This window comes from Paraburkholderia sp. Ac-20336, assembly GCF_017105025.1.
GTDB lineage: Bacteria > Pseudomonadota > Gammaproteobacteria > Burkholderiales > Burkholderiaceae > Paraburkholderia.
Map to the genome: position 1 here is coordinate 1 of NZ_JAAGPS010000031.1, position 56,741 is coordinate 56,741.

At 63.6% G+C, this 56,741-nt stretch carries 47 protein-coding genes and 1 pseudogene; 32 read left to right on the forward strand and 16 right to left on the reverse strand.

What is annotated here, in order from left to right:
* From GXB81_RS12260 to GXB81_RS12325, 15 genes are all read left to right on the forward strand, one after another.
* Positions 1-1,263, forward strand: a 1,263-nt coding sequence (locus GXB81_RS12260) for an NAD-dependent succinate-semialdehyde dehydrogenase (protein WP_205989248.1), incomplete at its 5' end; no start/stop codon positions are given.
* A 125-nt stretch (positions 1,264-1,388) separates the two neighbouring features.
* Entirely contained in the window at positions 1,389-3,137 is a 1,749-nt protein-coding gene (locus GXB81_RS12265) for a solute:sodium symporter family transporter (RefSeq protein ID WP_167283804.1), read from the forward strand.
* Complete coding sequence (locus tag GXB81_RS31415; protein ID WP_277396785.1) at positions 3,085-5,211, forward strand: alpha-glucosidase; 2,127 nt, start codon at positions 3,085-3,087, stop codon at positions 5,209-5,211. Before GXB81_RS12265 ends, GXB81_RS31415 begins: the two co-directional genes overlap by 53 nt.
* A complete protein-coding gene (locus GXB81_RS12270) occupies positions 5,208-6,023 on the forward strand; it encodes a TSUP family transporter (protein WP_346777791.1) in 816 nt (271 codons plus the stop codon). The genes GXB81_RS31415 and GXB81_RS12270 overlap by 4 nt, the downstream gene beginning before the upstream one ends.
* Positions 6,024-6,025: 2 nt before the next feature.
* Complete coding sequence (araD, locus tag GXB81_RS12275) at positions 6,026-7,771, forward strand: L-arabinonate dehydratase (RefSeq protein WP_205989249.1); 1,746 nt, start codon at positions 6,026-6,028, stop codon at positions 7,769-7,771.
* A gap of 7 nt (positions 7,772-7,778) precedes the next feature.
* Positions 7,779-8,615 carry an aldolase/citrate lyase family protein gene (locus GXB81_RS12280; RefSeq protein WP_240162812.1) on the forward strand — a complete coding sequence of 279 codons (837 nt, stop codon included), beginning with the start codon at positions 7,779-7,781 and terminating at the stop codon, positions 8,613-8,615.
* Positions 8,616-8,617: 2 nt separating this feature from the next.
* Entirely contained in the window at positions 8,618-9,526 is a 909-nt protein-coding gene (locus GXB81_RS12285) for an aldose 1-epimerase (protein WP_205989250.1), read from the forward strand.
* A complete protein-coding gene (locus GXB81_RS12290) occupies positions 9,523-10,329 on the forward strand; it encodes an SDR family oxidoreductase (protein WP_205989251.1) in 807 nt (268 codons plus the stop codon). The genes GXB81_RS12285 and GXB81_RS12290 overlap by 4 nt, the downstream gene beginning before the upstream one ends.
* Before the next feature lie 143 nt (positions 10,330-10,472).
* Entirely contained in the window at positions 10,473-11,519 is a 1,047-nt protein-coding gene (locus GXB81_RS12295; protein ID WP_167041379.1) for a porin, read from the forward strand.
* A gap of 79 nt (positions 11,520-11,598) precedes the next feature.
* Complete coding sequence (locus GXB81_RS12300; protein WP_167283808.1) at positions 11,599-12,708, forward strand: Gfo/Idh/MocA family oxidoreductase; 1,110 nt, start codon at positions 11,599-11,601, stop codon at positions 12,706-12,708.
* A 213-nt stretch (positions 12,709-12,921) separates the two neighbouring features.
* Entirely contained in the window at positions 12,922-13,890 is a 969-nt protein-coding gene (locus GXB81_RS12305) for a Gfo/Idh/MocA family oxidoreductase (protein WP_205192795.1), read from the forward strand.
* A gap of 129 nt (positions 13,891-14,019) precedes the next feature.
* The gene (locus GXB81_RS12310) at positions 14,020-15,057 is read left to right on the forward strand and encodes a Gfo/Idh/MocA family oxidoreductase (protein ID WP_205989252.1); all 1,038 of its coding nucleotides are present in this window, start codon (positions 14,020-14,022) and stop codon (positions 15,055-15,057) included.
* Positions 15,058-15,579: 522 nt separating this feature from the next.
* Positions 15,580-16,008 carry a DoxX family protein gene (locus GXB81_RS12315; protein WP_167041388.1) on the forward strand — a complete coding sequence of 143 codons (429 nt, stop codon included), beginning with the start codon at positions 15,580-15,582 and terminating at the stop codon, positions 16,006-16,008.
* A 265-nt stretch (positions 16,009-16,273) separates the two neighbouring features.
* Positions 16,274-17,710 (forward strand): catalase, encoded by a 1,437-nt coding sequence (locus GXB81_RS12320; protein ID WP_167283847.1) that lies wholly within the window; start codon positions 16,274-16,276, stop codon positions 17,708-17,710.
* 447 nt (positions 17,711-18,157) lie between these two features.
* The gene (locus tag GXB81_RS12325) at positions 18,158-19,129 is read left to right on the forward strand and encodes a LysR family transcriptional regulator (RefSeq protein ID WP_205192799.1); all 972 of its coding nucleotides are present in this window, start codon (positions 18,158-18,160) and stop codon (positions 19,127-19,129) included.
* 118 nt (positions 19,130-19,247) lie between these two features.
* Here the strand turns inward: GXB81_RS12325 and GXB81_RS12330 are convergent, their stop codons facing one another.
* The 4 genes from GXB81_RS12330 to GXB81_RS12345 all read right to left on the reverse strand — a co-directional run bounded on the left by GXB81_RS12330 (position 19,248) and on the right by GXB81_RS12345 (position 23,158).
* A complete protein-coding gene (locus GXB81_RS12330; protein WP_205989253.1) occupies positions 19,248-20,822 on the reverse strand; it encodes an MFS transporter in 1,575 nt (524 codons plus the stop codon).
* A 41-nt stretch (positions 20,823-20,863) separates the two neighbouring features.
* On the reverse strand, positions 20,864-21,148 hold the full coding sequence (locus GXB81_RS12335; protein ID WP_167041394.1) for a DUF1427 family protein: 285 nt from the start codon (positions 21,146-21,148) through the stop codon (positions 20,864-20,866).
* A 232-nt stretch (positions 21,149-21,380) separates the two neighbouring features.
* Complete coding sequence (locus GXB81_RS12340) at positions 21,381-22,028, reverse strand: hydrolase (RefSeq protein WP_167041397.1); 648 nt, start codon at positions 22,026-22,028, stop codon at positions 21,381-21,383.
* 188 nt (positions 22,029-22,216) lie between these two features.
* Complete coding sequence (locus GXB81_RS12345; RefSeq protein WP_167041400.1) at positions 22,217-23,158, reverse strand: LysR family transcriptional regulator; 942 nt, start codon at positions 23,156-23,158, stop codon at positions 22,217-22,219.
* Between the two features lie 162 nt (positions 23,159-23,320).
* Between GXB81_RS12345 and GXB81_RS12350 the strand changes: the two genes are divergently transcribed.
* Positions 23,321-23,743 (forward strand): hypothetical protein, encoded by a 423-nt coding sequence (locus GXB81_RS12350; RefSeq protein ID WP_205989254.1) that lies wholly within the window; start codon positions 23,321-23,323, stop codon positions 23,741-23,743.
* 61 nt (positions 23,744-23,804) lie between these two features.
* Here the strand turns inward: GXB81_RS12350 and GXB81_RS12355 are convergent, their stop codons facing one another.
* The gene (locus tag GXB81_RS12355; protein WP_205989255.1) at positions 23,805-25,046 is read right to left on the reverse strand and encodes a LysR substrate-binding domain-containing protein; all 1,242 of its coding nucleotides are present in this window, start codon (positions 25,044-25,046) and stop codon (positions 23,805-23,807) included.
* A gap of 142 nt (positions 25,047-25,188) precedes the next feature.
* Here GXB81_RS12355 and GXB81_RS12360 point away from each other — a divergent pair, with 142 nt between their 5' ends.
* The 6 genes from GXB81_RS12360 to ligK all read left to right on the forward strand — a co-directional run bounded on the left by GXB81_RS12360 (position 25,189) and on the right by ligK (position 31,417).
* Positions 25,189-26,040, forward strand: coding sequence for an amidohydrolase family protein (locus GXB81_RS12360; protein ID WP_167283812.1), 852 nt, complete (start codon positions 25,189-25,191; stop codon positions 26,038-26,040).
* 35 nt (positions 26,041-26,075) lie between these two features.
* Entirely contained in the window at positions 26,076-26,987 is a 912-nt protein-coding gene (locus tag GXB81_RS12365; RefSeq protein ID WP_205989256.1) for a hypothetical protein, read from the forward strand.
* 68 nt (positions 26,988-27,055) lie between these two features.
* Entirely contained in the window at positions 27,056-28,423 is a 1,368-nt protein-coding gene (dctA, locus tag GXB81_RS12370) for a C4-dicarboxylate transporter DctA (protein ID WP_240158902.1), read from the forward strand.
* 183 nt (positions 28,424-28,606) lie between these two features.
* Complete coding sequence (locus GXB81_RS12375; RefSeq protein WP_205989257.1) at positions 28,607-29,638, forward strand: porin; 1,032 nt, start codon at positions 28,607-28,609, stop codon at positions 29,636-29,638.
* Positions 29,639-29,705: 67 nt separating this feature from the next.
* Positions 29,706-30,731, forward strand: coding sequence for an amidohydrolase family protein (locus tag GXB81_RS12380; protein WP_205989258.1), 1,026 nt, complete (start codon positions 29,706-29,708; stop codon positions 30,729-30,731).
* Positions 30,732-30,733: 2 nt separating this feature from the next.
* On the forward strand, positions 30,734-31,417 hold the full coding sequence (gene ligK / locus GXB81_RS12385; protein ID WP_205989259.1) for a 4-carboxy-4-hydroxy-2-oxoadipate aldolase/oxaloacetate decarboxylase: 684 nt from the start codon (positions 30,734-30,736) through the stop codon (positions 31,415-31,417).
* Positions 31,418-31,492: 75 nt separating this feature from the next.
* Here ligK and GXB81_RS12390 read toward each other — a convergent pair whose 3' ends face one another.
* From GXB81_RS12390 to GXB81_RS12400, 3 genes are read right to left on the reverse strand one after another with little or no spacing between them, the layout of a single operon-like run.
* On the reverse strand, positions 31,493-32,497 hold the full coding sequence (locus tag GXB81_RS12390; RefSeq protein ID WP_205989260.1) for an NrtA/SsuA/CpmA family ABC transporter substrate-binding protein: 1,005 nt from the start codon (positions 32,495-32,497) through the stop codon (positions 31,493-31,495).
* Between the two features lie 33 nt (positions 32,498-32,530).
* Positions 32,531-33,274, reverse strand: a complete 744-nt coding sequence (locus GXB81_RS12395) for an ABC transporter ATP-binding protein (protein ID WP_205989261.1) — start codon at positions 33,272-33,274, stop codon at positions 32,531-32,533.
* Positions 33,271-34,113 carry an ABC transporter permease subunit gene (locus GXB81_RS12400; RefSeq protein ID WP_205989262.1) on the reverse strand — a complete coding sequence of 281 codons (843 nt, stop codon included), beginning with the start codon at positions 34,111-34,113 and terminating at the stop codon, positions 33,271-33,273. Before GXB81_RS12400 ends, GXB81_RS12395 begins: the two co-directional genes overlap by 4 nt.
* A 388-nt stretch (positions 34,114-34,501) precedes the next feature.
* Here GXB81_RS12400 and GXB81_RS12405 point away from each other — a divergent pair, with 388 nt between their 5' ends.
* Positions 34,502-35,563 carry an LLM class flavin-dependent oxidoreductase gene (locus GXB81_RS12405; protein ID WP_205989263.1) on the forward strand — a complete coding sequence of 354 codons (1,062 nt, stop codon included), beginning with the start codon at positions 34,502-34,504 and terminating at the stop codon, positions 35,561-35,563.
* Between the two features lie 104 nt (positions 35,564-35,667).
* Here the strand turns inward: GXB81_RS12405 and GXB81_RS12410 are convergent, their stop codons facing one another.
* Entirely contained in the window at positions 35,668-37,155 is a 1,488-nt protein-coding gene (locus GXB81_RS12410) for a membrane dipeptidase (RefSeq protein WP_241016327.1), read from the reverse strand.
* 548 nt (positions 37,156-37,703) lie between these two features.
* Positions 37,704-38,735, reverse strand: coding sequence for a LacI family DNA-binding transcriptional regulator (locus tag GXB81_RS12415; RefSeq protein WP_167041439.1), 1,032 nt, complete (start codon positions 38,733-38,735; stop codon positions 37,704-37,706).
* A gap of 61 nt (positions 38,736-38,796) precedes the next feature.
* Here GXB81_RS12415 and GXB81_RS12420 point away from each other — a divergent pair, with 61 nt between their 5' ends.
* From GXB81_RS12420 to GXB81_RS12450, 7 genes and pseudogenes are all read left to right on the forward strand, one after another.
* Positions 38,797-39,843, forward strand: a complete 1,047-nt coding sequence (locus tag GXB81_RS12420; protein WP_167041442.1) for a Gfo/Idh/MocA family oxidoreductase — start codon at positions 38,797-38,799, stop codon at positions 39,841-39,843.
* A complete protein-coding gene (locus tag GXB81_RS12425; RefSeq protein WP_167283824.1) occupies positions 39,840-40,937 on the forward strand; it encodes a Gfo/Idh/MocA family oxidoreductase in 1,098 nt (365 codons plus the stop codon). The genes GXB81_RS12420 and GXB81_RS12425 overlap by 4 nt, the downstream gene beginning before the upstream one ends.
* Positions 40,938-41,133: 196 nt before the next feature.
* Complete coding sequence (locus GXB81_RS12430) at positions 41,134-42,474, forward strand: MFS transporter (protein ID WP_167041980.1); 1,341 nt, start codon at positions 41,134-41,136, stop codon at positions 42,472-42,474.
* An 81-nt stretch (positions 42,475-42,555) separates the two neighbouring features.
* A complete protein-coding gene (locus GXB81_RS12435; RefSeq protein WP_205989264.1) occupies positions 42,556-42,732 on the forward strand; it encodes a hypothetical protein in 177 nt (58 codons plus the stop codon).
* Positions 42,733-42,794: 62 nt separating this feature from the next.
* Positions 42,795-43,973 (forward strand): porin, encoded by a 1,179-nt coding sequence (locus GXB81_RS12440; protein ID WP_167041452.1) that lies wholly within the window; start codon positions 42,795-42,797, stop codon positions 43,971-43,973.
* 715 nt (positions 43,974-44,688) lie between these two features.
* Positions 44,689-44,787: pseudogene (locus GXB81_RS31420) on the forward strand (addiction module antidote protein, HigA family); the annotation flags it as partial.
* 1,423 nt (positions 44,788-46,210) lie between these two features.
* Positions 46,211-46,795 (forward strand): recombinase family protein, encoded by a 585-nt coding sequence (locus GXB81_RS12450; protein WP_205989276.1) that lies wholly within the window; start codon positions 46,211-46,213, stop codon positions 46,793-46,795.
* Positions 46,796-46,801: 6 nt separating this feature from the next.
* Here the strand turns inward: GXB81_RS12450 and GXB81_RS12455 are convergent, their stop codons facing one another.
* Positions 46,802-47,365, reverse strand: coding sequence for a recombinase family protein (locus GXB81_RS12455; RefSeq protein WP_205989266.1), 564 nt, complete (start codon positions 47,363-47,365; stop codon positions 46,802-46,804).
* Positions 47,366-47,700: 335 nt separating this feature from the next.
* On the opposite strand from GXB81_RS12455, the gene GXB81_RS31890 reads away from it, so the two are divergent.
* Together GXB81_RS31890 and GXB81_RS12465 are read left to right on the forward strand one after the other, a co-directional pair.
* Positions 47,701-48,903, forward strand: coding sequence for an EAL domain-containing protein (locus tag GXB81_RS31890; RefSeq protein WP_205989267.1), 1,203 nt, complete (start codon positions 47,701-47,703; stop codon positions 48,901-48,903).
* A 162-nt stretch (positions 48,904-49,065) separates the two neighbouring features.
* The gene (locus tag GXB81_RS12465; protein WP_205989268.1) at positions 49,066-49,845 is read left to right on the forward strand and encodes a Crp/Fnr family transcriptional regulator; all 780 of its coding nucleotides are present in this window, start codon (positions 49,066-49,068) and stop codon (positions 49,843-49,845) included.
* An 81-nt stretch (positions 49,846-49,926) separates the two neighbouring features.
* Here the strand turns inward: GXB81_RS12465 and GXB81_RS12470 are convergent, their stop codons facing one another.
* From GXB81_RS12470 to GXB81_RS12490, 5 genes are all read right to left on the reverse strand, one after another.
* Positions 49,927-50,541, reverse strand: a complete 615-nt coding sequence (locus GXB81_RS12470; RefSeq protein ID WP_205989269.1) for a hypothetical protein — start codon at positions 50,539-50,541, stop codon at positions 49,927-49,929.
* Entirely contained in the window at positions 50,538-51,770 is a 1,233-nt protein-coding gene (locus GXB81_RS12475) for a glycosyltransferase family 4 protein (protein WP_205989270.1), read from the reverse strand. The genes GXB81_RS12470 and GXB81_RS12475 overlap by 4 nt, the downstream gene beginning before the upstream one ends.
* Positions 51,767-53,527: an alginate lyase family protein gene (locus tag GXB81_RS12480; RefSeq protein ID WP_205989271.1), complete on the reverse strand. Its 1,761-nt coding sequence runs from the start codon at positions 53,525-53,527 to the stop codon at positions 51,767-51,769. Before GXB81_RS12480 ends, GXB81_RS12475 begins: the two co-directional genes overlap by 4 nt.
* Entirely contained in the window at positions 53,524-55,713 is a 2,190-nt protein-coding gene (locus GXB81_RS12485; protein WP_205989272.1) for a bi-domain-containing oxidoreductase, read from the reverse strand. Before GXB81_RS12485 ends, GXB81_RS12480 begins: the two co-directional genes overlap by 4 nt.
* On the reverse strand, positions 55,710-56,741 hold a 1,032-nt coding region (locus GXB81_RS12490), incomplete at its 5' end, for a glycosyltransferase (protein WP_205989273.1). The genes GXB81_RS12490 and GXB81_RS12485, both read right to left, overlap by 4 nt.

The window sequence follows — 56,741 nt, forward strand, 5'->3', positions numbered from 1 at the left end:
AACGACCGCCGGCTCGTCACGATTCGCCAGCCGGTCGGCGTTTGCGCGGCCATCACGCCGTGGAATTTCCCGGCGGCGATGATTACCCGCAAGGCGGGGCCGGCGCTCGCGGCGGGTTGCACGATGGGGGTCAAGCACGCGTCCTTCATCGAATGGTTCGCCGAGGAGGCGCGGCGGGTCGACGGCGACGTGATCGCCACGCCGTCGAACGACCGCCGGCTCGTCACGATTCGCCAGCCGGTCGGCGTTTGCGCGGCCATCACGCCGTGGAATTTCCCGGCGGCGATGATTACCCGCAAGGCGGGGCCGGCGCTCGCGGCGGGTTGCACGATGGTGCTCAAGCCCGCCTCGCAGACGCCGCTGTCGGCGCTCGCGCTGGCCGTGCTGGCCGAGCGCGCGGGCATTCCGGCCGGCGTGCTCAACGTCGTGACGGGCAACGCGCAGCGGATCGCCGAGGAACTGACGGGCAACCCGATCGTGCGCAAGCTGTCGTTCACGGGCTCGACCGACATCGGCGCGCGCCTGATGGAGCAGGGCGCGCGGCATATCCAGAAGCTGTCGCTGGAGTTGGGCGGCAACGCGCCGTTCATCGTGTTCGACGACGCCGATCTCGACGCCGCCATCGAAGGCGCGCTGATTTCGAAGTACCGCAATGCCGGGCAGACCTGCGTGTGCGCGAACCGCTTCTACGTGCAGGCCGGCATTTATGATGCCTTCGTCGACAAACTCGCGGCGCGCGTGCGCGAGCTGCGTTGCGGCGACGGCCGTGCCGCGTCGACGCAGATCGGCCCGCTGATCGACGATCGCGCGCTCGCCAAGGTGGGCGAGCTGGTCGCCGACGCCAAGGCGCACGGCGCGCAGGTGCTGTGCGGCGGCGAGCCGCTGGCATTCGACGGCGCGACCGCGCACCACTACGCGCCGACCGTGCTGACGAACGTCACGCCCGGCATGCGTGTCGCGCGCGAGGAGATTTTCGGCCCGGTCGCGCCCGTCATGCGCTTCACCGACGAACAGGACGTGATTGCGCTCGCCAACGACACGGAGTTCGGTCTCGCCAGCTATTTCTACACGCGCGACATGGCGCGCGTGTGGCGCATCGCGGAAGCATTGGAATTCGGCATGGTCGGCATCAACACGGGGCTGATCTCGACGGCGGAAGCGCCGTTCGGCGGCGTCAAGCAGTCGGGGCTCGGACGCGAGGGTTCGAAATACGGCATCGACGAGTATCTGGAAATGAAGTACTTGTGCATGCAGGTGGCATAACGGCATGATCTCGCACGAACGTCTCGTGCAAAAATCGCAGCGCTGCGAAAAGCGGCGCGCGGGTTGCCGGCCGGAAAAGCCTCAATACAAGTCCGCCGGCGGCCTCAGAGAGAGATGAGGAGACAATGATTTTCACCATACTGAGCTTTGCGTTTTTCACCGCGCTGGTCGGCTTCGTGTCGTACCTGTTCACGCGTCGCGCGAAGGATCACGGCGCGCGCGGCTATTTCATGGCGAGCGGCGGGCTGACGGGCTGGTTCATCGCCGGCTCGATGATGCTGACCAATCTGTCGGTCGAGCAGATGGTCGGCCTGAACGGCGACGCCTACGCGAACAACCTCTCGGCGATGGCCTGGGAATGCACGGCGGCCGTCGCGACCGTGGCGCTGGCGATGTTCTTCCTGCCGCGCTACCTGCGCGGCGGCTTTTCGACGCTGCCGCAGTTTCTCGAGGAACGCTACGACGCGACCACGCGGCGCGTGGTGAGCGCGTTCTTCGTGGTCGGCTACATGCTGGTGGTGAACCCGGCCGGCCTGTATCTCGGCGCGATCACGTTCAACCAGGTGTTCGGCGTGCAGGCGCTGTTCGGCATGTCGTACGCGAGCACGATCACGATCCTGGTCTGGATGTCGGGGATCATCGGCGCGATGTATGCGGTGTTCGGCGGCTTGCGGGCGGTGGCGGTGTCCGACACGATCAACGGCATCGGCCTGCTGATCGGCGGCCTGATGGTGCCGGTGCTCGGCCTGCTCGCGCTCGGACATGGCGACTTCTTCTCCGGCGTGCACATCATCACGACCCAGGCGCCGGAGAAACTCTCGGCGATCGGCGGTCCGAAGGATTCGGTGCCGTTCGGCACGCTGTTTACCGGCATGATCTTCGCCAACCTGTTCTACTGGTGTACGAACCAGTCGATCGTGCAGCGCACGTTCGCGGCGAAGAACCTCGCCGAAGGCCAGAAGGGCGTGCTGCTGTCGGGCATGATGAAGCTGCTCGTGCCGCTCATCATGATGGTGCCGGGCATCATCGCGTTCCATCTGTATGCGGGCCATCCGCTGAGCCGTCCCGATCTCGCCTATCCGCAACTGGTGGCGGACGTGCTGCCGTGGTGGGCCAAAGGCTTCTTCGTCGCGGTGCTGTTCGGCACGGTGATGAGCCACTTCAACGCGGTCATCAACAGCACGGCGACGCTGATCGCCTTCGACTTCTATCGCGCATGGAAGCCCGATGCCAGCGACGAGAAACTGATTCGCGTCGGCAAGAGCGCGAGCGTGGCGATCGCCGTCATTTCGCTGCTGATCGCACCGCTGCTGATGTACGCGCCGGACGGCATCTACATCCTGATGCGCCGTTTCACCGGCTTCTACAACATCCCGATCATCGCGGTCGTGCTGGTGGGCTTCTTCAGCAAGCGGGTCGGCGCGTTCCCGGCGAAGATCGTGCTGCTGCTGCACGTGCTGATCTACGCGTTCGGCATCCTGCTGTTCCAGCTCGACAAGAAGTTCGGCATCAACTTCGTGCACGTGATGGGCATCCTGTTCGTGTTCGAAGTCTCGCTGATGCTGGTGCTCGGCCGGCGCCACCGCCGCGCGACGGCCTACGAGCCGCAACTGCGGCGCACCGGCGACATGACGCCGTGGCGTCACGCCAGCACCATGAGCGTGTTCCTGATGGCGATGCTCGTGACCATCTATCTCACCATGTCGCCGCTCGGCGTCGCGCGTCACGGCGGCGTCACGGTCCAGTACCAGGTCTTTATCGCGCTGACATGGGCTGTCGCGCTCGTGCTGATGGCGGTGTTCCGCCGCTGGACGCTGGCTCATGAGCGGCGCCTCGAATGGAACAGTTCGGCGAACGAATCGGGCGGACATTGACGGACCGGGATCGACCCAACGAACAGAACAGGCAAGGAAAAAACCGATGAACTGGCAGACAGAAGCGGATGGCAAGCTGGTATTGCGCGTGGCGGGCCGCACGCTGTTCGAGCACACGCCGCATGCGCCGGCCGTATTCGTGGGATGCGGCGTCGAGCGGATGGACATGTATCGCGGCAACTTCGACATCGAGGATTACGTCGAGGAGCGCGTCGCGCTGCGCGATGCGCGGCTCACGCCGCTGCCGGACGGCGGCGCGCGCATCGAGCTGGCCCGCGACGTGCAGGCGAAGCCGGAACTGACGATCGTCGCCAGCCAGTCGGCGCACGGCGTGCAGCTTGAGTTGTCGGCGCGCGACGGCATCAACCGCCTGTGGTGGCGCGTGCCCGCGCAGCACGACGAGCACGTGTGGGGCTGCGGCGAGCAGATGTCGTATTTCGATCTGCGCGGCCGCCATTTCCCGCTCTGGACCTCGGAGCCCGGCGTGGGCCGCGACAAGCACACCTATCTGACGTGGCAGGCCGACACGACCGCGAAGGCGGGCGGCGATTACTACCACACCAACTATCCGCAGCCGACCTTCGTGTCGTCGCAGAAGTACTGCCTGCACGCGGAAACGACGGCCTATGCCGATTTCGATTTCCGTCATGCCGAGCGTCACGAACTGCAATTCTGGGCGATTCCCGAGCGCTTCGAGTTCATCCTCGCCGACGATTACCCCACGCTCGTCGAGCGCGTCTCGCAACGCTTCGGCCGCCAGCCCGCGCTGCCCGCGTGGGTGATGGACGGCGCGATTCTCGGCCTGAAGAACGGCCGCGACCACGCGCAGCGGATCATGGAGCAAAGCGTGGCGGCGGGCCTGGCCGTGAGCGGCCTGTGGTGCGAGGACTGGGTCGGCATTCGTCAGACCTCGTTCGGCAAGCGGCTCTTCTGGGACTGGCGCTGGAACGAAACGCGCTACCCCGGCCACGCCGAATGGGTGAAGCAGCTCAACGCGCGCGGCGTGCGCTTTCTCGGCTATGTGAACCCGTATCTGTGCAACGACGGCACGCTGTACGCCGAGGCGAAGGCCGCCGGCTATCTGGCGACGCGCGCCGACGGCAGCGACTATCTGGTCGATTTCGGCGAGTTCGATTGCGGCGTGGTCGATTTCACGAACCCGGCCGCGGCGCGCTGGTTCGAAGAGCGGGTGATTCGCGGCGAGATGCTCGACCAGGGCCTCGACGGCTGGATGGCGGATTTCGGCGAATACCTGCCGATCGACGTGACGCTCGCCAACGGCGTCGACGCGAAGCTGATGCACAACGCGTGGCCCACGCTGTGGGCAGAGGCGAACGCGCGCGCGATCGCGGCGGCGGGCCGCACCGGCGACGCGGTGTTCTTCATGCGCGCGGGCTACACCGGCGTGCAGGCGCATTGCCCGCTGCTGTGGGCCGGCGACCAGTCGGTCGACTTCACGCGCCACGACGGCTTGCAGACCGTAATCTGCGGCGCGTTGTCGTCGGGGCTGCTCGGCAATGCCTATCACCATAGCGACATCGGCGGCTACACGAGCCTGTTCGGCAATACGCGCACGCCGGAGCTGTTCCAGCGCTGGGCGGAAATGGCGGCCTTCACGCCGATGATGCGCACGCACGAAGGCAACCGGCCCGACGAGAACTTCCAGTTCTGGCAGAACGACGCGGTGCTCGCGCACTTCGCGCGCATGACGCGCGTGTTCGTCGCGCTGAAGCCGTACGTGCGCGAACTCGTCGACGAGGCGGCGTCGCGCGGCCTGCCGCTGCAGCGTCCGCTGTTCCTGCACTACGAGCAGGATCGCGCGACCTACGCGATCCAGGACCACTACCTGTACGGCCGCGATCTGCTGGTCGCGCCGGTGCATGCGGCCGACGTCACGCAATGGCGCGTCTACCTGCCGCAAGGCGATGCGTGGACGCATCTATGGAGCGGCACGTGCTACGAAGGCGGCCAGCATGTCGAGGTCGCCGCGCCGCTCGGCGAGCCGCCGGTCTTCGTGCGCCACGGCGCCGCGCGCGAGGCGCAATTGCTGGCGCTCGGGAAGGACGCGAAGTGAGCGCGTTTCTGCATCATCTGCTGTTCGCGGTCTGCGTAGCGACCGCGACGTTTACGCAGAGCCTGACCGGCTTCGCGTTCGGGCTCGTGCTGCTCGGCCTCGTCGCGGTGTTCCATCTCGCGCCGTTGCCGGTCGCGGCAAATGTCGTCACGATGATGATACTGGCCAATGCCGCGATGCTGGTGCGCCGCGTACCGGCCCTGCCGCGCAGCCTGCTGGTGCCGTCGTATGGCAGCAGCCTCGTCGGCGTGGCGATCGGCGCGTGCCTGCTGGCGTGGCTGTCGGACAACGCGATCGGCGCGGTGCGCTTCGCGCTCGGCGTGGCGATTCTGGCGTGCAGCGTGCTGCTGGTCGTGCAGACGAAGCCGCGCGCGCAGCTCGGCTCGACCGCCAGCTTCGTGTTTTACGGCGGTATTTCGGGCGTAATGGGCGGCGTGTTCGCGAGCGCGGGTCCGCCGATGGTGTTTCATCTGTATCGCCAGCCGCTCGATCGCATCGTCGTGCGCGATACGCTGGTGTTGCTGTTCGCGATCAACGCCGTGTTGCGGCTCATCATCGTGCTGGCCCAGCACCGTTTCGACGCGGCTTCGGTGGCGTTGAGCCTCGAGGCGCTGCCGGTCGTGCTGGTCGTCACCTGGCTCGCGCGCCGGTATCCGCCGAACTGGTCTCCGGTCGCGGTGCGACGCGTGGTCTTCGTGCTGCTGGCGATCGCGGGCGGCAGTCTCGTCGCGCCGGCTATCACCGGCGCCGGCACGGTGGCGCACGCGAAGACGGCGGCGCTTACTTATCAATCTGGCAACCTCACGGCTTGAACATGGTGCAACGAAAACTCAAACAACTCAGCGAATTGCGCAGCCAGCGCTGGCTCGCGCCCGACGACATGCGTTCGTTCGCGCATCGTCAGCGCCTGCAGCAGATGGGGTTGCGCCGCGAGGAATTCATGTCGCGCCCGGTGATCGGCATCATCAATACGTGGAGCGATCTGTCGCCGTGCCATGCGCATCTGCGCGAGCGCGCCGAAGCCGTCAAGCGCGGCATTCTGCAGGCGGGCGGCATGCCGTTCGAACTGCCGGCGATGTCGCTCGGCGAAGTGATGGTCAAGCCGACCACGATGATCTACCGCAATTTTCTCGCGATGGAAACCGAGGAATTGCTGCGCTCGCTGCCGATCGACGGCGCGGTGCTGATGGGCGGCTGCGACAAGACCACGCCCGGCCTGATGATGGGCGCGCTGTCGGCGGACCTGCCGTGCATCTTCGTGCCGGCCGGCCCGATGCTCAGCGACCGGCATCGCGGCCAGGTGGTCGGCGCGGGCACGCACACGAAGAAGTTCTGGGACGAATACGTGGCCGGCAATATCGAGCAGCCCGAATGGATTTCGCTCGAAGCGCGCATGACGCGCGCGCCCGGCACCTGCAACACGATGGGCACGGCCAGCACGATGACCTCGATCGTCGAGGCGATGGGCTTCACGCTGCCGGGCGCGACGAGCATTCCGGCGATGGACGCCTCGCATACGCGGATGTGCTCCGCGAGCGGCGAGCGCATCGTCGGAATGGTCTGGGAAGACCTGAAGCCGAGCCGCTTCTTCACGCGCGAGTCGGTCGAGAACGGCATCGTGACCTACATGGCGCTCGGCGGTTCGACGAACGCGGCGATTCACACGATCGCGATCGCCGGACGCGGCAACGTGCCGCTCACGCTCGACGACATCGAGCGCGTCGGCAAGCGCATTCCGGTGCTGGCCGACGTGTTTCCGTCCGGCCAGCGGCTCATGGAAGACTTCTATTACGCGGGCGGCATCCCGGCCTTGCTGGGCGTCGTGAAGGCGCATCTGTCGCTCGACTGCATGACCGTCACGGGCGCGACGCTCGGCGAGAACCTCGCGCGCTTCGAAGCGGGGCAGCGTCCGCAGGGCGAGGACGCGATCCGGCCGCTGACCGATCCCGTCAGCGAACGCGGGGCGCTCGGCGTGCTGCGCGGCAATCTCGCGCCGAGCGGCGCGGTCATCAAGCCGAGCTCGGCGAGCCCGCATCTGATGAAGCATCGCGGCCGCGCGCTCGTGTTCGATTCGATCGCCGAGATGAACGCGAAGATTCACGACCCCGCACTCGACGTCGACGCGGACACCGTGCTCGTGCTGCGCGGCGGCGGCCCGGTCGGCGCGCCCGGCATGCCCGAGTGGGGCAACCTGCCGATTCCGAAGAAGCTGCTCGCGGCCGGCGTGCGCGACATGGTGCGCATCTCGGATGCGCGCATGAGCGGCACCCACTACGGCACCTGCGTGCTGCACGTCGCGCCCGAAGCGGCGGCGGGTGGCCCGCTCGCGCTGATCCGCACCGGCGACACGATCGAACTCGACGTGGCAGCCGGCCGCCTCGACGTGCTGCTGACCGACGACGAACTGGCGCGTCGCCGCGCCGACTGGCACGCGCCGCCGAAGCCGCGCAAGCGCGGCTATATCCGCCTGTACGTGGAGCATGTTTCGCAAGCGGACAAGGGCTGCGACTTCGACTTTCTGACGGGCTTCGAAGAACCCGTCGAGCCACCCATTTTCTAGGACGCACATGATGAGCAACCGAAGCAAGCAGGACCCGTCGCGCAACGCGTTTCGCGACGCGCTGAAGCGCACCGCGGACAGCACGATGCGCGCGCATCCGCTCGGCACCTGGCTGATGTCCGGCGCGGCGTCGACCGCCGAGGCGCTTGGCCACGCCGGTTTCGACTGGCTGCTGATCGACATGGAGCACGCGCCGCTCGAATTCACCGACGTGCTGCATATGCTGCAAGCCGTCGAATGCGGCGGCGCGGCGTCGATCGTGCGCCTCGCGCGCAACGACGCGACCCTCGCGAAGCGGGCGCTCGACATGGGCGCGGCCACGCTGATGTTCCCGTATGTGCAGAGTCCCGAAGAGGCGCGCGCGGCCGTCGCCTCGATCAAGTTCCCGCCGCTCGGCACGCGCGGTTTCGCGGCGATGCATCGCGCGAGCCGCTATGGCACCTGGAGCGAGTTCGGCAAGCGCGCCAATGAAGCGACCGCCTGCATCGTGCAACTCGAAACACCCGAGGCCATTACGCGGCTCGAAGAGATCGCGGCCGTGCCCGGTGTCGACGCGCTGTTCGTCGGGCCCGGCGATCTGTCGGCGGCGATGGGCAAGATCGGCAATCTGGCCGATGCGGACGTGCGTGCCGCGCTGGCCGATTGCGCGCGCCGGGCGAATGCGATCGGCATGCCGATCGGCATCGTCGGACCGACGCCCGAGATGGTCAGCGAGTTCGTCGCGATGGGCTACGACTACGTGGCGATCGCGTCCGACCTCGGCATGATGATGCGCCAGGCCGGCGCTTTCATCGCCGCGCTGGACAAGGTTCAGGTCAGCGCCAACGCGGGCGGGCCGTACTAACCATGCCAGGCACTCCGGAACTGTTCGCGCTGCGTAGCGACGCATGGCAACTGCGCATCGCGCCCTCGCTCGGCGGCGCGATCGTCGATGCGCGCTGGCATGGCCGCGATGTGCTGCGCCCGATGCCGGACGCCGAGCTTTCGGCACGCAACGTGCGCAAGAGCGCGTGCTATCCGCTCGTGCCGTTTTCGAATCGCATCGCGTTCGGCGCGTTTCGTTTCGGCGATACGCAGTACACCTTGACGAATAACCTGGCCGGAATCCAGCACGCGATTCATGGCGTCGGTTTTCAGCAGCCCTGGCAGGTGACGGAGAGCGAGGCGAGCGCGCTCGATATGCGGCTCGTGCACACGCCCGACGAACACTGGCCGTTCGCATTCGACGCGCGGCAGCGCATCGAGATCGACGGCGACGTGCTGCGGCTGAGCCTGCGCATCGTCAATACCGGCGCCGAGGCCGCGCCGTGCGGCGCGGGCTGGCATCCGTTCTTTCCGCTCGATACGGAGGCGGGGCCGACCACGCTCGCGACCGGATGGGCCGCGATGCTGGTGACCGACGCCGACGATCTGCCGTGCGGGAGCGTGTCGCCGTCCGCGTTCGGCGCGCTCGACGACACCGTCGTCGACAACTGCTTTACCGGCTGGAGCGGTGCCGCGACGATCGACACGCCGCATCACCGGATCGCGATTGCAGCGGGCGACACGCTGCGCTGTGCCGTGCTGTTTCGCCCGGCCGGGCAGCCGTTTTTCGCCTTCGAGCCGGTGAGCCATGCGAACAACGCGCTGAACGGCAACGCGCCGCCGATGCATGTGCTCGCGCCCGGCGACGCGCTCGAGGCGCACATGTCGATCGCATTGCAGGCACTTCCGGCCACATTCGCCGCCTCATTCGGCAACAGGAGACAAGCATGAATTCAAACCGTCCGCTGTATCCGGCGCTCGCCGGACAGGTGACGTTCATATCGGGCGGCGCGTCGGGCATCGGCGCGGCCCTCGCCGAAGCGTTCTGGGAGCAGGGCGCGCAGGTGGCTTTCTGCGATCTCGACGAAGAAGCCGGCCACGCGCTCTGCGAGCGGCTCGGCAACGCGGCGCCGAGCGCGGCGGTCGAGCGCCTGCGCCCATGGTTCGCGCGCTGCGACGTGCGCGATATCGACGCCTATCGCGCCGTGCTCGACGTGGCGGCGCGCCAGCTCGGGACGATCCGCACGCTGGTCAACAACGCGGGCCGCGATACGCGCCATGCGCTCGACGATCTCTCGGTCGAGATGTGGCACGAGATGCTGGCCGTCAATCTGACGCACCACGTGTTCGCGACGCAGCGCGTGGCGCCCGGCATGCGCGAGGCGGGCGGCGGCTCGATCATCAACCTCGGCTCGATCTCCTGGCTGCGCGGGCGTCCCAACCTGATCGGCTACACGGCTTCGAAGGCGGCGATTTCGGGGATCACGCGCACGCTCGCACGCGAGCTCGGCGAGCACGGCATCCGCGTCAACGCGGTGCTGCCGGGCGCCGTCGTCACGCCACGGCAGACGGCGCTGTGGCGCGATCCCGCCGCCGATCAGCAGTTTCTCGATTTGCAGTGTCTGAAATATCGCGTCGTGCCCGAGCATGTCGCGGACGCTGCGTTGTTTCTCGCAAGCCCGCAGGCGATGGCGATCACGGGACAGAACCTGGTCGTCGACGCGGGACTCGCTCAGGTGTCGGTAGTCGGATAGGAGGGTAGCGGCGGTTCCCGTGCGTTCAATAGGTAAGCAGACCCGAAGTAAAAAATAAACATCTCTGGAGATCTCTGATGCTTTACACGAAAAAGCGCCTGAAAAAGGGCGCGCGGGTACGCTCGTGCCTGCGAAATGGATTAATGTTCTCAGCGCTTGCTGCGGCGGGGCATTCCACCGCGTGGGCGCAATCGACGCTGACGCTGTATGGGATCGTCGATTCGGCCTTGCAGTACGGCAAATTCAACGACAACGTGAGCCCGACGGCGATGGCCGCGAGCGGCAACCTGCAGGCCTCGCGCTTCGGCTTTCGCGGCAGCGAAGACTTGGGCGGCGGCTACCGGGCGAACTTCCAGCTCGAAACCGGCTTCAGCACGTATACGGGTGTGGCCGGCGGCTCGACGCTGTTCAATCGCGGCGCGTCGGTCGGGTTGTCGAGCACGCAGTACGGCAGCGTCGACGCGGGCTACATGTATCTGCCGATTTACTGGGTGTTTCTGGCTTCGGACGTCTCGACCTACGGTCTTTCGAACCCGGCCGCGATCATGTCGCTGGAACACTCGTCGACGCTCGGCAAGTCGGGCACGGGCGGCTTCTATCCGAACGCCGTGCGTTACCGCACGCCGAACTACTACGGGCTGTCGAGCGAAATCGGTTATTCGTTCGGCTCGCAGAACGCTTCGGGTCAAACGGCCGACGGCCGCAACGTCGGCATGAACGTGATGTACCAGCGCTTCGGCATGATGCTCGGCTACGCGGTCAATCGCTACCAGTACTACGCGAACACGACCACGCTGACGCCGTCGTCGCAACTGACGCAGGTCGTTGCCGCAACGTATGGCTATGGCGGCAACTTCATCGGCACCAACTACGTCTATTCGAAGCGCACCGATTCGACCAACTGGTTTGCGTCCGCGTTTCTCGTCAACGCGAAGATTCCGGCGGGACATGGCGACATCGAACTCGGTGTCTCGCGGCGCATCCAGAGCGCGAATGCGCGCGCGATGGCCTATGACGTGGGCTATGTGTACTTCCTGTCGAAGCGCACGCAACTGTATGGCTATGCTTCGATGATCTCGAACAACAGCCATTCGAATCAGGGGTTCGGGCTGCTGAACCCGAATTATGCGACGGTGACGCCGGGCTTCGATCCGTGGGTGGTGACGGCCGGCTTGCGCACGTCTTTCTGAGTTTCGCATGCGCTGAGCGAAGTCGCGACGACACGCGCAACGCGCATCGAATCGTTTTTTATCAAGCAAGGAGAAGGGTATGAATGCACCGCTTAGATACGGCGTGATCGGCGCCGGGATGATGGGACAGGAACACCTGCGCAATATCGCGCTGCTGCCGAACGCGGTCGTCACGGCACTGGCCGATCCGCATGCGGAATCGATTGCCGGCGCGAAGCAGGCGGCCGGGCGCGACGACGTGAAGGTGTTCGCGGACTATCGCGATCTGCTCGCGAGCGACGCTTGCGACGTGCTCGTCGTGGCGACGCCGAACGATACGCATCGGGCCGTGCTCGACGATATTTTCGCCGCACCGAAGGCTTTCCCGACGCTGGTCGAAAAGCCGCTGTGTACCTCGATGGAAGATTGCCGGCATCTGGCCGCCGCCGCGAAGGCGCATCGCGCGCCGCTGTGGGTCGGCATGGAGTACCGCTACATGCCGCCGATGACGGCGATGATCGACGAGATTCGCGCGGGCACGATCGGCGATTTGCGGATGTTCTCGATTCGCGAGCATCGTCATCCGTTCCTGACCAAGGTCGGCGACTGGAACCGCTTCTCCGAGCGCACGGGCGGCACGCTGGTCGAGAAGTGCTGCCACTTCTTCGACCTGATGCGTCTCGTCGTCGGCGACGAAGCCGTGCGCGTGTTCGCCTCGGGCGGCGCCGACGTCAACCATCGCGACGAGCGTTATGACGGCAAGACGCCCGATATCATCGACCACGCCTATGTGATCGTCGAATTCGCAAGCGGCCGGCGCGCGAGCCTCGACCTCTGCATGTTCGCGGACGGCGAGTATTGGCAGGAAGTCTTTGCGGCGGTCGGCGACCAGGGTAAGGTGGAGTGCCTCGTGCCGGGCGCAAGCAAGCACTGGCCCGGCCGCGGCGAGCAGCAGGCCGAACTGGTGGTGAGCCCGCGCGATCCGAAGGGGCCGGTGCGGCGCACGGTCGAGGTCGACGAGAAGCTGCTCAGCATCGGCGCGCACCATGGCTCGACGTATTTCGAGCATCTCGGGTTCCAGCGTGCGGTGCTCGAAGGCAAGCCGGTCGAAGTCTCGTTGCAGGACGGTTTGAAGGCCGTGATGATCGGTTTGGCGGCCGAGCAGTCCATCAAGGAAAATCGCGTGATCGAGATTCCGAAGCTGGATTGAGGCTGTGCATGGCGGCTGTGGTGAATGACGGCCGTGGATCGCGGCAGTAAATCATGGCTGTGAGTCATGGCAGTGAAGCCGCTGCCGTGAAACGAAGCCATGAAAGACCAGCCGTCATCTCGTTGACCAGGGCGCGCGGGCGCGGATGCTGCGCAGGCATCCGCGCCCGCCGTTTCGTTACCGGGTAATCAATTCAAGTGAATGGAAATAGCGATGACTCAAATTTTGCGCTGGGGCGTATTGGGCGCCGCGAAAATTGCCGATAAGCGCGTGGTGCCCGCGATCCGGAATTCGGGCAACGCCCGCGTCACCGCCGTCGCGAGCCGCGATGCCGCGCGCGCGCAAGCATTTGCGCGGCAGCATCAGATCGATCAGGTGCTCGACAGCTACGAAGCAGTGGTCGAGAGCGACGACGTCGACGCCGTTTATATTCCGCTGACGACGGCGCATCACTTCGAGTGGTGCAAGAAAGCACTGGCGGCCGGCAAGCACGTGCTCTGCGAAAAACCGATCGCGCTGCGAGCGGACGAGGTCCGCGAACTGATCGCCTTGCGCGACGCGACGGGGCTCGTGTGCGCCGAGGCATTCATGGTCGCGCATCATCCGCAATGGGCCTTCGTGCGCGACAGTCTCGCGCAGGGCCTGTTGGGAGAACTGAAGCGCGTCGAAGGATGCTTTACCTATTTCAACGACGACCCCAACGCATTTCGCAACAACCGCGAACTCGGCGGCGGCGGCGTGCGCGACATCGGCGTTTATCCGGTGGTCACGACGCGCATCGCAACGGGGCTCGAACCGACTTCGGTGCAGGCGGATGTGGTGATCGATCCGCGTTTCGGCACCGATTGCTTTACGAGCGGCACGCTGGAGTTTCCCGGCTTCTCGATGCAGTTCTACTGCGGAACCCAGCTAGCGCGCCGGCAGGAAATGGCGTTTCATGGCACTCATGGCTGGATGAGTCTCGATGCGCCGTTCAATCCGGGCGTCTATGGTCCGTCCGTGGTGCGGCATCGCGACGATCGCACCGGCGAGACCCACATCACCACGTTCGACGGCGTCGATCAGTATCAGTTGATGGTGGAAGACTTCGCGCGGACGGTATTCGGCGAGCAGGAGGACGTGGCCTTTTCGCTCGAAAGCTCGCTGAACAATCAGGTGATCGTCGACCAGATCCTCGCCTAGCGATGCGGGCTGCACACCCGGCGTGGCGCGCGAGCGCCCATGCCTTGCATGACAGGCTTGCGCCACTCGCACCATTCGCGGCAGCGGCTTGCGCTGCGCCGTCCATCCGCTGACAGGAGAAAGCGCCCCATGACTGCACCGTTGCAAATCGGCCTGATCGGCTACGGCTTCTCCGGCCAGTTCTTTCACGCGCCCGTGATCGCGCATAGCGGTGCGGCGCGACTGGCCGCGATCGCGACGAGCCAGCGCGAACGTGCCCAGGCCGACTACCCCGAGGCGGCGATCGTCGACGGCCTCGACGCGCTGCTCGCGCTCGATGCTGTCGAATGCGTCGTGATCGCGACGCCCAACGACACGCACTTCGACCTCGCGCGCCGCACGCTCGAGTACGGCAAGCATGTACTCGTCGACAAGCCGGTCACGCTGAGCGCCGCGGAGTCACGCACGCTCGCGGTCATCGCGAAGCAGCGCGGCCTCGTGTTCGCGCCGTTCCACAACCGCCGCTGGGACGGCGACTTCCTCACCGTGCGCGAACTGGTCGCGAGCGGCGAGCTGGGCCGCATCACGCGCTACGAGTCGCATTTCGACCGCCTCGGCCTGGGCGCGCGCCAGGCTGCCGCGCGCAGCGGCGGCCTGCTCTATGGCCTCGGTCCGCATCTGATCGATCAGGCGCTCGCGCTGTTCGGCGCGCCCGAGTCGGTCGCCGCGTTCGTCCAGACGCGTCGCGAGCAGGCGGGTGCGCCCGATTTTGCTCACCTCGTGTTGCGCTACCCGAGCCACGACGCCGTGCTGCACGCCAGCGCGCTCGCCACGTATGCGCCGCGGTTCGCGATTCATGGCACGCGCGGCAGCTATCTGAAGCACGGGTTCGATGCGCAGGAAGCGCAGCTCAAGGCCGGCTTGTACCCGGGCCAGCCCGGTTTCGGCGAAGGTAACGGAGTTGGCCAGTTGCATGTGTTGCGCGACGACGGCCAGCCGGCCGACCGCGAAGTGCCCAATGCCGCCGGCAATTATGCGGATCTGTATCGCGCGCTTGCGGCGGCAGTTCGCGAAGGCAAGCCGTTCCCCGTGAGCCCGCAGGACGTTATCGACGTCATGACGCTGATCGACCTCGCGATGCAAAGCGCGAGGGAAGGCCGCACGCTGCCATTCGTGCGGCAGGCCTGAGGCGGCTCTTTCGCGGGCGCTTTCTTGCATCTACGTTGCGCCCGCGTTGCGGCTGCATTGGCGGTTGCCGCCGCGAGCTTGCGGGCTTGCTATCTTGCAGACGGCAGCCGCTCGCGTCTCCGACGGAGATAGCGGCTGCGTATCGCATAACGTCATTGCATTATCGTCAATACAGATTTTCTGTCTTTGATAACCGGTCTTTTATCGAATTCAAATTGAGTTCGACAGTACTGTCTCTCTCCCGCTGAGCAAGCTTCTCGCGAGTTCGTCGCGCATCGATGCAGGCACTCGGCATTCACGCGCATATCCGCATATTTGCACGAACGGTTCCGTTGGAATGCGCGGTTTGCGCACGGCCGTCCCCCTACAATTAGCGCACCCATAGCGCTGAACCGCCCGCCGGATCGGCAAAGCCACAAGGCATTTCCCGTTGGGTACGAGGCCGCTGTGCGCCGCTTTTTTCACCGCACGCACGGGCCGCTATTCGCATGAGTCCGCACTCGCGGACTCGCCGCCGCATTGATGGAGATATTCGCTTTGACACCTGCGCCCATTGTCCGCCTGCTCGAAAATCGATGGTTTGGTTTGCTGGCACGTATCGCTCTGACCTTTCCGTACTGGACAAGCGGTATTGCGAAACTACTCAATCTGAAGGGCGCATTGGCCGAGGCTCACGCCCTGGGTCTGCATCCTGCCGTACCGATCATCGCGGTGACGATCTTTATCGAACTCGGCGCTTCGCTGGCCGTCATCAGCAGCCGCCTGACCTGGCTCGCCGCCGGCGCGCTGGGCGTATTCACCGCCAGTGCCGCCGCAATCGCTTATCCGTTCTGGGCCGACCCCGATACCATCGTGCGCTTCACCGACCGTAACGCCTTCTTCGAGCATATCGGCCTGATTGGCGGCTGCGTGCTCGCATCGATATTGGCCGATCGGGAGCATCGGCAGTAAAGGGCGTCGGCTCGGGCGAGCGCATCGGGGCGGTTTTTTCGCGGAGATGTCCACGGATAGGCCGTCATCGCATGCGATGCGCCCGCGCCTTCGCACGATGCGCTCCTTCGGTTGAGCCTGCCTTGCCTGTATAGATTCCCCACGCAGTAGATCCGATGCAGCGAATGATGATCGCGGCGTATCGCCGCTCGTCGTTTCGCTGCAGCTTCCCATTGATAGGGTTTCAAGGAAAACAACCATGGTCCAAAAATCGACGGAACCGAACATGACCCATGCGGCCGGTGCTCCCGTCAGCGACAACGTCAACATTCAGACGGCCGGCCCGCGTGGCCCCGCGCTGCTGCAGGACGTCTGGCTGATCGAGAAGCTTGCGCATTTCGATCGCGAGGTGATCCCGGAGCGCCGCATGCATGCGAAGGGCGCGGGCGCTTACGGCACGTTCACGGTGACGCACGATGTCACGCGCTACACGAAGGCGAAGATGTTTGCGGAAGTCGGCAAACAGACGCCGCTGTTCGCGCGCTTCTCGACGGTGGCCGGCGAACGCGGCGCGGCGGATGCCGAGCGCGACATTCGCGGCTTCGCGCTGAAGTTCTATACCGACGAAGGCAACTGGGACATGGTCGGCAATAACACGCCGGTGTTCTTTTTCCGCGATCCGCTGCGGTTCCCCGATCTGAACCACGCGATCAAGCGCGATCCGCGTACCGGCATGCGCAGCGCCGAGAGCAACTGGGACTTCTGGTCGCTGCTGCCCGAAGCACTGCACCAGGTCACGATCGTGATGAGCGAGCGCGGTATTCCGCGTACGTTCCGCCATATGCACGGTTTCGGCAGCCACACTTATAGCTTCATCAATGCCGAGAACGAACGCACGTGGGTCAAGTTCCATTTCCGCACGGAGCAGGGCGTCGAGAACCTGAGCGATTCGGAAGCGGAAGCACTGATTGCCAAGGACCGCGAGACGCATCAGCGCGATCTGTTCGACAGCATCGAGCGCGGCGATTTTCCGCGCTGGACCTTGCTCATTCAGGTCATGACGGATGCGCAGGCCAAGGCATTCCAGTTCAATCCGTTCGATCTGACGAAGGTGTGGCCGAAGGGCGACTATCCGCTGATCGAAGTCGGCTATTTCGAACTGAACCGCAATCCGGAGAACTTCTTCGCCGAAACCGAGCAGGTCGCGTTTTCGCCGTCGAACATCGTGCCCGGTATCGGCTATTCGCCGGACAAGATGCTGCAGGCGCGCCTCTTCTCGTATCCGGATGCGCAACGCTACCGGCTCGGCGTGAACTTCAACCATATCCCCGTCAATGCGCCGAAGTGCCCGTTCCATAGCTATCATCGCGACGGCGCGATGCGCACCGACGGCAACCTCGGCGGCACGCCGTCGTACTGGCCGAACAGCAAGGGCGTCTGGATCGATCAGCCGCAACTCAACGAGCCGCCGCTCGAACTCGACGGCGCGGCCGCTCATTGGGATCATCGCGTCGACGAAGATCACTATCAGCAGCCGGGCATTCTCTTCAGAAGCATGAATGCGGCGCAACGGCAGACGCTGTTCGATAACACGGCGCGGCAGCTTGCCGGCGTGTCGAAGGACATTCAGCAGCGTCACATCGGCAATTGCGCAAAAGCCGATCCGGACTATGCCGCGGGTATCGAAGCGGCGCTTGCACGACTCGCGAGCGAGAAGAAGTAACGCGTTGGCGGGGCGTGCCGTCATGACCGGTTGCCGCTGTTGTGCATGCCTTGCATGTGGCGGTGCGAGCGGCGCTTTGAACGGGAAGCGACGGGAAGCGGGCAGCAAGCAGTACGTTGCCGCGTTCCCGGCCGGTCAGGCGGATTGTATGCGTCGCGCATGAAAACAGATGCGATCCTGTATGATCGCATCTGTCTAGCAGGACAAATGCTGGATGCGAGAAAGATTAGTCGTTTGTTTTCTTGCAGGTAACCTCACATAATAAACCCGCTCCACGGCGAATTCGAAGAGAGACCGCGGCGCTGGATCATATGAATGTTGTGTATCGGACATCAAAGGCATTGTTGAGAGAAATGCGGTGCCGGAAGCATGAAGTATGGCTGCAAGGTGGTGACTGAAAACTCGTCGCGGACCGCGGTTTCTCCAGAACGCATCTGAAGGACCATTGTGACAGACACTTCCGCGAATCCACTTTGGGATGATTTGCGTATCGTCAAAGCTATCGCAGAGGGCGGCAGCCTCGTTGCCGCCGCAACAGCGCTCGGGCTCAACCATTCGACGGTTTCCCGGCGGCTTTCCGCGGTCGAACGGGCCTTGGGCGCCGTGTTGTTCGACCGGCGCCGCAGCGGCTACGGGCCGACCGCGGCGGGTGAAGAAGTGATTGCGTTGGCCAGTCGTATCGAGCTGGATATTCTTAGTATGACGAAGCGCGTGTCCAGCCACGCCGACAGTCAAAAAGGCAATCTGCGCATTACGACCAGCGATGCGCTCGTGCGGGATTTCGTTATCCCGATCGTCGCGGATTTCCGCACTCGCAACCCGGGTGTGCAGATCGAGATGATGGTCGGCAACAAGCCCCTGAATCTCGCGCGCGGCGACTCCGACATTGCGATTCGAGCCACGCTGGCGCCGCCGGAAAACCTGTTCGGACGCAAGCTCGGCACCGTCGCATGGGCGATTTATGGCCGCGCGGCCGATAGCGCGAACGGCTCTCCCGCGGGCGACATCATCGATCGTCGACCGTGGGTGTCCTATTGCCGGGACTTGAGCGGGCTCAAGGCATTCAGTTTTATCGATGAACACGTCGACCCCTGCAATATCGTCTATCGAAGCGACTCTATTATCGGCGTGGTCTCCGCCATTACCGCGGGGATCGGCATCGGTCTTTTGCCCTGCATGTACGGCGACCTGGTCACCGGCATCACCCGATTGAGCCCCGTGATACCCGAGGTATATGACGAGTTGTGGCTTCTGACGCATCCCGACATCCGCAAATCCGGCCGGGTGAGTGCGTTTATGGCGCACTGCGCCGAGGCGATCATCGGGCGGCGCGAATTGATCGAGGGCAGGGCCGTCTATCGGGGACATTCGGTTGGCGCTTCGCCGTCGCCGGGTGGTTCCCGGCTTTCATGGGTCTGATCGACGCTTTTGCACGAATTGAATCGTGCTGATCCTGAAACACCAAAACGGTATTCGCGAGCTTCATGCCGATGTCGGGAGAGCTTCGGATTCCCTATCGAAGCGCCGGAGCCATCCGTCACGCAGGCGCAATCAGATGACGGATTCGCGGCACCTCGGTGCCGATATGAAATTGCCGGGCGGTTTCCTCGCATTCGCGGTCGGCGCGCGTGACACGTTCGTGCTGGCGCAAATGTTCGATCCAGCTCTCGACGACGAAGGTCTCGACGAACAGACCCGCCTGCGCCGCATCTTCATACAACCCCCAGGAGAGGGCGCCGCCACGGCGCCGGCTGGCTTGCAGCCGTGCCATCGCATGCGTGAAGTCGGCGGAACTCGCCGGCGCGATGCGATACTCGATCGTGACGAGCACCGGGCCGCGATCGTTCTGCATGTCGCCTTCCACATGCGGCGCGGGCCAGTCGGCCGCGGGTGTGAGGTCGAGCTTCGCGGCGGCGTCGAGCGGGAAACGCAAGGCGAGCAACTGCGCGATGCCGAGCGCCGCGCCGGCCGCGAGCAGTGCTACTTGCACGCCTGCATGCGCGGCGATCCATCCCCAGAAGGTCGAACCCGCGGTCATCGTGCCTTGCGAGACGAGCATATAGAGCGCGAGCGTACGCGCCTTGACCCAGGCGGGCGCGGCCATCTGCGCCGCGCCGGTGAGCGACGACATGATCGTGATCCATGCGACGCCCGCCGCGAACATGACCGGCGCGGCCATGGCAAAGGTCGAGGCCATGCCGAGCAATGCAGTCGCCGCCGCGAACAGCAGCGACGCGGCGAGCATCATCGCGTTGCACGAAATCCGTCCGGAGAGCACGCGCAGAAGCAATGCACCGACGATGGCGCCGAAGCCGAGGCAGGCGAGCAGCGCGCCGTAGCCGATGGAGCTCAAGCCGAGATCGCGCCGGCCGATCACCGGCAGCAAGGCCCAGAGCGCGCTTGCAAATACGAAGAACGCCGCGCTGCGCAGCAGTACCGTCAGCATGGCGGGCGACTGCCGTGTGTAACGCACGCCGGCTTGCAAGGCGCCGAGAAAGTGTTCGGCGGGCAGGCCCGATTTGCGCGGCGTGCGTTGCCAGCGCAACAGCACTATGGCGACGCCGATGCTGGATAGCGCATTGAGCGCGAAGACCGCCGCCGGGCCGCCGGCGGCGGCGATCACGAGGCCGCCCGCGGCCGGCCCGATCGCGCGTGCGATATTGATGCCGAGGCTGAGCAGCGCAATCGCGCGCGGCAGGCTCGCGGGCGGCACCAGTTCGGGGATGGTCGCCTGGAAAGCCGGTGCGCTGAGCGTCATGCCGGTGGCGATTGCCGCGACCATCGCCAGCAGCAGCCACGGGGTGCACAGGCCGGCGAACGTAAAGATCGAGAGCAGGGCCGCGCCGGCCACCATCCACCATTGCGTGGCGAGCAGCAGCCGCCTGCGGTCGACGATGTCGGCGAGCGCGCCGGCGGGCATCGACAGCACGAACATCGGCAGCGTGGTCGCGGCCTGCACCGCCGCCACCAGCAGCGGGTCGCGCGACAGGGACGTCATCAGCCAGCCCGCGCCGACATCCTGCATCCACGTGCCGATATTCGAAACGATGGTGGCGATCCACAGCGCCCTGAAAATAGGAATCCTGAGCGGCGAATCGGCAGCCGTATTCATGATGGGGTCTCGTTGCGGGTCAAGGCTGGGTCAAAGCCGGTTCAAGGCTGGTGCTGGCCAGCGGTATCTTCATTCGCGCGCGTCGGGCGCGGCGCAAGTCCTGTCACCTGCCCCGACGTTGTCTGCTCGCTACGGGCGTGTACGTTCGTCGCGGCGCTGGATTCGGACATCAGCCGTTTCACGGTGGGCAGCGCCTGTTCGCCGATCAGGATGCCGAGCAGGCCGACCAGGGCGATCAGCGGCGGTGCCGGCGAGCGCACTTTCAGCAGCGAATAGACGAGGCCCACGAGGAGACCGGCAGCGAGCGACAGGAGATAGGATTTCATGCAATGCTTGCCGCGGTGTTTCGATGAACGAACGACTTTGCCGCAGGCGGGCTTATCGTCCAGATGAATGTTCAAATAAATGCTTGAGCCAGTGCATCGAATCGATACCTTGATTCAAGGCGCGCTGACGGAAGCGGGGCCGCATCGCGCGCCGCGCGCGCTGCTTCGTGCAGGCGTGCGGCCGTGACGCGGCCCCGTCATCAAGCGGAAATCAAGCTTGACGTTGGCGGGATCAGTGCGCGCCGAGCATCGCCTTCGCGTACTCGATACCCACGCCGAATGCGCCGCCGAACTTCATGGCGATGCCGGTCGTCACGTCGTACGTTTCGGTACGTGCCCAGTCGCGTTGCAGTTCGAGCAGATAGGTGAGTGCCGTGATCGGACGCGCGCCGGCCTGGATCATCCGTGCGACTGCGCGTTCATGCGCTTCGACCGAGCCGTCGCCGCATGCATCGGTGACGACATAGACTTCGAAGCCTTGCTCGAGCGCGGAAATCACGGGGCCGTTGCAGCAAACCGACGTCCACAGGCCGGCGATGACCAGGCGGTTCTTGCCGGTTGCATTGATACGGGCGATGAAGTTCTCGTCTTCCCATGCATTGGACGTCGTGCGGTCGGTGACTTCCGCATCCGGAAACGCGTCGGTGATTTCGTCGAAGAGCGGGCCAGCGAAGCTGTCCTTCGAGATCGTCGAGATGATCGTCGGCACGTTGAAGCCCTTGCCGGTGTGAGCAAGAATGGCTGCGTTAGCGCGCAGATTGGTGATGTCGATCGACTTCGTGTTGAATGCCATCTGCGCCTGGTGATCGATCAGGACCAGCGCGTGGTCGTTGGGGCTCAGAAGGGAAGCAGCGGGTTTGGCGATGGCTTGGATGCTCATTACTCGGTCCTCGTGGAGTGAATGGGTTGGCTGGAATTCAGCCGATGGCCTGCGAGAGACGGTTGACAGGGGGGCTGGAGGACAACCGCAAGTCATCGGCATGCGGAGGATTCTAAGTGAGCGAGTCCGCATAGGGGGGTGCAGTTTTGCGGAATGGCATGTGTAAAACTGCGGACGTTCGCATTGAACTATCGATCGAGTTCCATCGAGTGACGCATGCGCGGTTCTCTGCCTTCGATGAAGTTGCGATGCTGCGTAATCGCTTCCGCGCAATGCTTCATGAACGCATGAACCCGGCCCGACTTGCGGATGTCGGGATGCGTCAGCACCCACAATTCGTCGTAGACTCGCGGCTCGACAGGACCGATGCGCACGAGTCCGCCGAGCAGGTCGCCGTGCATGCAGGGCAGCAGGCCGATGCCGATGCCGGCCGCGATCGCCGAGGTGACGCCGACGACGGAATCGCTGCGATGGAGAATGTTTTCCGCCGGTACGTGTGCGTTGACGAAGTCGAACGCCATGAGACCGGCGAGGTTCTTGCCGTACGATACCCAGCGGCGCTGATAGAGTACTTCTCTCGACGGCGATACGCCGACGTAGTCGGCCCTGCGCCCATAAATGGCCCATGCGATGGTGGCGAGCTTGCGGCCGAACAGGTTCTCGGGCGGTGCCACGGTGGCGCGAAACGCGATGTCGGATTCGCCGCGCGCGAGATTGAGCGACTTGTTGCCGACGAGGGTTTCAATGCGCAGGCCCGCGTTGCGGCGCTGGAAGTCCGCGATGATCGGCGTGAGAAAGTCGAGCAGCAGCGCGTCGCTCGTCGTGATGCGCAGGTTGCCCGTATAGCTGTGCGCATGACCCGACACGCGCCGGGTCACGGCGTGGATGTCGGTTTCGATGCGCCCGGCCAGCGCGATCAGCTCGGCGCCCGCGCCGGTCGGCACATAGCCGTTGCGGCGCCGGTCGAACAGCACGGCTTGCAGCACGCGCTCGACGGCCGCGAGCCGGCGGCTGACCGTGGAGTGATTCATGTCGAGCACGGCGGCCGCGGCGACGAGGCCGCCGCTATCGCCGATTGCCTTGACGATGCGCAGGTCGTCCCATGAGAGCGCGTGAAGGGGATCGTTCATGATGTCCTCTGAAAAGCGGCTTCCTGCCAATAGTTCGCCGTATGTACCCGGAACTCATCGGCGAAGCCGGAACACCCGGCCGTGAGTATGCGTGATTGGCCTCAAGAACTTTTTTCATCTTGCCGACATACAGCTATCGAAACAACTATGGGAAGTTTACCAATGACGCTTACGCCAGTCGGCAATATCGGCAGCACTTCGGCCGCTTCCGTTTCGCCAGCGCAGAACCCGGGCACTAGCGCCGATAGCGGGAAGCCGCCGGCCGCGAGCAACGGCGCGGCGAATTCGAATCCCGCGAGCCATAGCGCGGGAGCGGGAACATCGGGTTTCGCCTCTTCGTCATCTTCATCCGAGTCTCCGGCCATGCGCGCGCTGAAGGCGGAAATCCGGCGCCTTCAGCAGGAACTGGCGCATCTTCAATCCCAACTGACGAAGCTGTCGTCACCCGGGGATCAGAGCGTGGCCAGCGCGCTGCGCGGTCAGGTCGCGTCGATTTCGTCGGCCATCGAGCAGGCGACGGCCGCGCTGTCCCAATTGATGCTCGGCTCCGGGAAAACCGGCGGCCTCGTGAACGAGCAGGCCTGAGCTACCGTTTGCTCGAAGCAGGGCGCGCCCTGGCCGTGCAATTGACGCACAGGTGCGCGTTTCATCGTTCGTGAGCGGATTCTAACGCGCTCTCCGAGCGCAGAAGCTCGACGAAGGCCTGCTGGACCGCCGTGCCGAGCCAGTCGCTGCGCACCGTATAGCCGACCGCGCGGCGCGCTTCGGGCAAGGCCAGTTCCAGCGCGACCAGTTCGCGCCCCGGATAGGCGTCGCGAATCTGCGCGCGCGACAACAACGTGATGCAATCGCTTTCCATCAGCATCGCCAGCATCATCGCAAGAGAACTGGTTTCGAGCACCAGCGGCGGCTTGACCGGCAACTGCTCGAAAATCGAATCGATCACCGCGCGGCGCGGCACGTTGTGCTCGGGCATGACCCAGTCGTGGCCGGCGAGATCGAGCAGGGCGATGCGCTTGCGCCTTGCCAGCCGATGCCCCTTGCGCACGGCCGCCACGTAAGGGTCGGCAAACAGCTCCGTTTCCTGCGCGGCCCCGGCAAGACGCGCCCCGCGCAAGCCGCCGATGATGATGTCGAGCGCGCCGCTACGCAATTTGCGCAGCAGATGCGCATGCGAGCCTTCTTCCACCGTGACGCGTGCGGCAGGATAGCCCTCGCGCAAGCGCTGAATGACGCGCGCGACGAGGCGTGGCGGCAGCAGCGGCAGGACGCCGATCGCCACCTTGCCGGTGAGCTGCCCGCGAGCGTACGCGAGGTCCTCGCCCGCCTGCGCGATCTCATGAAGCGCGAGGCTCAAACAGCGCGCGAACTCGATGCCGGCAGCGTTCGCCGACACGCTATGCACGCGGCGCCGGTATAGCGACACGCCGACGTTCTGTTCGATTTGCCGCGCGGCCCGATGCACAGCGGGCTGCGAAATGCCCAATGACAGCGCGGCCTCGGCCGCGGAGCCCGCGTCGGCGATCGCGATGTGGCAGCGCACCTGCGCGTCGGTGAGGCGGCGGCAGATCTTCGCCGCGTGCGCGGCCGTCGCCTGGCCCGTCAGGCCCATGACGGCACGCTCGATCTGATCGAGCATGCGGCGCACGCGCCGCTGCAGGATGAGGCCTTCGCCGGTCAATTCGCTGCCGCCGAAGCCGCGTTCGAACAGCGGGCCGCCAAAGCCCGCTTCGAGCTTGCTGATCGCGACGCTGACCGCCGGCTGCGTGCGCCCCGCGCGGATCGCCGCCTGCCCGATGCCACCGGCCTCGCACACCGCATCGAACAGGAAAAGGCGCCGCAGGCGCGCTTGATCTTCATCCGATGACGTTTCTCCTGACGCTTTCATTGGCCCTCCAGATGGCCCCGAAAAAACCCTTAGATTAACCAGAATTTATGAGCTGGGCCTCACTTCATATTGAGGCATTCAACGCTATCGAGCTTACATTAACACCCATTCCAGCAGAACATTTCCCGTCAGGAGCGCCTTCATGTCAATCGTCATCGACACGCATACTCATGCAATTTCCCCCGATAAACAACGCTATCCGATCGCCCCGGTCGGCGGCCACCAGTCGGAGTGGTCGGCGAAGCGCCCGGTCAGCTTCGAAGGGCTGCTCGCGTCGCTGGACGAAGCGGGCATCGACCGGGCGGTCGTGGTGCAGGCGTCGACGGTGTATGGCAACGACAATAGTTATGTGGTCGAGGCGGTGCGCAGCCATCCGGATCGCTTCGCGGGGGTGTTCTCGATCGACGTGCTGGCGGACGACGCCGTCTCCCAGATGCAGCGCTGGCTCGACGCGGGCCTCTCGGGCCTGCGTCTGTTCACGACCGGCAGCACGATGCCGGGGCAGGCGGGCTGGCTCGACGACGAGCGCTCGTTTCCGGTCTGGGAATACGCGCAGCGCCACAACGTGTCGATTTGTCTGCAGATGACCGCACAGGGCATTCCCGCGCTGCTGAACATGCTCGCGCGCTTTCCGGACATCCGCGTTCTGCTCGATCACCTCGCGCGTCCCGAACTGGCCGGCGGCCCGCCGTACGAAGCAGCCGCGCCGCTTTTCAGCCTCGCGCCGCATCAGGGCGTGTATCTGAAGCTCACGAATCGCACGATCGCCGAAGCCGGCCGAGGCGCGTCGACGCCCGCGGCGTTTTTCCCGCGCGTGCTCGAAGCGTTCGGCGCGCATCGCATTGCGTGGGGCTCGAATTTCCCGGCGGCCGAAGGCGCGCTGCCGCAACTGCTCGCCGACGCTCGCGAGAGTCTTGCGATGCTGCCGGCCGACGCGCAAGCCGCGATCTTCTCCGGCACCGCGCGCGCGATCTATCCGGCGCTCGCCGCCTGAAACGTCGACTTCGAATGCAACCGGGAGACCCGAACGTGAGTACTGCAACGCAACCTCTGCGCCTGAAGGCCGCACTGAAAACCTATCCGCATACGCGAGCGCTGAAAGCGGGCGAGCTGACGGACCCGGCGGTCGAACTGCTGTTCGAGGAGATCGAGCCGATCCATCGCGCGTTCGCGCCGATGGCGCGCCGCCAGGCGTTCGACGTCAGCGAACTGGCCATCGTCACGTATCTTCAGGCGAAAGCCTACGGCAAGCCGCTCGTGCTCTTGCCCGCGGTCGTGGCCGCGCGCTTCCAGCAAGGCTGCATCATCTACAACGCGGGGCGCGCCAAGCCCGACCTGAGCCATCTCGCGGGCAAGCGGATCGGCGTGCGGGCCTACTCGCAGACCACCGGCGTGTGGGTGCGCGCGATTCTCGGGGAAACCTACGGCGTGCCACTCGACGAGATCGAGTGGGTGACGATCGAAGGCGCGCATCTGGAAGAGTATGTCGAACCCGCTTTCGTGCGCCGTGCCGAGGCCGGCAAGCAATTGCTGTCGATGCTGCGTGAGGGCGAGATCGATGCCGCGATCCTCGGCAACGATCTGCCGGGCGAGCCGGAATTCAAGCCGCTGATCGAGAATGCCGCGGCCGCCGACCGTGAGTGGTACGCGCTGCATCGTTACGTGCCGATCAATCATGTCGTTGTGGTGACACAGGCGCTGGCCGATGCGAATCCGCAAGCCGTGCGCGCGGTGTACGACCTGCTCAAACGCGGCAAGGCCGCGGCTGCCGGGCAGAGCACGGGCCAGCCCGACAAGCTGCTGTTCGGCTATGACGCACTACGCGGGCCGCTCGAAGAAACCCTGGCCTTCTGCGAGCAACAGCAATTGCTGCCGCGCAAGCTGAGCGTCGAGGAAATCTTCGCCGACAGCCTCGGCATTCTGGGCGACGCCGCGCGTTAGCGCAACGCACGTCCGCTTCACGCATCCTGAGCGAATCCGAATTCGCCGCAGTCCGTCAAGGAGACACCATGAGCTTGCCCGGCAAATCCGCCGCCGCGAAACCCAGGGAACGCCGTCCGTTCTACCTCGATCTGTCCTTCCAGGTATTGGCCGGCATGGCGTTAGGCATCGCCACGGGTTACTTCTTTCCGAAGTTCGGCATCAACCTGCAACCTCTCGGCGATGCCTTTATCCGCATCATCCAGATGCTGATCGGCCCGATCATCTTCTGTACGGTGTGCAGCGGCATTGCGGGCGTGAGCGATTTCAAGAAAGTCGGCCGCGTCGCGATCAAGGCGCTCTTCTATTTCGAAGTGGTGACGTCGATCGCGCTGGTACTCGGTCTCGTGGTCGTGAACCTGCTCAAGCCCGGTGTCGGCATGAACGTGGACATGCACAGCGTGCATTCCGCCGCCGTCGATACGTATGTCGCCAAGGCGCATCACTTCGTCACGACGAGCGAATTCCTGCTCAATGTGATTCCGCACACGGCAATCAGCGCGTTCGCCGGCGGCGACGTGTTGCAGGTGCTGTTCTTCTCGGTGCTATTCGCATTCGGACTCGCCGCGATCGGCGAGCGCGCACAGCCGGCCATGGACCTGATCGAAGCGGTGTCGGGTTCGCTCTTCTGGATCATCGGGCTCACGATGAAAATCGCGCCGCTCGCCGCATTCGGCGCGATCTCCTTCACGGTCAGCAAGTTCGGGTTCGGCACGCTGATCTCGCTCGGCAAGCTCGTGCTCGAGTTCTATCTGACCTGCGCGCTGTTCATTCTGCTGATTCTCTGGCCGATCGCGAGGGTCAACGGCTTCAGTCTGCTGCGTTTGATGCGCTATATCGGCGCGGAGTTGCTGCTCGTGATCGGCACGAGTTCTTCGGAGACGGTATTTCCGCAACTGATCGACAAGCTCGAACGGCTCGGATGCGAGAAGTCCGTGGTCGGTCTGGTTTTGCCGACGGCCTATACGTTCAATCACGACGGCACCTGCCTGTACTTCGCCGCGGCGGCGGTCTTTCTCGCCCAGGCCACCAACACGCCGATGAACTGGCACGATCAGCTGGTCCTGCTCGCGGTGCTGCTGCTCACGTCGAAAGGCGCGGCAGGGGTGTCCGGCGCGGCCATCGCCGTGCTGGCGGCTACGCTGACCGCGTCGAACACGATTCCGGTCGAATCCATCGCTCTCGTGCTCGGTATTCACCGAGCCATGTCGAGCGGATTCGTGTTTACCAACATCATCGGCAACAGCGTCGCAACCATTGTCGTGGCGAACTGGGAAAAGGCGCTCGACCGCGTTGCGCTGAGCCGCGAACTGGCGGCGGGCTTCCGGCCGGATGCGATTGCGTCCGGCCACCTGAGCCACACGAGCCACCCGAGCGGCGGCCAGGCCGGCAGTTAAAAGCACTTAAATCACCTGAAGCACTTGCCTGTCACACCAGCTGAGCCGCCGAGCCGGTTCAGCGGGTTCGACGCACCCGAAAAGAATGCAACGGATCACTTCGCGTAACGAGTTATACGAATCGGATGAGAGGTTTTTTCTCTTCATTCAATCCAGATAAATACATCGGATTAGAGACATATCATGAAAATAAAGATTTGGAGAACGATTGGAGCAGGGTTGTCGCTGGCGGCGGGCACGATGTCCGCGCATGCGCAAACCAGTGTCCAGATATACGGCACGGTAGATGGCGGCGTGCGTTACCAGAACAATGCGGCCGTCGGTGGCGGCTCGGTGGTGACGATGAATTCCAACGGCTACTACAGTTCGAACAAACTCGGCTTTCTGGGCCGGGAAGACCTCGGTGGCGGCTGGAACGCGCACTTCCGGCTGGAGAGCGGATTCAATCTCGGCAACGGCCAGCTGGACAACACCAACGGTGTGCTGTTCAACCGGCAAGCGTATGTCGGCATTGGGCACACGAAATACGGGTCGATCGATCTCGGGCGCCAGTACACGATCTCGCACGACATCATCAGCATTTACGATCCATTCGGCTTTCACTTCACGCCGATCCTGCCGTTGACCACCGCGTCGGACGGCACGCGCAACAACAACGCCATCAAGTACAAGAACGACCTCGGGCCGCTGCTGTTCGAAGCGGACAACTCGTTCGGCGGCGTGGCGGGCGATTTCAGCAGCGGGGCGACGCGCTCGGTCGGCCTGAGCTATGGCATGGGGCCGGCCAGCATCGGCGGCGTGTACGGGCATCGCAACATTCTGAGCGGCACGACCTACGTCAGCGACAGCTATTACATGGCCGGCGCCGCTTACCAGATCGGCCCGGTGCGTGTGTCGGGCGGCTTCATGTCGGAAGACCAGCAGAACCCCAACGCGGCGCACCAGGTGACGAACAACGCGTTCGGCGGCCTTGCCTGGAGCATCAAGCCGGACCTGGTCTTCACCGGCGGCTACTATCAGACCACCGTTTCCACCGACAAGGCGAGCCGCCGCGGCATCTCGGTGGTGTCGCTCGCTTATCTGCTGTCCAAGCGCACTACGCTGTACAGCGAACTCGATTACACGTCGTACAAACACGCCGTGGTCAGCACGTTGAACCCGGCCGGCGCGTCGAGTCAGACCGCCGTCACCGTGGGTCTCGACGTGCTGTTCTAACCGTTCAAACCGACAGGCAAACGCGCGTTGGCGGTATCGCGCGCTGAATTTCCAGGGAGAGCCAGGCATGATTATCGATATCCACGGCCACTATACGACCGCGCCGAAAGCATTGGAGACGTGGCGCAACCGCCAGATCGCAGGCATTGCGAATCCGTCGGCGATGCCCAAGGTATCGGAGTTGCAGATCAGCGACGACGAACTGCGCGAGTCGATCGAGAACAATCAGTTGAGGCTCATGCTCGCGCGCGGCCTTGATCTGACGATCTTCAGTCCGCGCGCGAGCTTCATGGCGCATCACATTGGCGATGCCGCCATCTCGGCAACATGGGCCGCGATCTGCAACGAACTGTGCTATCGCGTGAGCCAGTTGTTCCCCGGGCATTTCGTGCCGGCCGCGATGCTGCCGCAAAGTCCGGGCGTGGATACGGCCACCTGCATTCCTGAACTCGTCAAATGTGTCGAGCAATACGGCAATGTCGCGATCAATCTGAATCCCGATCCGTCGGGCGGTCACTGGACCAGTCCGCCGCTGTCGGATCGCTACTGGTACCCGATCTACGAGAAGATGGTGGAGTACGATATTCCCGCCATGGTTCACGTGAGCACGAGCTGCAATGCGTGCTTCCACACGACCGGCGCGCATTATCTGAATGCGGATACGACCGCCTTCATGCAATGCCTGACCTCGGACCTGTTCCGCGACTTCCCCACGCTGCGCTTCGTGATTCCGCACGGCGGCGGTGCAGTGCCGTACCACTGGGGACGCTTTCGCGGTCTCGCGCAGGAGTTGAAAAAGCCTGTGTTGAAGGACCATCTGCTCAACAATATTTTCTTCGACACCTGCGTCTATCACCAACCCGGTATCGATCTGCTGACGCGCGTGATTCCCGTCGACAACATCCTGTTCGCGAGCGAGATGATCGGCGCGGTGCGCGGCATCGATCCGGAGACGGGCCACTATTTCGACGATACGAAGCGTTATATCGAAGCGGCGCATGTCGATGCGCAGGAACGCCAGAAGATCTATGAAGGAAATGCACGGCGTGTTTATCCGCGCCTCGATGTATTGCTCAAATCGAAGGGGCTGTAATCATGTATGAACTCGGAGTGGTTTATCGCAACATCGAGCGCGCGGATGCCGGCGTGGCCGAAAAACTCGGCGCGCTCGGTTCGGCAACCGTGCATGAGGCCATGGGCCGCGTGGGCCTGCTCAAGCCTTATATGCGCCCGATCTATGCGGGCGCGACGGCGGCCGGCACGGCCGTCACCGTGCTGCTGCATCCCGGCGACAACTGGATGCTGCACGTCGCAGCCGAGCAGATCCAGCCCGGCGACATGGTCGTGGCCGCGCTGACCGCCGATTGCACGGACGGCTACTTCGGCGACTTGCTGGCCACCAGCTTCAAGGCGCGTGGCGCGCGCGGCTTGATTATCGACGCGGGCGTACGCGACGTCAGCGTGCTCGCCGAGATGAACTTCCCCGTGTGGAGCAAGGCGATTTCGGCGAAAGGCACGATCAAGGCGACCTTGGGTTCGGTCAATATCCCGGTGGTCTGCGCGGGCGCACTCGTCGTACCTGGCGATGTCGTGGTGGCGGATCAGGACGGTGTGGTCGTGGTGCCGCAAGCGATGGCGGAGAAAACGCTCGACAACGCCCAGGCGAGAGAGGCGAACGAAGCGCAGAAGCGCGCGACGCTCGCCTCGGGCGTACTCGGGCTCGACATGTACAAGATGCGCGAGCCGCTGGAAAAGCTGGGCTTGCGTTATATCGACTGACGCCCGTTGAGCATTGGCGCGGTCGCGCAGCCGGCTGCGCACCGCGTTTCTTCGCGCCGTTGCCGGCGCGGCGGCTCATATCTTGACGCTGTAATCGGCGACCTTGATCGGCGCGTTGATGATCCTGCGCTGGGCGAGCCAGTCGGCGGCCCGTTGCAGTTGCGCCATGAAGGCCGCGTCGTCGGGCTCGTGAAACTGGTTCACGCGCTTCAGGCTCGCGAGATAGTCGCGCACCTGATCCGGATATTTGGCCTCGTTTTGCGCGAGCGATTCCGATTCGCCCGGGTGAGCCGACTGCCACGCGCCTTCCACGTAATACGCGTCGAGTACGGCGCGCACGAGTGCGGAATTTTCTTCGGCGAACTGACGGCGTGTGACGAGCGAGCTGTAGTCGACGAGGAAGTCGAGGTCGCGCCCTTCGCTGAAGATGTCGCGGGCGTCGTTCGAATAGCGCGCGATATCCACGGCGGGCGACCACATCGACCACGCGTCGACTTTGCCTTGCGCGAATGCGGGCGCGGCATCGGGCGGATTCAGATAGACGAACTCGACCTTGCTGCGATCGACATGATGCTTCTCCAGCGCCGCAATCAGCAGGAATTCGCCGAGCCCCGAGCGATTCACCGCAACCTTGCGGCCGGCGAGATCGGCAACCGAGTGGATGCCGCTCGACTTCTTGACGATGATGGCGGTCGAGCGCGGCGAATACACGTCGAAGGCGGTGAAGACGATGGGCGAGCCCGCCAGCATCGCGGCGAACGCGGGCGTCGTCGAGCCCCAGAAGCCGAAGTCCGCGCTGCCGCCGACCACGGCCTGGATCGACGGCGCATGGTTCGGGAACGGCCCGATCCATTCGACCTTGATTCCCTTTGCGCCGAGCGTTTTCTCGAACACGCCGCGCTGCCTCGCGATGTCGGGCAGGCTGCCGTAGCCCCAGCCGATGCGAACCGTGTCGGTATTGCGCGTGAGCTTGCGCGGTTCGGCACCGCGGGCGGGAAGGAAGTTCGCGGCGGCGGCGCCGGCCAGCAGTCCGCCCGCCGCGCGCAGAAGCTGGCGGCGAGTCAGTGAAGCATCGTTCATTCGTGGTGGTTCCTTGTGTGGAGAGCGAGCGGTTCAGTGGGATTGAACGCCCAGTTCTTCGAGCAGCCTGAGCCGCAATGCTCGCGGCGTGTGATCCTGCGGGCGGAACGACGCGGCGATGCGCCCGGCACGCATGACGAGAAGCCGGTCCGCGAGCGTGAGTGCTTCGTCGACGTCATGAGTCACGATCAGCACGCCCGGTGCATGGCGCGCGACCAGTTCCTTGACGAGCCCGTGCATCTTGATGCGCGTGAGCGCGTCGAGTGCGGCAAACGGTTCGTCCAGCAACAGCAGCGCGGGGTCGCGCACGAGCGCGCGCGCCAGGGCGACACGCTGCGCCTGACCGCCGGAGAGATTGCGCGGCCAGTCGTCCTCGCGGCCCGCCAGTCCGACTTCGGCCAGCGCATGCGCCGCGCCTGTGCGGCCAATGCGGGACTCGTGGCCGAGCGCGACGTTTTCCCATAAGGTGGCCCATGGCAACAGGCGATGCTCCTGAAACACGACGGATGGCCGCTCGGGGGCGCGAATCAGTCCGGCATCGAGTCTGTCGAGACCCGCCAGCGCGCGCAGTAGCGTGGTCTTGCCGCAGCCGCTTTCGCCGAGCAGTGCGACGAATTCGCCTTGACGGATATCGAGGTCGAGCGCGTCGATGACGACGCGCGCGCCATACCGGCGCTGCAGGCCGCGCACCGATACGGCCGAAGGCAGCACGGCGGCTTCGCTTGCTCCGCCAGGTTCGTCCGTCGCGTGACGCGATAGTGCGAGGGCGGCGCTCATGGCTTGCCTCCGTTGGCGTAGTTCGCGTGCCACGAGAGGAAGCGCGCTTCGAGCGAACGAACGAGGGCGTCCGCAGCGACGCCGATAATCGCGTAAATCATGATGGTCAGAAGAATGACGTTGGTTTGCAGGAATTCGCGCGCGTCCATCGCGAGAAAGCCGATGCCTCGGGTCGTCGCGAGCGTTTCGGCGATCACGAGGGCAAGCCACGCATGCGCGAGTGCATAGCGAATGCCCGTGAGGATCGACGGCATCGCGCCGGGCAAAATGATCCGGCGCACAACCGCGGGCCAGTTCATGCCGATCACCTTGGCGAGTTCCATCAGTTTGGGATCGATCTGGCGAATGCCGAGCATCGTGTTCACATAGATGGGGAACAGCACGGCGAGCGCGACGAGAAAAATCTTCGCGACTTCGCCCACGCCGAACCATACGATAACGAGCGGCAGCATCGCGAGAAAGGGAATTGCGCGCACCATCTGGAGCGGACGGTCGACGAGTGCCTGCGCGAGCCGGGAAAAGCCGGACAGCACGCCGAGCGCGAGGCCGATCGTGCCGCCTGCCAGGAAGCCAGTCATGGCGCGCAGCAGCGAGACGCCGAGATGAACGAACAGGTCGCCGCTGCGGGCAAGATTCCACGCGGTCGCCGCGACGCTGCTCGGCGCCGGCAGCACCTGTGCCGCGATCCATCCCGCACGCGCGGCGACTTCCCAGAGCACCACGATCAGTAGCGGGATAGCCCACGAGAGCCCGTGATAAAAGCGGTTTGCCGAAAGCCATGAGCCAGCCCGGGACCACGGGACAGGGCTGTGTGAAGAAGAGGTTGTGATATCAGCCATGCCGATTCCGTGATTGCGATGAATAGTGGCGTTGTGATGGAGCGCTTATTCTTGTCGAGCTCATTCCTCAGGACAAGCAAGCATTGCAGCTATGGATATGCGCCGATGCGATTGGCTTTGCCGGCGGAGTGCGTGCGATCGCAGAATGGATAGGCGTCGTGTCGCGTATTTTTCCGTTGTAGTGGCTTTCTTTCCGCGAAATGGTCGTTTCTCACGCTTTCGCGCCAATGCCGCGTTCGCTTGCGGTTCGAAAAGAATAGGCGTCTATTGAGGCATAAGCTTCTACCGTCATTCGGTGCATTCCATATCGATAGAAAATAGATCGGCGAGTACGCGGACAAGATTAGGATGACTACCCCTTCAAACCGTCTTTCCGTGTCTCAAGTCAATGTCAGCTAAATTTCCACGCTTCGGTGTCTGGGCGCTCGTGCACGGCAGCCGCGCCGCGCTTCAGGACCCCGCGGAACCCTACGACGCTTCCTGGGCCAGAAACCGGGCCCTCGTGCTTGAAGCCGAGCGTCTCGGCTACGACTCCGTGCTCGTTGCGCAGCATACGGTCAATCCGCACGACCCGTCGCTCGATCAACTGGAAGCATGGACGGCTTGCGCCGCATTGGCGGCGCTCACCTCGCGCATCGAGATCATCGCCGCGATCAAGCCGTATCTCTATCATCCGGTCGTGCTCGCGAAGATGGCGCAGCAGATCGAGCACATCAGCGGCGGGCGTTTCGCGATCAATCTCGTGAATGCATGGAATCGCCCGGAACTGCAACGCGCCGGGATCGGTTTCGCGGAGCATGACGAACGCTACGCGTATGGCCGCGAATGGATTTCGGTGGTCGAGCGGCTCCTGCTCGGCGAGAGCGTGAACCATCGCGGCGACAATTTCCGCATCGACGACTACCGGCTGCTTCCGGCCGATCCGTATCGCGCCCGTCCGCTGATCTATGTCGGCGGCGAATCGGAACCGGCGCGCGAGTTGGTCGCGGCGCATGGCGATGTGTGGTTCATCAACGGCCAGCCGCACGACGACGTCGCGGGCCTGATCGCCGACGTGTCCGCGCGTGCGCGTCCGGCCGGGCACGCGCCGCTGCGCTTCGGTCTGTCGGCTTTTGTCATCGCGCGCGAGACACAGGCGCAGGCCGACGATCATCTGCAACATCTGTTCGCGCTGGCCGAACTCGACAAGCCATTGCGCGAGCGGCAGAAGGCCAACACCGATCCCCATACCGTGATGCATCAGACCTTTGCCCGCTCGGCGCGGGTCGGTTCGAACGGCGGCACGGCAGCGGGACTCGTCGGCGATTACGACACCGTCGCGCAGCGCGTTGCGGCGTTTCACCGGGCGGGCATCGAACTTTTCATGCTTCAGTTTCAGCCCTTTGAAGCGGACATGCGCGGTTTCGCGGAAGAGGTCGTGCCGCGCGTGCGCCGGCTGTTGTCCGCATAGGCGCCGAGCGGTTGGCTCGCGGGATTGTGGGCGCACGGCATTTCTTCGCGGGCCATGCCAGAGGATGTTCTGGCGAGCCGATGGGCAAATGGCAAATGGGCAGGTCAGGCTAACGACGCCTCGAATACGCGCCGATAATTGCCGCCGAGCATCTGTTCGGTTTCCTGCTGCGAGAAGCCGGCCGCGAGCAGCGCTGCGCCCAGCGCCGGCAACTGCTCGTAGCTGCGAAATACGGGCGGTGAGATGAACCCGTACATGTCCGTGCCGAGGCCCACGTGTTCGACGCCTACGATGTCCGCCATGCGTCTGAACCCGTGCGCCATGGCATCGAGATCGTGAAATGTCCCCGAGCTGGGCCATACGCCGATCACACCGCCCGTTTGCGCCACGGCGCGTGCGTGATCCGCCGTGATCAGGCGGCTGCGCGGGCCAGGGTGTCCCGCGAGCGCCGTGTGCGAGAGCACCAGTGGCTTCGTCGTGACGGACGCCGCGCGCTTCACGAGATCATAGGTGCCGTGCGCGACATCCACGACGACTCCAAGCGTGTTGCAGCGGCGCACGACGTCGGCGCCGAAATCGCTCAGCCCGCCGTGAACCGGCGCTTCCGTCTGGATGTCGCCGAGCTCGTTGACACGGTAGTGCGTCAACTGAAGATGCCGTAATCGGTGCGATGCATAGGCCTCGTCGATGCGTTCGAGCCGGCCTTCGAGAAAGTCCGCGCCTTCGGCTGCGATGATGACGCGCGGCCCCTGTCTATTGGCCGCAGCGAGCATGTCCACACCGGTGACGATTTCCAGTTGCTCGCGCTCCACCAGATTTCCCGCTCTTTCGAACTCGATCTGGCTGAGCCGATAAAGCTCGCCCGGCTCGGGTGTGCGCCAGGCTTCGAAGCGCTTGCGGTCGGCGGATACGCGCGTGACGACGGTATCCGTAACGATGGCGAGACAGATCACGTTCATGCCGCCCGCACGCATCGGCGCGCTGACGGGCGTCAGTGGCCGACGCGCACCGATGGCGGGATTGCGCGAGACGATGACATGACCCGCGTGGCTATGCATGTCGATAGTCAGGATACCTGCGGAAGCTTGCCAGGGTGGGCGTTCGCTGTTGCTGGGGGGCGCTTCGTCGTGCGTATCGGTGTATTGCGCGAAACGTCCGGGCGCGCATGCCGCGAGACCCAGCGCGGCTCCCGAGGCGAGAAACGCCCGGCGGCGCAAGCCGGATGCGGGCAGGGATGAGCCGCCTGCATCCTGAACCCGTTCGGCGGATTCGAGTCGATAGCGCCAGCCGGCCGGATCGTCGACCAGCCGTATCAGACGTCCGCGCAAGTGGACGGCTCCGCCTTCGAGCGCGATGGGCTCACGCGTGATGACTTCAATGCAGTTGAAAGGATCGCGCGGCACGCACGCACCGCAACACGGCTCTTGTTCCGCAAGCAGGAAATAGTCGACTGATGACTGTGCGGGGTCGAGCGGAATCATCCATCCGCTGATCTCGACCGTGGCCGTGCGCGGGTCGTTTGGAGCATCGCTGCGGATGGTGGTCCAGACGCAGACGGGTTGCGAGAAATCGGAAGAGTGGTCGGTGCGCATGGTCGTCGTGAGCGAAACGGGCTACCGTTGTGTCCAGTCAGCGGCGATCATTATGTCCAACAGGGTGTGGACTTGTCAGCGTATTTCCAGGCCGTACCTTTCTGGCACAGGCACTGGACGAATCGCTCAAAGCGCTAGAGGACGACTTCGGCAAACGCGCCGCCGCGTGGGTGGCATTGCCGATGCAATACCCGGGCTGGTTGGGCGGCGAGGCGGGAAGGTGTCCGCTCCCATCATAGGTGGGCATGGCACCCATGTTGTACGACGACTGACTATGTTCACCAAAATATGACAGTGACGCGACAATTATGTGCCAACCGGTCGTCGATAGTCTGGTAAACACTAATTTGGAGACGAGCCTGTTGTCGGATATCCTACGTATATTAGAACGTTCTAATTCGAATGTTGAAAACGAACCGTAGCGGCTCCTGGTAGATGAGCCGTTTGTTCACTTCGCGAATTAGAACGTTATAAATTGACCGGACACTCGTTATCGGAATGAATACAGTGCGATCAGACGCCATTGCCGTCAGCCTCCAGCGGGGTGCTTACGCATGCGATTTTGGCGCGCGCGTGGAATTCCGCACGCCGAGCTGCACGGGCAAGCTGACATGCCGGACCTCCGATGCGGGATTTTCGATGCGTTGTAGCAGAAGCGTTGCCGCCTGGCGACCGATCTCGTCGAAGTCGATCGACAACGTGGTGAGCGAGGGCGTCCAGAGTTCGGCTTCGGGCAGGTCGTCGTTTCCCGTCACCGAAAAGTCGATGCCGGGTTCGAGCCCGCGGCGACGCAAGCCGAGCATGACGCCGAACGCAACGATATCGTTCGCGCATGCCGCCGCCGTTGGCGGAGTCTTCATATCGAGCACGCGATCCAGCAGGCTCATGCCCGATGCGCGTGTCAATTCCCCCTCGACTTCGAGAGAGGCATCGTGATGCAATCCCGCCGCGCGCAGTGCCTCCCGATAACCCGACAGCCGTTCATGGCCCACCCACGTGTGATGGGACCCGCCGAGCAGCGCGATGCGCTCGTGACCCAGCTCGATCAGATGTCGAACGGCGAGTGCCATACCGCGGCGGTGATCGTAGCCGACGTAGTCGAGGCCGCTGCCGGCCAGGTCGCGCGAGACGAGTACGCACGGAAACGGCGCGCTGCGCAATTGCTCCAGCAACCGCGTGACGTCGGTCGTATGCGCCGGGCACAGGATCAGGCCATCGACGTTGTAGCCGCGCATTTTCTCGATGAAGCGTGCCTGCAGTTGCGGATCTTCGCGCACGTCGGTCAGCAGCACGGTCCGGTCGATTTTCTGCAGCGCGTGTTCGACCGAGGAGGTCAGCCCGGCAAAGTAGGGATTGGCGAGATCGTTGACCGACATCGCGATCACGCCGCTTTTACGCGAGCGCATGGCCGCCGCGCCGCGGTTATGAACGTAGCCCAATTCGGCCATCGTCGCGAGGACTCGCTTGCGGGTTTCCGGCGCGACAAGAGGACTTTCCCGCACGACCAGCGACACGGTCGAGACGGAGACGTTCGCTTGCGCCGCGATGTCGCGAATCGTAACGCTTGGTTTTTTTGTCATTAACGAATTGGAGGCGTGCTCCTCTGGAATACGCCTCACATCTTAAACAGGAAAGAGAGCAATGAACATACGAAAAGAAACAATCCGCTTTGCCGCGATCGGTCTCAATCATAACCATATCTACGGTCAAACCAGGCTCGTACTCGACGCCGGCGCCGAACTCGTGAGCGTCTATGCGGAAGAAGACGATCTCGTCGAGGAATACATCAAGGCATTCCCGCAAGTGAAACGGGTTGCCGACAAACGCGAGATTCTCGAAGACCCGACCATTCAGCTGGTCGTGAGCGCCACCATCCCGGATGTTCGCGCGGATATGGCTATCGAGATCATGCGTCACGGCAAGGACGTGATGGTCGATAAGCCCGGTGTCATCACGCTCGAACAACTGGATCGCGTCAAAGCCGCGCAAGCGGAAACCGGACGTATCTTCTCCGTCTGCTACTCCGAGCGTTTCGAGAGCAAGGCAACGCAGAAAGCCTGCGAACTCGTGGCCGCCGGCGCGATCGGCAAGGTCATTCAAACCGTCGGCCTCGGCCCGCACCGCCTGAGCGGCAATCGCGAAGCAGCAAGCAAGCCGCGTCCGGACTGGTTTTTCCAGCGTCAGCGTTATGGCGGCATTCTCTGTGACATTGCCGCTCACCAGTGTGACCAGTTCCTGTATTTCACCGGCTCCACCGAAGCGGAAATCGTCGCTTCGCATATCGGCAACATCGCGAATCCGGCCACGCCCGAACTCGAAGATTTCGGCGAACTGATGGTTCGCGGCAATGGCGGCACGGGCTACGTCCGCGTGGACTGGTTCACGCCGGAAGGTCTCGGCGTGTGGGGCGACGGCCGTCTGACGGTGCTCGGCACGGAAGGTTATATCGAAGTGCGCAAGTACATCGACATCGCGGGCCGTCCTGGCCGCGATCACCTGTTCCTCGTCGACAAACGGGGCACCCAGCATATCGACTGCTCGCAGGAGCAACTGACGTATGGCTCGCGTCTTATCGACGACGTGCTGAACCGCACGGAAACCGCCATGAGTCAGAAACACTGTTTCCTCGCAACAGAATTGGCATTGAAGGCCGAAGCCATGGCCGTTCGAATTGGAGCAAAAGCATGAGCAAGAAACTGAGAGTGGCGGTAGTGGGACTGGGCATCGGCAAGGCGCATCTGCAAGGTTATGCCGAAGTCCCCGAGTTGTTCGACGTCGTGGCTGTCTGCGATCTCGATGAAGCCAAAGCGCGCGAGGCTGCTGCAAAATTCGGCGTGCCGCACGTCACGACCGACTTCGCATCGCTGCTGAGCGGCGACAAGGTCGACATCATCGACATCTGCACGCCGCCGCATATCCATCGCGAACTGATCGAACAGACGCTCGCGGCTGGACTGCATGCGATTTGCGAAAAACCGCTGGTCGGCTCGCTGGCCGATGCGGATGCCATCGCCGCCGCGCAAGCGCAGGCCAAGGGCGTACTGTTTCCGATCTTCCAATATCGCTTCGGTCACGGCTTGCAGAAGCTGAAGCATTTGCAGGCGAAAGGGTTTGCCCACACGCCTTTTCTGACGACCGTCGAAACCTCATGGCGCCGGGACGCGGACTATTACGCGGTCGAATGGCGCGGTAAATGGGCCACCGAGTTGGGCGGCTGCTGCCTGACGCACGCCATTCACGCGCACGACATCCTGACCTATGTGAACGGGCCGATCAAAAGCCTCTATGCGAATCTCGCGACGCGCGTGAACAAGGTCGAAGCCGAGGACTGCGCAGCGATTTCCGTACGCATGAAGAACGGTTCGGTCGCGACTCTGGCCGTCACGCTCGGTGCTGCCGAGGAACTCTCGCGAATTCGCTTCATGTTCTCCGACCTGACCGTCGAAAGCCGCAGCACGCATCCTTACCGTCCCGGCGACGATCCGTGGCATTTCAAGGGCAAGAGCGCCGAGATCGATGCAGCCATCGAAGCAGCGCTGCAAGATTTCGTACCGCGGCATAGCTCGTTCGCGGGCCAGTTCGAGCTGATTTACGACACGCTCGTCAATGGGGCGGAGACGCCGGTTACGTTGAGCGACGCACGCCAGTCGCTTGAGCTGATTACGGCGATTTACCACTCGGCGGAAACCGGCAACGCCATTCAACTGCCGATCGCTGCGGATCATCCGAGGTACAGCGATTGGGTTCCCGCATCGCGTCGCTTCGGCTTCGGTAACGAATAACGCGCTTGGCCGGGACTTCCGCAAGGAAGGTCCCGGTCGGGTTTTCCATTGATTCGCAATCACCCCGGCGTCTCCTTGAGAGCCTTTCGATTTCATGAAGCCAGCAACAAATATCAGGATTACTGATCTGCAGGGTTGATTGTTTACGGGTGAATTCAATCGAGCGTGGGAGTACGGGCCAGGCCCTGGAGGAGACATGTCTATTTCTGAAGAAAGCGCCTTGCGCAGTGATGGGCAGGAAAGCAATCCTGCCCATGTGAAGGGAAAAATAAAGATTGGCAACGTGCGCTGGGCAATTTCCCTGCTCTGGCTGATCGGGGTCACGCTCAACTATGTGAGCCGCAATTCGCTGGGCGTATTGGCGTCCGAATTGCAGACGCACATGCACATCACGACCAAGGAATACTCGTGGGTCGTGGCCGCGTTTCAGGTGGGCTACACGGTGTTTCAGCCGATCTGCGGCTGGCTGGTCGATGCCATCGGGCTGAAAGTCGGCGTGGCGCTGTTCGCTTTCATCTGGTCGATGGCGTGCTTGCTGCATGCGGGCGCATCGAACTGGATGAGCCTCGCCTTCTTGCGTTTTTTCATGGGTGCGACCGAAGCGGTGGCATTGCCCGCACAGCCGAAAATCGTCGGCGAGTGGTTTCCGAAGAGGCGCCGCGGCGTCGCTTTGGGATGGGTCAGTATGGGCTTCTCGGTCGGCGCGCTGCTGGCCGCTCCGGTTATCGGCGGGATCGGCGTGCTCTGGGGCTGGCGTGCGGCGTTCGCGGTTCCCGGCGTCGTCGGGATCGTCTGGGCCCTGGCATGGTGGCGGCTGTATAGCCCGCCGGCCAAGAGCAAGCTGATTTCCCCGGCCGAACTCGAATACATCGTATCGGACCAGGATCCGATTACCTCGTATCAACGGCGTTCGCTGTGGAGTGCATTCAAGGAAACCGTCAAGCAGCGGAAATTCTATGGCATTGCAATTCCCGCGGGCCTCTCGGAACCGGGCTGGCAGTTCCTGATTTTCTGGGTCCCGCTCTATTTCGCCAACGAGCGCGGCATGCCGCTGAAGCAGATTGCCATGTTTACCTGGCTGCCGTTCCTGATGTCGGATCTGGGCAGTATCAGCACCGGCTATCTGAAAGCGTTTTTCAAAGACCGATTCGATCTGACGGTCGTCAATAGCTGTGTCGCGACCGCGCTCATCGGGGCGCTGCTGATGATCCCGATGATGGCCGTACCTTATGTAAGCAGTGCGACGGCGGCGATTGCCCTGATTTCCATTAGCGGGATGGGGCACATGATCAAGTCCCTGATGTTCACGAATCTGGTGATCGAGGAATTCGAGCCGAACAAGGTTGCCACGGTCAACGGGTTTAGAGGCAGCGTCGCGTGGATCGGCGGCACGATTTTCTCGCTGGTGATGGGCGCGATTGTCGGCGTCAGCGGCTACAAACCCATTCTGATCTTCCTGGGGCTGATCGATCTGGCGGCCGTCGCGATCATGTATTGGTTCTTGAATGATCGGACGCCGGCGGCGAAGCGGGCCTGAATTTCCGGTAACGCTTATCGCAATCCAGGCGCGGACGGCTTATTGCCGCCCGCTCCCGTGACGGCCAACGGGCCCGTGTTCATGAACGTGCCCCGGCTACGACCCGATGGACGCGGCGGGCAGATCGCCGGCTGCGCCCATTCCGTGTTGTCGATCAAGCCGGCGACCAACGCGAAGATGTATGCGCGCATCGCCGGCGCGATGGGCATCCATTGCGGCGACATTGTGGATGGCGGCGTGGCAGTCGAAAATCTATAAGTAACCCTAACAACAAACCTTGCCTTACTCGCAATTCAAATTTCTTTTGGGGACCCTTTACCATGAAAACGATCAAGCGCACGCGCGCTCTGGTTTTGAACTGTCTGCCGCTGGCGGGCGCCTTTCTGTCGGCCGGCGCCCTGGCACAAAGCAGCGTCACGTTGTACGGCACGATCGATAATGCATTGGCCTACTCCAGCAACCAGCACGGCAAGGCGAATTTTTACATGGGCCAGGGCGAACTGGGGGCCAGTAAGTTCGGCTTGATGGGGGCGGAGGATATTGGCGGCGGCACCAAAACGGTATTTCGCCTGGAGAGCGGCTTCAACTCCGCGACCGGGGCGCAGAGCAGTGCGGGATATATTTTCAACCGTCAGGCCTATGTCGGTTTGAGCAATGACCGGTACGGCACGCTGACGCTCGGTCGCCAATACACGCCTTACTTCACGCTGGTCGGTGCACTCGGCCCGACGAACGTGCTGACAGGTGCAACGGGCGCGCACCCAGGCGATCTGGATGCGCTCGATACCACGCTGCGCCTGAACAATTCGATCAACTACGCTTCGCCGAATATCGCCGGACTGACGTTCGGCGCGCAGTACGGGCTAGGCGGTACGCCGGGCAGCGTGACCAACGGCAGCCATTTCAGCGCGGCGTTGCGCTACGACTATCAGGCACTGTCGGCGGCCGTGGGTTACGTCAATCTCAGGAACATCGCGACGAGCCAGGCGCTCGGCAGCTTCGCGAATAGCTCGCCGGTCAACAACGGCTATGCGACCGCCAACACGACGCAGATGGTGGCCGCCGCGGCGCGCTATAGCCTCAACAATCTGGTGCTCGGTCTGAATTACTCGAACGTGCGCTACACGCCGAACGCACATTCGCTGTTCGTGAACGAGGCCGTATTCAACACCTATGGCACGATTGCGACCTATCAGATTACGCCGGCCCTGTTTGCGGCCATCGGCTACAGCTATACGCGCGCCAGCAAGGCCAACGGTATCGAAGACCCGGCTCAATACCATCAGATTTCGCTGGAGCAAACCTACAATCTGTCGAAGCGGACCACGCTCTACGCGCTCGAGGCCTATCAGCATGCGCACGGCAAGTCGCTGATCGCGTCGGGTTCGGGCGTAACGATCGCGGATACGGTGGCGGTGGTGGGCGATTCGCAGAGCAGTACGCCGTCGTCAGGGCCTTCGCAGTTCGTCGGAATGGTCGGGATTCGCCACGCGTTCTGATCGGAGGGGGCCGCGCATGCATCGCTCCTGTGATCGGAGCGATGCAGCGCGGGGGCTGTTTCGGCGCTGATCCTCGCCAAGGGAGTCGTGTTCGATAAACACGAGAGTGCGCTCTGTTCCCTAACCGGGGACGAGGCGATTTTTGCAGCGATAGAGGAAGTCGATACGCCGGCGCATCCCGGCTATCCCCATGACGTCGTCGACCAGATGACGCGAACGCGACTCGAAGAGCCCGATGTGCGGTATCCGCGTGAGGGGGGGCGCTCAGGTTTGACTGGCGCGCCCCAGATGGCGAAATTCTTCGCATCCGTACACCATGCGCAAGGACAACGAGCCGCAGATCGTGAGGCTTGATTTGCCGCTATAGCGGTCGATCCGTGAAATATCGGAATACGAATTCCTGGTCTTGCCGATCGCGACGGCCGCCGCCGTGCGAACGCATGCGGACCGCCTCTCCACGGAGTGATGTCGTCCCCCGTCGGGAAGCCTGTCACGGCGCTTGTGCAGTGTGACGTTACGGTCCGAAATAATGCAATAAGCGATTATCAAATCGCTCCTTCACAAAGGCCTGCTCGACTTCTTCGGGCCGGGCAACAACGCTGGCTCCAGACATACCACACCACGCGGCTCGCCCGCCAGTTGCGGCAACTCGACGATGCGGCCGGTCCCGACGGCATGAACGTGCCGTGCTGGTTGACCACCAGAAGTTGTTTTCATGAGCCGCGTGTTCAATTCACCGCATCCCAGTGCCACGTTGCGCGAGGATGTCCTGTCCGCACTCGGTCTGACAGTTACGCAGGCCGCGACCTCGCTCGATATGGCATTGTGCGTCGAGGCGTAGTTCGGAGTCGAGCGGATCAGGAAGCGATGAATGATGCCCATGGAGAGTGACATCTCGTGTTGAGGATATGATTCGGTATACTGATGATATTTTTCGGCAAGCTATCTGGTGATCAACGAGGAACGCGTTCTCGATCTGTAGCCGCGCGCCCACGCGGCATCGAATTTATCCGGAAAGGGTGAGCAATGGAGAATTTCGTCAGCCACACCTAATAGCCTGAGTTCCGCCAATTACACCGATAATTGAATATAAGATATGGATCAATAAAAAATATTTTTTTCATGATTTATTTGAAAAATCAAATTTTTTATAAAATCATAGCAATTAGAAATACAAATAAATAATGAGCGGAGTTCCACGAGCAGCAAAATAGGTGAAAAAGCAGTGGCATCCGATGCACCAAAAAGAGTCATAAAAGATCGTAAAACGAGCATCACAGGCGCATCTCGTCATCAGAGGAGTCGGCGAGAAGAGTGAAGCTGTAATAGTGTTGAATGAGTGTGTAATCGTCGATCAGGATCGGTGCGAATTTGTATGTAAGATGTGTTATGAAGTAATTTTTTCGTATGGAATGCAAATGAAAGGATGTCGCGAGTGAGAAAACGATTACCTATCAAATAGGTGTGCTTCAACAACGAATTCGCTCGACGATTCTGTTGCGCAACGACGGTCGTCAATGTAAATTGTCGGCGCATCATCTGGCCGATGCGCTGCCGGCAGGGGGATTGCCATTAGCAGTCCAAATTCCATGGTGGTTGTTCATCGCTCGGCAACGTCGGCTGAGTGTCGAACAAGAGGCATGTAAATGTCTGAGAATATGGTTGAACTAAAGTAGAAGTCCGTCAAGGCAACGCTGAGCGAGTTCCGTCTTTCGGCAACAACCGTGTGGCGACAGGGGGCTTCCGGGTGTCAGAGGAGCTTGATCGGCGTAGCTCAAAAAGTCGCTTCAGCGACGACAGGCTGGTCAGGGGGATTTTTTCATCATGCCGTGATGGAGTCGTCTTTGGGAGGGCATTCAGCTTGCCCTTTGGCGATGAAGTCGCCGCCGGGGGGCGTGCGCGGTGTCTGCTGTACGAACGTTTCATTGAATCCGCTGTTGTGCCGGTTTGGTGTTTGGGTGGCGACTGCAATGCGCGCGGCACATGCGGAGTGATGTCCCAGCGTATTGCACTATGTGCATTGAGCGCCTTTCGTAATATGTCTGAATTCCGATGTGCGTTGTGTGCTGCATCGGCAAGGGCGGGTGCCGTCCTGAACGATCTTTCGTGTACTACCGTAGTCACGGGCGTCGGCTGCCGGCCGGCAGCCCCTGATGTCAATCAAAAACGAAAAGAGTACTTGTGCGCCGATAGCAGTTCATGCCGTCGTGCACATGGACCACAGGCCAGTAAAGATCATGAAAATCGGGTATGCGAGGGTATCCACGGACGAGCAGTGCGTGGATTTGCAGATTGCCGCACTGGAGGCGGTCCGCTGTGACCGCATCTTCAAGGACGAGGGCGTTTCAGGCACCCGCTTTTCCAGACCTGGACTGGATAGCGCGCTGAAAACCTTGAAGAAAGGCGACACGCTCGTGGTATGGCGACTGGATCGCCTCGGACGTTCGCTGTCGAGGCTCGTCGAGCTCGTCGACGAACTCGGCAGGCAAGGTGTGCAATTCGCATCGTTGACCGAATCCATCGACACGTCATCGTCGGGGGGGACGCTGCTGTTTCACATCATGGCGGCATTGGCGCAGTTCGAGCGCACGCTGATCGGCGAGCGCACGCGCGCTGGCATGCATGCGGCGCGGGCGCGCGGCAAGCATGTCGGACGCAGGCGTACGCTGACCGAGGAACAATGTGTCGAGGCGCTGGAACTGTTGTGCTCGAATCCGACCGCACACGTCGCCGAGCGTTTCAACATCCATCCGAGGACACTGCAGCGCAGCCTGCGCAGAATGAGCGACGCGCTGTCGGAGGCAAGCGAAGCGGGATTTTGAGTCGAGTCACTCTTTTTTTTGCGCGGCACGTTTTCGAATCCGCTGAACGGTGCGCGGATGCACGCGATATCGGATCGCGAGATCGGTTGCCGACATCGCCGACAGCCGCTCCACGATCTCCTCCTGCTCGGCTTGCGTCAACGATGGCAGACGGCCGATTTGTCTGCCTCGCTCACGTGCCGCTTTCATTCCGGCACGCGTGCGCTCGCTGATCAGCGCCCGCTCGAATTGCGCCAGTGCGGCCATCATGTGAAAGATGAACATGCCGCCCGACGACGTCGTGCAGATTGCCTCAGTGAGCGATTGAAATTGAATGCCTGTCCGATTGAGCCGTTCCACCAGTTCGATCAACTTGCCTAGCGAGCGTCCGAGGCGATCCAGTCTCCATACCACCAGCGTGTCGCCATCTTTCGCGCCCGCCAGCGCTGCGTCGAGACCGGGGCGCGAGAATTCCGCGCCCGATACGCCGTGATCCTCGAACACCACTTCGCAGCCGGCCGCACGCAGCGCGGAAATCTGCAGGTCGAGGTTCTGCTCGTCCGTGGATACACGCGCATATCCGATTTTCATGATCGTAAAAACACCTTGGGAGATTGAATTCGTGGGGACTGACGAGCGCGCCTTCGACAGCCGGATAAGGTATGACCTTTATGCAGATTTTGACAAAAAGGTTCCCTATTGCCGGGGGGCGTTTAACGAGTGCCGCGCGCGCTAGGTCCATCATTTCAATAGCCCGGGAGGAGGTGAAGAGGGTCGAAAACTATGGTGACACAAGCGAACCCTTTTGCCGCGGGGGGGCTTGAGGTCCGCTGTCTCGCGAGCGGCGCGTGGTGGGCAGTTCGAGCGGAAACACGTGATCTCCGTACGCGTCGGGATCTGCGGGATGTCGGGCAGCGGGTGTCATCGTGACGGACCATCCGGGCTTCCTCTCGTTGCCGGTGACCGACGATCGTGTCGACGCGAGCGCGCGATCGGAAATCCGCTCGCTGTGCACCGTCGCCTGGATTCGCAACCTTGCGCTGATCGCAAGCGCGTACGGCGTCGAGGTCGTCAGCACGGTGCGACGCAAAGTACTGGAGCGTGCCCGCGATTTTTGCGCGCGCGAAGCGGGTTTTGTCACGTTGAGCGGAGAGAATCTCCTGTTCGTGTTCGAGCGCCCGCAACAGCAACGCGAGGCAGACCCTCATGCCGCCCGCGATGACCGAGGCATCGTCGACGCCGTGGTTGCGGCACTTGGCGACGACCCGATCATCACATCGTCGGGCGAGGTGTGCGCGGCGATTGCCGCGACGATTCCCGAGGACGAGAACGCGCCGTTCGATCTCGAAGGGGTCGCTTCCGACGAGACATGCGTCGGCGCGCGGCCATGGCGTATGCGTTACATGGCCGATATGCAGACGGCCGGTCATCTGCTGGGTGCCTTGAGGCGCGGCGATCTGCGCTTGCGGTACGAAAAAATCTGCAATGCGAATGCCACCGGCCGCGTCGAGTATTACGAGGTACTCCTCAGCGAGGTGGTCAATGGAACATCTGTCAGCGCCGGCAGGCGGGTGCTCGCGCTCGAGCGGCTAGGTCTGATCGGTCGGCTCGACCGATGGGTCGTGTGGTCCGTCATCGACATGCTGCGTTGCCGCCCCGGCATTTCGCTGGGCTGCAATGTGTCGGTGCAGAGCGCGAGGCTCGAAGGCTGGTGGCTGACGGTGATCGAGACGCTCGCAGGTGAGCCGCAGGTCGCGGCACGACTGGTGATCGAAATCACCGAAAGCGTGCCGATGACGGATCTCGACGCAATGGGTAACTTCGTGCGTGCCATGCAATTATTGGGCTGCCGCGTGGCGCTCGATGACGTTGGCGCCGGTTATAGCTCGCTTCGAATCCTGACCGAGCTTCGGATGGATATCGCGAAAGTGGATCGCGAGTATCTGCATCAGGCGCGCTCGAGTGCAGATGCGCGCAAGCGCGTCGGTGCGCTCATTGGGCTTGCGCGTGCATGTGTCTCGCACGTCGTGCTGGAAGGTGTCGAACGGGACGAGGATCTGCAATTATCGCGCGATTGCGGCGCGCATTGGGCGCAGGGCTATCTGTTCGAGCCGGTATTGCAAATGTAAGCGGCCGCCGATGCGGCCGGGCGGGGCATACAGTCAGGATAACGACAGATAGGCGATTCGTCAGGAGGGGGCAAGCACGCATGCCACGCGGGGGGCGGGCGTCGATGCGTCCGGCCTGTTGTAACACTCATCGGGCTGATCCTGCGAAAGGGTCGACAAATCATGAGCGATTCTTATCGCCACAGAGCAGCAAACCAGGTTTCAGTCGAAATCTTGCGTCGTCAGCGCCTGTTATCGAGTCTCGATGACAACGCGTTGAGCGGCATTGCTGCGCATGTGCGCACGCGGCAATTCAAGCGCCGCGATATCGTCGTCAATCGGGGGGCGCCGGGCACGGCGCTGATGTTTCTGCTATCGGGCCGACTGCAGCAGATTTCGTTCAACGAGGACGGTCGTGAAGTCGGACTGGGCTTCATCGAGCCGGGAGAGTATTTCGGCTTGCTGTCGATCATCGACGGACATCCGCAGACGGTGTCGATCGTCGCGGTTACCGACGCGCTCGTCGGCTTTCTCGATCGTGATCACGCGGAGCGCTTTCTGCTGCGCTCCGTCGAGGTGACGTATTTGTTGTTGTGCCAGCTCTGCGAGTCGATCCGGCAGGGTTTCGACGACCGCTCGAAACTGGGCGTCACGAGCTCGCGCGCACGGGTGTACGCCGTGCTGGCCAGCATGATCACGGCGAGCCGCGACGGTATCGCGACGATCGAGAAGCCACCCAGCCAACGCGCGATCGCCATTACGGCGACCGTCAGCCGCGAAACGGTCTCGCGTGCGCTCAATCTGCTGGTCGACAACCAGATTATTCGCAAGGACCACGGCCGCTATCTGGTTCTCGACGAGCAGGCGCTGCATCGTGCGGCGCGTGGTGAGCTCGAGTTCAACGATTTGCGTGCCTGTGAGACGCGCGGCGAAGAGTCCGCCACCGAGGCGATCTGGTTCTGAGCGCGGCCGGATCGACGTGCGCGGCCGGCGGCGAGACTCGGCGGTCGGTCGGTTGGGGGCTATCGATCCATCCCGCCTCGCTCAGTCGTCGGCGAAAGGCCGCAGTACCGTTAACGTGCCCGGCCGCCCGCCGATCCTCGGGCGATCGACGTCGGGCGTGAGCTGCTCGTAGGCGCCCGTGCTGCGGTCGCCCGCGCCCGCATTGCGGCCCGATGAGACGATGCTGGTGCAGCTCGGGATGGAAGGAAGCCGCTCGCTGGCGCCGGTCGCTGGATCATAGCCCGCGCCTGCGCCAATTGGACCATTGCCCGGTGCATAGGCGCCGGCCATCGCGCGCGCGGTGCTGCCGAGCGCGTCACACGGAACGAGCGGCCGCGCAAGGTCCGGATCGCTGCCGATCAACGCATCATCCGCTGACAGCGACGAGGGAGCATGCTGCGTCTGGCGGCGTGCCGCTGCGCCGTTGCCGCCACCCGGCATGCCGCGTGCGCTGCCGCGCGCGTTCGCGTCGCGGCCACCGAACTGCGGCTGCCGTTGCCAGGAACGGCTGGGCGTGCCTTGCCGCGTGCTGGACGTGGACGGCGCGCGCATCGTCACGTCCGAGTTCTGCGCGTGCCCCCCCTGCGGCAACACGAGCGCGAGCGTCGAGACGAGCGTGAGTGCCGCGAGCGCGGCTGAATCGTAGCGTCTTTTCATGATTGCAGCGGTCCGATCTGCCGCGCGATTGCGTCGATCATCTTGTGCGCGAGACGGCGGCGGTCGAAGTCGGCCGCGACCCGCGCCGCGTTCGCGCGGAAGCGGTCGAGCCGGTCCGGATCGGCGGCGAGCCGCACGATCGCAGCGGCGAGCGCGGCCGGGTCCTCGGGCGCGACGATTTCGCCCGTGCCGAGCGTTTCCAGCAGTTCAGTCGCTTCGCCGCGCGGTAGCGCGGCCAGAATCGGTGTGCGCATCGCCATCGCCTCGAAGATCTTCGACGGCAGCACGCTACGGAACAGCGCGAGGTCGCGCAACGGCACGAGGCACAGATCGCACAGCCCGAGCAGCGCCGGCATGCGTTCCTTGGGCTGCCGCCCGACGAACGACAGATTGGTGAGCGCGAGTTCCTGCGCGCGCTGCTCCAGCGCGCGTTTCTCGGCGCCGGCACCGACCATGATGAACGCGATGTCGTCGCGGTGCCTGAGCAGCGCGGCCGCCTCGAGTACCTTGTCGAGGCCGTGCGCCATGCCGTGCGTGCCCAGATAGCCGACCACGAAGCGGCCAGTCAGGCCGAGTTCGTCGACGAGTTGCGCATCGCACGGTCCCGGCCTGAAATGAGCGAGATCGACGCCGTTCTGCACGACTTCGATCTTGTGCGCGTCGATGCCGCGCTCCGCCAGTTCGCGCTTGAACGAATGCGTGACGGAAATCACCGCGCTGGCGCTGCGGTACAGATACATCTCCAGCGCCTCCAGCATTCTGATCGCGAACCTCGACCGCAGCGCGCCCACCGCGACGATAGATTGCGGCCACAGGTCGCGCAGCTCGAAAACGAACGGGCGGCGCCGTAGCATGGCGATGATGCGTGCGCCGAGCGCCGCGAAGAACTGCGGCGAGGTTCCGATCACCACGTCACAGCGTGGCAGCAGCGGCGATGCGACGATCGCTGCGAGCATGAACGAAACGTAATCGAGTGTGCGTTTGATAAAGCCTTCGTTCGCCGTGATGTAGGTCTTCACGCGCACCACGTCGATACCCGAGACGGTTTCGCGTTGCCACCAGCGGTTGTGATAGCCGGCAAAGAGCTTGCCCTCGGGAAAGTTGGGCGCGGTGGTCAACACGGTCACCGTATGCCCCGCCTCGACCCACACGCGCGCGTGCTCGTACGTGCGCGATGCCGGTGCGTTGGTCTCGGGATAGAAGTTGTCGGTGATGAACAGTATCTTCATGTCGGATTCCCGAACGATAGCCGTGTGAGGAGCGTCGCGTGCAGGAACGGCAGACGCAGCAGTTTGCAGGGCAGCTTCACGCCGAAGCGCGGATGATGGAAATCGTCGATGAGGTGTGCGGTTGCGCCGCTATGCGTGATCCGGCACACCACGCCGTCGTCGTCGCTGACGATGATTTCGCTGTCCGCCCCGTGGGAGACATCGAGATGCGGCGCAAAGCGCAAGGTCGCGAACGTCCGGTCCAGTTCCGTGACCGCGCGGCCGTCCGCGCGCTCCAGGCGATCGACGATCACGAGCGTGTGGTCGTCGCCGTGCCAACTGCGCCGATGCATGACGCGTCCGGGCAGGTGCGCGTAACCGGTATGTGAGGCACTGACGCTCCACGCGGCGCTTTCGTGCAGCGCGCCGTCGCGCAGCGTGACGGTCGCCGGCGTACCGGCGGGGGCGGAATCCGGATGCCGCGCCGTGACCCGCATGTCGCGGTCGACCGGATACGCACGGCGTCCGACGCGGAATGCGCTCCATACATCGGACGAGTTCTGCGACTGGTACGTCACGGTGTTATGAGCGGCGGTGCCGCGCTCGCTCATCCGCTGCCCGCCGATCGCATACGTGCTCGTCCCCGCGTCGACGATCAGGCGCCGGCCCGCCAGCGACAGCTCGAAGCTCAGCGTGTCGGCGTGCGCGTGGCCCGGCAGATAGTCGGGGCCGATGCGCGCGACGTCGAGCAGCGCGACATAGTCGCCGTATTCGACGCGCACGTAGCCAGATGTCTCCAGCGACGTCAGCGTTCGGCCGCCCGTGCCCGGCGCCATCGCGATGCCGAGCCGCTGCGCGTACGCGGCGAGTGCCGCATGATTGCGCGCGATACCGAACGCCGCATCGTTGAACTGCGCGATTTCGCCGTCCGGGTGCGTCATCGTGCGCAGCCACGCGAGCGCGGCGGGCAAGGGCTTGCGTGCGAGCTCAAGGCAGGCTATTGCATCGGCACTGCGCCGGTGCGTGCTGACACTCATCGCCAGATTGACGATGTCGAGCAGATCTTCGACGAAGATCGCGTGGTACATCGGGCTCAGCTCGAAGTGCCCGCCATCGTCCAGTGTCTGGCGGGGTAGCTCGCGGCGCAGGATGGCGAGTCCCGTCGCGAGCCAGTCCGATGCTTCCGGCGTATCGAAGAAAAGGCCCGCGCAGATCAGCGCCTTTGCGTTCGCGAACAGATGATTGCCGAGCAGGTGGTATTCGAGCCGTTGCGCGAGATAGCGAACCTGAACATACAGACTCGTTAGCGCATGGTTGGCGAGCCACTGGCCCGAGCGAGCCCACTTTATCCAGTTCACGATGCGCAGCGACAGCGGATAGGGTTCCCAGCCCGCACCCGCACCGGTCGGATTCGCTGCGATCCACCGGTCGATCAGTGCCGCGAGCGATCGTGCGTGCTGCTCGCGTGTCGCCTGATTCAGATAGTTGAAGTAGTGCAGGTTGTAGAGCCACAGCCGCGCCTGGTGCGGCGCGTTCCAGCCGTCCACCAGCTGGCCTTCCTGATTCAGGAAGCGGAAGCACCCGTCGCCGAGATACTCGTCCGGGCCTGCTGCAAACGGCACAGGCGCGGTTTCGCGCGAACTTGGCCACAGCGGCGCGTCGACGCGCTCGTTGATGCGCGCGCGCGGCAGCAGGCCGTATTTCGCGCGATACAGCACCTGCACCGGCTGCAGGTGCCGAACCGTATGGAACAGCCTCACGGCTTGCGACGGCGTCATCCCAGGTCCTGTGCGATGTCGATCGTCACGCGGCTCACTTCGAGCAGTTCGGCGAGCGGGATCGGCGGCGGGCCCTGGTTGGCGATCGCGTCGACAAACGCGGCCACGCACGCTTCCTGTCCCTTGTTCTGCCGCCACAGGTTCTGCTTCGTGAACTGCGGCCAGCCATAGCCGCGCAGCTTCAGGAAGTTGTCGAGCACGAGCGCCTTGCCGCCGCAGAACACTTCGAGTCGTTCCTTCGGCAGCGAGCGATGCCCGTTTGCAAAGTAATGGATCGTGCCGACCGAACCCGACTCGAAACGCAATGTGATGCTCGCGGTATCGCAGGCGGCGGGCGCGACGGCTTCGAAGCCGGTCGCCTCGAACGAGGCGATCGGACTGCCGGCCAGATGGCGCAGCAGATCGATGAAATGGCACGCTTCGCCGATGATGCGTCCACCGCCGCTCTCGCGGTCCTGGGTCCAATGGTTGGCGGGGATCATGCCGGCATTGACCGTGAGCACCAGCGCTTTCGGTGCGGCGAGCGGCGCGAGCAGGTTCTTGATGCGCGACACTTGCGGCGCGAAGCGGCGGTTGAAGCCGACCATCAGGATCGGTTCCGGCCGCTTCATGCACAGTGCGTGTTCGCTTGCCGCGGCCATGGTGTCGGTGATGCGCGCCAGTTGCGCGTGCGTGAGGCAGAGCGGTTTTTCGACGAAGACGTGCTTGCCATGCTGCAGCGCCTGCACCACGTATTCGGCGTGCGTGTCGTGACGCGTCGCGACCACCACCGCCTGCGCGTCCGGCGACGTGCATAGCGCGACAGCGTCGGTCGACGCGAATGCCGCGGCGTGCTTGCGTCCGTAATGCGCGGCGGTCACGCCGTTGCGCGACGCGATGCCGTGGAGCGCCGCGCCCGCGCTGCGGAGCGCGGGAATCAGCACACGCCCCGCATAGTTGCCCGCCCCGATCACGTTGACCCGCACGGCGGAAGTCGGTGCCGGCGCCGGCACCGCGTTGCCGACGAGCGTCAGCGGCACGGTGCGGGAGCGTGCGTCGAGCGGCCGCAGGGGCGTGTCGTTGGACGTCACCTCATGGAACTGACGCCGCGGATAGCCGATCACGATGCCGAGCGACGGTGTCTTTTCGACGAGCAGTGCGTAGGCGCGCTCCGCGTCATCGAGCGTGAAGCGATGCGTAATCAGCGCCTGCGGCGTGAGACGCCCATCGGCCATCAGTTGCAGTGCGGCGGCGATGTTGCGGTTTTCGGTCCAGCGAACGTGACCGATCGGATAGTCGAAGCCCTTCTCCTCGTAGCGGGGATCGTAACGGCCGGGGCCGTACGAGCAGGACACCTGAAAACTCAGCTCCTTCTCGTAGAAGTCGGCACGCGACAGCGCGAGGCCCGCTACGCCGACGAGCACGATGCGGCCGCGGGGGCGCGACATCTTCGCGGCCTGTGCCACCGGTTCGTCGCTGTTCGTCGATGCACAGACCAGCACGCCGTCCGCACCGATGCCGCGGGTGCGTGCGATGACGTCTGCCACCACGTCGGCGCCCGCGAGCACCGTGGCCGCGCCGAAGGTGGCCGCGAGCGCGGCGCGCGACGGATCGCGGTCGATACCGATCACCTGGCAGCCGTTCGCGATCAGGATCTGCACGGTCAGGAGTCCGATCAGACCGAGGCCGATCACGACGAATGTCTCGCCGAGCGTCGGCGCGGCGAGACGCACGCCTTGCAAGCCGATCGCGGCGGGAATCGCAAAGGTTGCGTCCTCGTCCGGCACGTTGTCCGGAATGCGCACGCACAGGTTTTCTCCGACTGTCACGTACTCGGCGTGCTTGCCGTTCGACACGACGCGGTCGCCTACCTGGATGCCGTCCACCTCCGCGCCTGCTGCCGTGACGACGCCCGCATTGCAGTACCCGAGCGGCAGCGGCTGATCGAGCTTGTCGGTGATCGCCGAGAGCGTCGCGGCCAGACCATCGGTTCGCACCTTCTGTAACGCGTCGCGCACCCGGTCGGGTTGCTGCATTGCCTTGCCGATCAGGCTCGCGCGACCGAAGTCCACCAGCATGCGTTCGGTGCCCGAAGACAACAGCGTGGTGGTGGTTTCGATGAGTACGCTGCCGCGCGACATCGTGGGCATGGGTACGTCCCACAGTGCGGTACGGCCGTCCTTGAGATTTTGCAAGACTTGTTTCACGTGGTTTCCTGGTGGGATCGCTTCGAAACGGTAGGGGAGGCAGACGCCTGCGCCTGAGGCGGAGCCGTCGGCATGCCGGGATACCCGACGAGACTCGTGTAGTGCGCTTCATAGCGGGCCGCGCACAGATCGATGGAAAACTCGCGCGCCACATAGGCCGCGGCCTCGGCGGCGCGGGCGCGCGCCAGCTCGGGCGCCAGCAGGCTGGCGAGCATGGCGGCCGCCAAGGCCGACGCGTCCCCGACCGGCGCGCACGCGTACCTCCCTCGGCCGAGCACCTCGGCGATTTCCGGCAAGGCGGTCGCGATCACTGGCAGGCCTGCGCAGCACGCTTCGATCAACGCGACCGGCAAGCCTTCGTAGCGCGACGGGAACACGAACGCGTCCGATGCGTGCAGGTAGCGCGGCACGTTGTCGAGCACGCCCGCGAACGTCACGCGATCGCCGATACGCAGAATCTGCGCGAGCTGCTGAGCCGCCATGCGTAGCTCGCCGTCGCCGATCAGCAGAAGCCGCGCACGGGTCGCGGCCGGATGGGTGCAGAGCTGCGCGAACGCCTTCAGCAGCACGTCATGCGCTTTCTGCGAGCTCGCGAGCGTCTGGCCGCGAAACGCGCCGACATGCACATACAGGAACGCGTCGGCGGCGATCCCGAGCGACGCGCGCAGCGTGGCGCGTCGGGCGTCGTCGCCTTGCGTGCAGGCAGGGGCAGTGTGCGCGGCGCCATTGCGCACGGTAACGACGGTCGACTTCGGCGCGCCGTCGAAGTAGCGGATGTAGGCGTCCGCGACCCGCTCGCCGCATGCGACGGAGGTCGCGAACAGGCGGTCGAGCAGCCGAGTGCCGGCGCGCGACCGGGTTCCCTGGATCGCCGTGTTGTGGATCGTGCGGATCAGACGCTGGTGGACGCTCAATGCGTTGACGCCGGCGAGCACGAGATCGGCCGCGTATAGATGCGAATGCATCACGTCGGGACGGAACGCACGGACCGTGCGCAGCAGCGACAACGCGCCGTCCGGCCGCCGCAT

What these genes read in the sequence shown, in the direction of transcription:
- araD (WP_205989249.1), top strand. Translation starts at nt 6,026, where the DNA reads ATGGTGCAACGAAAACTCAAACAACTCAGCGAATTGCGCAGCCAGCGC.
- GXB81_RS12360 (WP_167283812.1), top strand. Translation starts at nt 25,189, where the DNA reads ATGTCAATCGTCATCGACACGCATACTCATGCAATTTCCCCCGATAAA.
- GXB81_RS12375 (WP_205989257.1), top strand. Translation starts at nt 28,607, where the DNA reads ATGAAAATAAAGATTTGGAGAACGATTGGAGCAGGGTTGTCGCTGGCG.
- GXB81_RS12355 (WP_205989255.1), bottom strand. Translation starts at nt 25,046, where the DNA reads ATGAAAGCGTCAGGAGAAACGTCATCGGATGAAGATCAAGCGCGCCTG.
- GXB81_RS12405 (WP_205989263.1), top strand. Translation starts at nt 34,502, where the DNA reads ATGTCAGCTAAATTTCCACGCTTCGGTGTCTGGGCGCTCGTGCACGGC.
- GXB81_RS31415 (WP_277396785.1), top strand. Translation starts at nt 3,085, where the DNA reads ATGAGCGGCGCCTCGAATGGAACAGTTCGGCGAACGAATCGGGCGGAC.
- ligK (WP_205989259.1), top strand. Translation starts at nt 30,734, where the DNA reads ATGTATGAACTCGGAGTGGTTTATCGCAACATCGAGCGCGCGGATGCC.
- GXB81_RS12350 (WP_205989254.1), top strand. Translation starts at nt 23,321, where the DNA reads ATGACGCTTACGCCAGTCGGCAATATCGGCAGCACTTCGGCCGCTTCC.
- GXB81_RS12330 (WP_205989253.1), bottom strand. Translation starts at nt 20,822, where the DNA reads ATGAATACGGCTGCCGATTCGCCGCTCAGGATTCCTATTTTCAGGGCG.
- GXB81_RS12295 (WP_167041379.1), top strand. Translation starts at nt 10,473, where the DNA reads ATGTTCTCAGCGCTTGCTGCGGCGGGGCATTCCACCGCGTGGGCGCAA.
- GXB81_RS12430 (WP_167041980.1), top strand. Translation starts at nt 41,134, where the DNA reads ATGTCTATTTCTGAAGAAAGCGCCTTGCGCAGTGATGGGCAGGAAAGC.
- GXB81_RS12340 (WP_167041397.1), bottom strand. Translation starts at nt 22,028, where the DNA reads ATGAGCATCCAAGCCATCGCCAAACCCGCTGCTTCCCTTCTGAGCCCC.
- GXB81_RS12305 (WP_205192795.1), top strand. Translation starts at nt 12,922, where the DNA reads ATGACTCAAATTTTGCGCTGGGGCGTATTGGGCGCCGCGAAAATTGCC.
- GXB81_RS12435 (WP_205989264.1), top strand. Translation starts at nt 42,556, where the DNA reads ATGAACGTGCCCCGGCTACGACCCGATGGACGCGGCGGGCAGATCGCC.
- GXB81_RS12450 (WP_205989276.1), top strand. Translation starts at nt 46,211, where the DNA reads ATGAAAATCGGGTATGCGAGGGTATCCACGGACGAGCAGTGCGTGGAT.
- GXB81_RS12280 (WP_240162812.1), top strand. Translation starts at nt 7,779, where the DNA reads ATGATGAGCAACCGAAGCAAGCAGGACCCGTCGCGCAACGCGTTTCGC.
- GXB81_RS12465 (WP_205989268.1), top strand. Translation starts at nt 49,066, where the DNA reads ATGAGCGATTCTTATCGCCACAGAGCAGCAAACCAGGTTTCAGTCGAA.
- GXB81_RS12410 (WP_241016327.1), bottom strand. Translation starts at nt 37,155, where the DNA reads ATGCGCACCGACCACTCTTCCGATTTCTCGCAACCCGTCTGCGTCTGG.
- GXB81_RS12425 (WP_167283824.1), top strand. Translation starts at nt 39,840, where the DNA reads ATGAGCAAGAAACTGAGAGTGGCGGTAGTGGGACTGGGCATCGGCAAG.
- GXB81_RS12390 (WP_205989260.1), bottom strand. Translation starts at nt 32,497, where the DNA reads ATGAACGATGCTTCACTGACTCGCCGCCAGCTTCTGCGCGCGGCGGGC.
- GXB81_RS12475 (WP_205989270.1), bottom strand. Translation starts at nt 51,770, where the DNA reads ATGAAGATACTGTTCATCACCGACAACTTCTATCCCGAGACCAACGCA.
- GXB81_RS12320 (WP_167283847.1), top strand. Translation starts at nt 16,274, where the DNA reads ATGACCCATGCGGCCGGTGCTCCCGTCAGCGACAACGTCAACATTCAG.
- GXB81_RS12310 (WP_205989252.1), top strand. Translation starts at nt 14,020, where the DNA reads ATGACTGCACCGTTGCAAATCGGCCTGATCGGCTACGGCTTCTCCGGC.
- GXB81_RS12300 (WP_167283808.1), top strand. Translation starts at nt 11,599, where the DNA reads ATGAATGCACCGCTTAGATACGGCGTGATCGGCGCCGGGATGATGGGA.
- GXB81_RS12480 (WP_205989271.1), bottom strand. Translation starts at nt 53,527, where the DNA reads ATGACGCCGTCGCAAGCCGTGAGGCTGTTCCATACGGTTCGGCACCTG.
- GXB81_RS12380 (WP_205989258.1), top strand. Translation starts at nt 29,706, where the DNA reads ATGATTATCGATATCCACGGCCACTATACGACCGCGCCGAAAGCATTG.
- GXB81_RS12440 (WP_167041452.1), top strand. Translation starts at nt 42,795, where the DNA reads ATGAAAACGATCAAGCGCACGCGCGCTCTGGTTTTGAACTGTCTGCCG.
- GXB81_RS12470 (WP_205989269.1), bottom strand. Translation starts at nt 50,541, where the DNA reads ATGAAAAGACGCTACGATTCAGCCGCGCTCGCGGCACTCACGCTCGTC.
- GXB81_RS12345 (WP_167041400.1), bottom strand. Translation starts at nt 23,158, where the DNA reads ATGAACGATCCCCTTCACGCGCTCTCATGGGACGACCTGCGCATCGTC.
- GXB81_RS12335 (WP_167041394.1), bottom strand. Translation starts at nt 21,148, where the DNA reads ATGAAATCCTATCTCCTGTCGCTCGCTGCCGGTCTCCTCGTGGGCCTC.
- GXB81_RS12315 (WP_167041388.1), top strand. Translation starts at nt 15,580, where the DNA reads ATGGAGATATTCGCTTTGACACCTGCGCCCATTGTCCGCCTGCTCGAA.
- GXB81_RS12400 (WP_205989262.1), bottom strand. Translation starts at nt 34,113, where the DNA reads ATGGCTGATATCACAACCTCTTCTTCACACAGCCCTGTCCCGTGGTCC.
- GXB81_RS12290 (WP_205989251.1), top strand. Translation starts at nt 9,523, where the DNA reads ATGAATTCAAACCGTCCGCTGTATCCGGCGCTCGCCGGACAGGTGACG.
- GXB81_RS12395 (WP_205989261.1), bottom strand. Translation starts at nt 33,274, where the DNA reads ATGAGCGCCGCCCTCGCACTATCGCGTCACGCGACGGACGAACCTGGC.
- dctA (WP_240158902.1), top strand. Translation starts at nt 27,056, where the DNA reads ATGAGCTTGCCCGGCAAATCCGCCGCCGCGAAACCCAGGGAACGCCGT.
- GXB81_RS12420 (WP_167041442.1), top strand. Translation starts at nt 38,797, where the DNA reads ATGAACATACGAAAAGAAACAATCCGCTTTGCCGCGATCGGTCTCAAT.
- GXB81_RS12415 (WP_167041439.1), bottom strand. Translation starts at nt 38,735, where the DNA reads ATGACAAAAAAACCAAGCGTTACGATTCGCGACATCGCGGCGCAAGCG.
- GXB81_RS12285 (WP_205989250.1), top strand. Translation starts at nt 8,618, where the DNA reads ATGCCAGGCACTCCGGAACTGTTCGCGCTGCGTAGCGACGCATGGCAA.
- GXB81_RS12455 (WP_205989266.1), bottom strand. Translation starts at nt 47,365, where the DNA reads ATGAAAATCGGATATGCGCGTGTATCCACGGACGAGCAGAACCTCGAC.
- GXB81_RS12265 (WP_167283804.1), top strand. Translation starts at nt 1,389, where the DNA reads ATGATTTTCACCATACTGAGCTTTGCGTTTTTCACCGCGCTGGTCGGC.